The organism is Pseudomonas sp. PARCl1, assembly GCF_947311875.1.
Classification (GTDB): Bacteria; Pseudomonadota; Gammaproteobacteria; order Pseudomonadales; family Pseudomonadaceae; genus Aquipseudomonas; species Aquipseudomonas juntendi.
This window is the reverse complement of sequence record NZ_CAMZMX010000026.1, coordinates 1-56,589: the sequence shown is the minus strand read 5'-3', so window position 1 is coordinate 56,589 and position 56,589 is coordinate 1. Positions and strand designations below refer to the sequence as shown.

The following is a 56,589-nucleotide window of genomic DNA, read 5'->3' as shown; positions in this document are numbered from 1 at the left end:
GATGATCGCCCGGGCGATGGCTGCATCGTGGGGATCGTCAGGCAGGCCGCGGATGAACGACTTGTCGATCTTGAGGATATCCAGCGGCAGGCGCTTGAGGTAACTCAGCGATGAATAGCCCGTGCCGAAGTCGTCAATGGCCAACTGCACGCCCAGTTTCTTCAGCTGGTGGAGCACGACCAAGGCTTCTTCGGCCTGGCTCATGATGAAGTTCTCGGTAATTTCCAACTGCAGGTCGCCCGCCTTCAGGCCGTAGGTCTTGAGTAATTGCTCGATGCGCTTGGCCAGGCCGTGATGGCGCAATTGGGCGCCAGCCAGGTTGATCGAAAGCGGGCCGAACGCTTCATAGTCCCGCTTCCAGCGATGCATCTGCCGGCAGGCCTGCTCCAGTACCCAGTCACCCAACTGCAGGATGGTGCCGTTCTCTTCGGCCAGGTGGATGAAGTGCTCAGGCGGCACCTCACCGAAGGTCGGGTGGCTCCAGCGGATCAGCGCTTCGGCGCCGACCAGGCTCTGGGTCTTGAGGCTGAGCTTGGGCTGGAAGCACAGGCTCATTTCATTGCGCTCCACGGCGCGGCGCAGTTCATGCTCCAGGGCAATGCGTTCGCTGGCCTGGGCGGTGAGGTCGCGGGTGTAGGCTTCGACGCGGTTGCGGCCCTTGGCCTTGGAGCGGTACATGGCGGCATCGGCGTTGCGGATCAGCGTGGCGACGTCGCTGCCGTCTTGTGGGTACAGGCTGATGCCAATGCTGGCGCTGGTGAAGAACTCGTGTTCGCCAGCCTGGAACGATGCGTTGAAGCAAGCCAGCAATTTGTTGGCGATGGAGCTGGCGTCGCTGGGCTTGTGCAGGCCGGGCAGCAGGATGATGAACTCGTCGCCGCCCAGGCGGGCCACGGTGTCGACGTCACGTACCTGCTCTTTCAGGCGCTGGGCGATACCTTTGAGCAGCAGGTCGCCGACCGGGTGGCCGAGGCTGTCGTTGATGTGCTTGAAGCGGTCAAGGTCAAGGAACAGCACCGCACCCTGGCGGTTGGACACCTGCGCACAGGCCAGTGCAGCCTGTAGGCGGTTCTCGAACAGGGCGCGGTTGGGCAGGCCGGTCAGTGGGTCGTGGTGGGCCTGGTAGTCGAGCTTGGCCTGGGCATGCTTGAGGCTGGAAATATCAGCGAACACCGCGACGAAATGGGTGATTTCGCGCTCGGTGTTGCGCACAGCGCTGATGGTCAGCCAGCTGGGGTAAAGCTCCCCGCTCTTGCGTTTGTTGAAGATCTCGCCCTGCCAGTGGCCTTCAGCGGTCAACTGGTGCCACATGGCGGCGTAGAAGGCACTGTCGTGCTGGCCGGAGGCGAGCAGGCGCGGGGTTTGGCCGAGGGCTTCGATTTCGCTGTAGCCGGTAATTTCGCTGAACGCACGGTTGACCGCGCTGATGCGCTGGTCGATGTCGGTAATCAGTACGCCCTCGGCAGTGTTCTCGAATACCGTGGCGGCCAGTTGCAGTTTTTCCTGCATGAGGTGGCGTTCGGTAATGTCGCGGGCGATGGTCAGCATGCAGTCGATCCCGGCAATCGGCAGTGGCCTTGCCGAGAGTTCGCACAAGCGGATTTGCCCGTCGCTGCGGCGAATGTGGCAGGTGAAATCACGCACGAAGCCGTCGCGGTTCAACTGGTCGACCAGGCGTTTGCGCTCGTTGAGGTCGACCCAGATGCCAAGGTCCAGCGACGTCTGGTCGATGGTCGGGTTCAGATCGTAGCCGGTCAGGCGGCAGAAGCCTTCGTTCACCTCCAGCAGCAAGCCGTCACTCTGGCGCGACAGCAGCAGCCCGTCGGGTGAGGCGTGGAAGGCCTTGGCGAATTTTTCTTCAGAGGTTTGCAGTTGCTGCTGGGTTTCCTTGAGCTGGCTGATGTCGCGTACCGCCACTACCAACGCGGGGGTGCCGTCGAGCTCGAAGGTTTCCGCCGAGGTCAGGCCGGTAAACAATTGGCCATTGCTGCGGCGGAAGGTCATCTCCAGGTTGCGGATACCGCCTTGGTGCAGGCGCTCCAGCACCCGTGGCCCGCTGCCTTCTACGCCCCACAGGTTGAGCTCGGTAGCGGTACGGCCGATCACCTGGTCCGGCGCCAGGCCGATCTGTTCCTCGAACGCCTCGTTCACCTCCAGCAGGCAGCCATCGCTGTGGCGGGCGATAAGCAGGATGTCGGGGCATTGCTGGAACACCGAGGCGAATTTTTGCTCGGACAACCGCAGGGCGTCCTCGGTGCGCTTGGTTTCGCTGATGTCGATCATCAGGCCGCGCATCACGGGGTGGTGGCCATGTTCGATCATGCTGACGATGTTGCGTACCCAAAGCGCTTGGCCGTCGGCGCGGATGACTCGGTAATCGAGGCTGTGGTCGCGCCCGGCAGCGGTTTCGCTGTCGCAGTACGCCTGGGCCCAGAGGGCATCTTCCGGGTGCAGTATGCTGCGCCAGAAGCCCGGTTTCAGCCAGTCGGTCAGCGGGTAGCCGAGCAGGCCCTCGGCGTGGGGTGACACATAGCTGTAGGTATAGTCATTGGCGTCGGCTTCCCAGGCAATGGCTGACAGGCTTTCGACCAGCCCACGGTAGTGGTATTCGCTGCTGCGCAGCTCCTGCTCCAGGGCAATGCGGCGGGAAATTTCCGAGCTGAGCCGGCGGTTGATGCGGATGACAATGGCCAGTACGCCCATCAGGAACAGCACGGTTGGCAGGCCGTACACCAGCAAGTCGGACCAGAACATCCGCTGATCGACCACATTGCCCACCCAGCGCTGCTGGATCTCGCTGATTTCGCCGCTGCTCATGTCGGCCATCACTTTGTCGAGAATGCCGACCAGGACTGGATTGTTGCGCGGCACGGCCATGGCCAGTTGATAGCGATAGGGTGTTTCACCGCTGACATACAGGCCATCGAGCTTCAGCTGGCGCAGGCTCCAGATACTCGATGCCAAGTCCCCGACCACAGCATCCACCTGGTCGGTGGCCAGGGCCTGCAGCGCCGAGCTGACGTTAGGCAGTGCCACCAGGTTGAGGTCTGGGTGGTGGGTGCGCAGCAACTCATGTGGCGCATAATTTTCGACCACGGCAATTTTCAGCCCATACAGGTCTTTCAGGTCGCGCGGTTGAGCGCCGCCCTTGTGGGCGAGGATCACGATGGGAAAGTCCAGGTATGGCCGGGTGAAGGACAGGTAGGCCTGGCGTTCTGGCGTCGACATGATGCCGGGCAGTAAGTCGATTCGGTTTTCGCGTGCCTGTGCCAATACCTCGGTCCAGTTACTGGGCTCGACCGGTTTCAGTGTCACGCCCAGGCGTTGCTGGATCTTGGCGATGTAATCGGCGGCCAATCCCTGGTAGCGGCCCTCCTGGTCGCGAAACTCGAACGGCGGCCAGGAGGCATCTACGCCCAGGCTCAGCTGCGGGTGGGCAGCCAGCCAGGCTTGCTCCTCGTCTGTCAGGGTAAGGGCGCCGGCCGTTGTGCTCCAGACAATCAGGATCAGCAACAGGATGGCCGGCTTCAGGGGCATGACGGCCTCGCTTTCAGGTGGTCTGAAGTCGAGTGTAGACGGGCATTGCTGCTGGTGTGCGGAAGAACAAGAGGCCTTTTGTCAGATACAACAGTGCCTTGAGAAAAACCCCGGCCTGGGCTTAATGCGAGTCAGTTGAGAAATTTGGGGTCGCTTTGCGACCCTTCGCGGGCACGCCCGCTCCCACAGGGGATCGCGCATTTCTTGAGTGGGAGCGGGCGTGCCCGCGAAGGGCTGCAAAGCAGCCCCAGTAACGCTTAACTAACAGGCATTAGGCCTGGGCCGGGGTTCGTTCGTCACTCGTCGAGGAAGGAGCGCAGGTGCTCGCTGCGCGTCGGGTGGCGCAATTTGCGCAACGCCTTGGCTTCGATCTGACGGATCCGCTCACGGGTCACGTCAAACTGCTTGCCCACCTCTTCGAGGGTATGGTCGGTGTTCATGTCGATACCGAAACGCATGCGCAGCACTTTGGCTTCGCGTGCGGTCAGGCCCGAGAGCACGTCACGGGTGGCTTCTTTCAGGCTCTCGACCGTGGCTACATCGATCGGGGACTGCATGGTCGAGTCCTCGATGAAGTCGCCCAGGTGCGAGTCTTCGTCGTCACCGATCGGGGTTTCCATGGAAATCGGCTCTTTGGCGATTTTCAACACCTTGCGGATCTTGTCCTCAGGCATCTCCATGCGCTCACCCAGCTCTTCCGGGGTCGGTTCGCGGCCCATTTCCTGCAGCATCTGCCGGGAAATACGGTTGAGCTTGTTGATCGTCTCGATCATGTGCACCGGAATACGAATGGTGCGAGCCTGGTCAGCGATCGAACGGGTGATTGCCTGGCGAATCCACCAGGTGGCGTAGGTCGAGAACTTGTAACCACGACGGTATTCGAACTTGTCTACCGCCTTCATCAAACCGATGTTGCCTTCCTGGATCAGGTCGAGGAACTGCAGGCCACGGTTGGTGTACTTCTTGGCGATGGAGATAACCAGACGCAGGTTTGCCTCGACCATTTCTTTCTTGGCGCGGCGGGCCTTGGCTTCACCGATCGACATGCGACGGTTGATTTCCTTGATCTCGGCAACGGTCAGGCCGGTTTCGGTCTCAAGGTCGATCAGCTTTTGCTGGCAAGCAACGATGGCGGCGTCCTTTTCACCCAGGGCGGCTGCCCATTTGGTGTTGCGCTTGGCCAGGTCACCGCTCCAGGTCTGGTCGGTTTCGTTACTGGGGAACAGGCGCAGGAAGTCGGCGCGCGGCATGCGGGCGTCACGCACGCACAGTTGCATGATGGCGCGTTCTTGCTGGCGCAGACGGCTCAAGGCGTCACGCACGCGCTCGACCAGTATCTCGAACTGCTTCGGTACCAGTTTGATCGGCATGAACAGGTCAGCCAGGGCCTGCAGGGCCTCGATGCTTTCCTTGTGGTTGCGACCGTGTTTCTTCAGAACCTTGTTGGTGACCTGAAGCTGGTCGTTGACCGCACCGAAACGCTGTGCGGCGACAACGGGGTCGGGACCGCTTTCGGTCTCTTCTTCGTCGTCACTGCCTTCGCTTTCTTCGTCTTCGTCGTCCGACTCTTCCTTGGCCGCTGGGGCCTTGGCGCCGATGACTGGCACTTCGTCGGTGGGCGCTGCGATATTGTCGTCAGGGTCGATGTAACCGCTGAGAACATCGGACAGGCGGCCACCTTCCGCGGTGACACGGTCATATTCGCCGAGAATGTAATCGACAGTGCCCGGGAAGTGGGCGATGGCACCCATGACTTCACGAATGCCTTCCTCGATACGCTTGGCGATTTCGATCTCGCCTTCGCGGGTCAGCAGCTCGACCGTACCCATTTCGCGCATGTACATGCGCACCGGGTCGGTCGTGCGGCCGATATCGGTTTCAACTGCCGCCAACGCAGCAGCGGCTTCTTCGGCCGCGGCTTCGTCGGTGTCGGCTTCCGCCAACAGAAGGGCATCCGCATCCGGAGCACTCTCGAATACGTTGATCCCCATGTCGTTGATCATGCGGATGATGTCTTCCACCTGTTCCGGATCTGAAATATCCTCAGGCAGGTGGTCGTTGACCTCCGCGTAAGTCAGGTAGCCCTGCTCACGACCGCGGGTGATCAACTCTTTGATACGAGACTGCTGTTGCGCTTTTCCGGACATAACACCCTATCCACTGAAGGTCTTGGCGGGCAAAAAACAAGCCGAGGATTATACCCGAGCATGGGCCTCACGCGCCAGATGAGGTCGGCGTTTGTGCGGGAACATTCCGGCTCAGCAAGGCGAGGAGCTGGGTTTTTTCCTCGCTGGTCAATTCGCTTTGACGTGATTTCCTGAGCAGTTGTTCCAGGCTGCGCTCGCGTTGGCGGGCGGACAAGCTAGTAATGGTGTCGAAAAACTGTTGTTCAAGGTTGTCGGCCACGATCAGCCATTCCTTTTCTGCCAAGGCCCGCAGCAGGCGGCCCTGTTCGGTGCCATGCCAGCGTGCAATCAACTGCATTGAGCTTAGCCCAGGATTTTTCTGTGCGGCTTCGATCAATGCCACCAGCAGCTGGCTGTACAGGTGCTCTTCGTCGGCGAAGTGGCTGGCATCTTCCACCTTGCCCGCCAGCAGCGGGTGGTGCAGCAAGGTACGCAGGGCCGCCAGGGTAGGTGGTTCGACCGGCGCCGGCACCCGTGGCGGCGCTTCATCGCGCTGCCAGTTTTTCCCGCCCTTGCGGTTCTTGTCCCATGGTTTGTCGCCCCACGGCTTCTTGCCGCCGCCCTTGTTGGGCTTCCAGGCCTGCTCCTGCTGGAACGGCGCCGGCTCGAACTGCGGCATGTCACCATAGTCGGGGGTGTAGCTGGCCATGGCGTCGTAATCGTAGCCAGGGTCGTAGTCCGGCATGCTGGTGGGCGCGGCTGCCTGCTGGGCCAGTTGCTCGACCTGTTGAGGGTCGAGGCCGGTGATTTCTTTCAGGCGGTTGCGCATCAGCTGGCGCAGGTTGGCGCCGGGAATCTTTTCGATCAACGGTGCGGCCAGGGTCGCCATGTGGGCCTTGCCTTCCAGCGAGCGCGGGTCGGCTTCGACGCCCAGTTGCTCGAAGAAGTAGTCGGCCAGCGGCTGGGCGTGCTGGTTGATGCGGGCCATGAAGGCGTCGGTGCCTTCGGCGCGTACCAGGCTGTCTGGGTCTTCGCCTTCAGGCAGGAACAGGAAGCGCGCCCGACGGCCGTCCTGCAGGTTGGGCAGCGCCGATTCCAGCGCGCGCCATGCCGCTTTGCGCCCGGCCTGGTCGCCGTCGAAGCAGAACAGCACGCTGGGCACCACGCGGAACAGGCGCTTGAGGTGTTCTTCGCTGGTGGCCGTGCCAAGGGTGGCCACGGCATTGCGCAAGCCTTGCTGGGCGAGGGCGATGACATCCATGTAGCCCTCGACAACGATGATTTCGTCGAGGTTGCGGTTGTGCTTGCGCGCCTCGTACAACCCGTACAGTTCCTGGCCCTTGTGGAATACCGGGGTTTCCGGGGAGTTCAGGTACTTGGGTTTGTCGTCGCCGAGCACCCGGCCACCAAAGGCGATGATGCGCCCGCGGCTGTCACGGATGGGGAACATTACCCGGTCGCGGAAGCGATCGTAGCGCTTGCCGCTTTCGGCGTTCTCGATCAGCAGGCCGGCATCGATCATCACCTTCTGCTGCAGGGCGTCGGCGCCCAGGTGCTTGAGCAGGTTGTCCCAGCCGGGCGGGGCGAAGCCCAGGCAGAAGTCGCGGGCAATTTCCCCGGACAGGCCGCGGCCTTTGAGGTAGTCCACCGCCGCCTTGCGGGTCGGGTGGCTGCGCAACGCCTGGCGGTAGAATTCGGAGGCTGCATCCAGCAGTGGGTATAGCGGCGAATCGGTGGGCTGACGTGGCTTGTTGTCACGGCGCCCTTGTTCGCGGGGTACTTCCATGCCGGCGGCGCGGGCCAGCTCCTCGACGGCCTGGGGGAAATCCAGGTTGTCGTGGTCCATGACAAAGCCCAGGGCGTTGCCTCCGGCGCCGCAGCCGAAGCAGTAGTAGAACTGCTTGTCGGGGCTGACCGTAAAGGAAGGGGTTTTTTCCTTGTGGAACGGGCAGCAGGCGGAGTAGTTCTTGCCGGTTTTTTTCAGCTGGACGCGCGAACTCACCACATCGACGATGTCGAGGCGGTTGATCAGGTCGTCAATGAAGCTCTGGGGAATCAGCCCGGCCATGGCAGTCTCGTCATCTGGCAACTGGCAAGTCTAATCGCTCGCGCGCCGAATGGGGCGGGTGCCGCTTGATATGGTGCGAGGAAATGTGTGCTCGCCGCCGGCCACTAGGGGCCCGTCAGTCTGACGTGCACGTCTGGTCATGGAACAGCGAAGACCAGCTCTGACGTTTCAGGCAGGTTGCCCGTATGCAGTTCGCGTGAAGCTTGTGCGGGGCCTTGGGCTGGCTGCCCAAGTGTAAAACGACCACTGCCATCGCCCGGCGTTAGCCGGGCAGGGCAGAAGCTTTGCGTTGAACGCCTGTATTAGTACAGACGAACGGCGCGGCGCTGTTCGCGCTGAACTTTCTTGGCGTGACGCTTAACAGCAGCAGCTGCTTTGCGCTTACGCTCTGCGGTCGGTTTCTCGTAAAACTCGCGGCTACGAACTTCAGCCAGTACACCGGCTTTTTCGCAGGAGCGCTTGAAACGACGCAGAGCTACGTCGAAGGGTTCGTTCTCTTTAACTTTGACGGCTGGCATCCAGGGCTACCTTAATTCATTACCGGGGTAGACGTGCTCCTGGCAAAACAAAGGTGTGCTGGAGAACGTCGGTTTTCAAGGGTTGCGGATGTTAACCCTTAGCAAGCCGGAATGCAAAGCCTCTGATCGAAAACCGCTGGTCGGCACTCGGCACGGGGACTATCATGCGCGGCTTCGAATTCAGCCCCCACAAGGGACGAGCCCATGCTAGTACTGGGATTGGAAACATCCTGCGACGAAACTGGCGTCGCATTATACGACAGCGAACGCGGTTTGTTGGCCGACGCGCTGTTCAGCCAGATCGACCTGCACCGCGTGTTTGGCGGTGTGGTGCCCGAGCTTGCCTCGCGTGACCACGTCAAGCGCATGCTGCCCCTCATCCGCCAGGTGCTGGACGAGGCGGGCTGTGTCGCCACCGAAATCGACGCCATCGCCTATACCGCCGGCCCTGGCCTGGTCGGGGCCTTGCTGGTGGGGGCGTCGTGCGCCCAGGCCCTGGCATTTGCCTGGGACATTCCGGCAATTGGCGTACACCACATGGAAGGTCACCTGCTGGCGCCCATGCTGGAAGAAAACCCGCCCGAGTTTCCGTTCGTCGCTTTGTTGGTGTCCGGCGGCCATACCCAGCTGGTTCGGGTGGATGGCATCGGCCGATACGAGCTGCTGGGCGAGAGCCTGGACGATGCCGCTGGCGAAGCTTTCGACAAGACCGCCAAGCTGATTGGCCTGAATTACCCGGGTGGCCCGGAAATCGCGCGCCTGGCCGAGCAGGGCGTGCCGGGGCGCTTTGTGTTCCCCAGGCCGATGACCGATCGCCCTGGCCTGGAATTCAGCTTCAGTGGCCTGAAGACGTTCGCCCTGAACACCTGGCAGCAGTGCAAGAATGCTGGCGACGACGGCGAGCAAACCCGTTGCGACGTGTCGCTGGCATTCCAGCAGGCCGTGGTAGAGACTTTGACCATCAAGTGCAAGCGGGCCCTCAAGCAGACGGGCCTAAAGCGCCTGGTCATCGCCGGGGGCGTAAGTGCCAACAAGGCCTTGCGCGCCTCGCTGGAAGAGATGCTGGCTGGCATGAAGGGCAACGTATATTACGCGCGGCCGCAGTTCTGCACCGACAACGGCGCGATGATCGCCTATGCCGGCAGCCAGCGGCTGCTGGCCGGGCAGCAGCAGGGCCTGGGGATCAGCGTGCAGGCACGCTGGCCGATGGAGCAATTGCCACCGCTGTAACGGTAGGCGGCAAGGTTCAGAAGTGGCGCTCGCGCCCGGCAAACAGATCGCGCAGGTTGCTGCGGTGGCTCCAGACGATCAAGGCGGTGAGCACCGTGATCGGCAGCAGGGCTTCCGGCTCGCGCCAGGCCAGCAATGGCAAGGTCAGCGGGGTGGCGATCAGCGCGGCCAGCGAGCTGGTACGGGTGAGGTAGAAAATCAGCAGCCAGGCGCCAACCGCCAGCAGCGCGGCGGGGAAATACAGGCCCATGAGCATGCCGGCCGCCGTCGCCACGCCCTTGCCACCCTGGAAGCGGAAGTACACTGGAAACAGGTGGCCCAGCACTGCATACACGCCTACCCAGGCCTGTTCTTGCAGGTCCAGCCCGGCGAGGCGGGCGAGCAATACTGGCAGCAGGCCCTTGCACAGGTCGCCAAGCAGGGTCAGGATCGCCATTTTACGGCCTGCCAGGCGTAGCATGTTGGTAGCGCCGGCATTGCCTGAACCACTGGAACGCGGGTCCGGGCTGCCTGAGAGGCGGCTGAGAACAATGGCGAAGGACAGCGAGCCGAGCAGGTAGGCGAGCAACGCCAGTAACCAAAACATGCTAACTATTCCGGGCGAGGACGCCCTGATTCTAACGGCGCCAGTCGCCCTTGTCGTGCTGTGGAGAGAAGTGCTTGGACAGAGTGTTCATCGAAGGCCTGGAAGTCGATACCGTTATCGGTGCCTATGACTGGGAGCGGGATATTCGCCAGTGCTTGCGCCTGGACTTGAGCTTTGCCTGGGACAACCGCCCCGCGGCGGCCGGCGACGACCTGAACCTGGCCCTGGATTACGCCAGCGTTTCGGCGCGTATCCGGGCATTCGCCGAGCAGGCCCGTTTCGAGCTGGTGGAAACTTTTGCCGAGCGCCTGGTGGCTGCCTTGATGGAAGAGTTCCACATCCCGTGGGTGCGGTTGAAGCTGACCAAGCCTGGCGCGGTGCCGGCGGCCCGTGGCGGTGTTGGCGTGGAGATCGAGCGCGGATGTCTCTGAGCACGGTTTACCTGGGCCTTGGCAGCAATGTCGACCGTGAGGCGCATTTGTGTGCCGGGCTTGATGCGTTGGCCGCGATTCTCACCGACATGCGCTGCTCTCCGGCTTTCGAAAGCCAGGCGGTGGGGATCAAGAGCGGGCCATTCATCAATTTCGTGGTCAGCGGGCAAACCGCGCTGCCGTTGATCGAACTGGACCGCCGGCTGAAGTTCATCGAGGCCGACAATGGCCGTTATGCGCCTGACCGCAAAGGGTTGCCGCTGGATATCGACGTGCTGATGTATGACGACCTGCATGGCAACTTCGATGGGCTGGTACTGCCCCGGGCAGAGATCTTGAAGAACGCCTTCGTGTTATGGCCGCTGTCGCTGCTGGCGCCGGAACTGGTGCATCCGGGGGCGGGCAAGACCATGGCGCAGTTGTGGCAGGACGCGCAGATCGACCAGGTGCTGGCCCCGGTGGCCTTTGAGTGGCGTGGGTTGCAGTTGACGCCGGCGTAAGCCTGTTCCGGCCTTTTCGCGGGCTTGCCCGCTCCCACAGGTGAATCGCGCAGGCTTCAAATTTTGAGAAAGACAGTTGCTCCTGCAAGTCCGGCGGCAACTCCAAGCCAGCGCAGGCCCCCTGTGGGAGCGGGCATGCCCGCGAACACCGGCGAAGCCGGTGCCAGGCACCGCGTCGCCTGCTTCGCGGGCTTGCCCGCTCCCACAGGGGCTGTGTTGCCTTCATGTTGGCGCGCTACCTATGGGAGCGGCTTTGGTCGCGAAAGGGCCGGTAGCACTAGCAGTGCCGGTAAGCCTCAAGCGCTTTCAGCCGCTGCGCTTTGAGCGCTTCGCCCAGTGCCTGGCCAGTCAGCCCAGCCTGCACAAGCGGCTTCACATCCACCGCCCGCGCCGCTGCCGCAGCGCCACGTAGGTACTCGCCCTGTGGATAACCCGCTTTGCAATTCCCCAGTGCCACCATCTCGCAGGCAGCCAGGAAATCCTCAAACCGCTGCGGGCGCCGGTACACATCGAACTTCTGCAACAGCGCCAGCAGTGACATGGCAGGCAGCTGCAGCGCCTGATCAGCCTGCACCAGGCACTCCCCCGTCAGCAGGGCCAGCTCCTGGCATTCCCGCGGCGCCTTGAGGCGTTGGTTGACGGTCTTGATCGAGGCGGGGGGCAACTGGTGCAACAGGCAGGCCCAGCGCACGTGCAGGGGCTGGTGATGCGCAGCTGCTTGTTCCAGCGCAGCCAGGGCTTGGGGGGCGCTATCAAGCTCAGGCAACAGTTCCCGGAGGGCGGCGCACGCATGCAGGACCTGGAAGAACACCTGCGGCTGCGCCTCCATCAGCGCGCGCTCGATCTCCTTCCAGCTGCGCTCTGCAGTCAATGCCTGCAATTCACCCGAGGCACTGATCTGGCGCATCAGCTCCAAGGTTTCATCGGCCACCCGAAAGCCCAAGGGTGCATAGCGCGCAGCAAAGCGCGCCACCCGCAGCACACGCAGGGGGTCTTCAGCGAACGCTGGGGAAACGTGGCGTAACAGGCGTTGGTCCAGATCCCGCGCGCCCTGGTAAGGGTCATGAACCTGCCCGGCCTCATCCTCGGCCATGGCATTGATGGTCAGGTCGCGGCGGATCAGGTCTTCTTCCAGGGTTACGTCGGGGCTGGCATGGAAGGTGAAGCCACCGTAGCCGCGCCCGCTTTTGCGTTCGGTACGGGCCAGGGCGTATTCCTCGCCGGTTTTCGGGTGCAGGAATACCGGGAAGTCGGCGCCGACCGGGCGGTAACCCTTGGCCAGCATTTCCTCGACGCTGGCACCGACCACCAGCCAGTCGATATCGCTGACCGGTCGGCCGAGCAGGCGGTCACGTACGGCACCGCCAACCTTGTAAATGTGCATGAGCAACTCTCCATAACTGCCGACAGCATAACCCGCCGGCAGTCATGGCGTGGCTTCAGAGATGGTGAATCACCGCCAGGTCCATGCGGCCGTATTCGCCACCGTCGCCGTGCTCGCCGCGTGGCGGCATGTGGTGGGTCTTGACCACCTGCTCGCCTTGCACGGTCTCCAGGTGGATATCGAAGCCCCACAGCCGATGCAGGTGCTTGAGGACTTCGTCGGTCGAGTCGCCGAGCGGTTTGCGGTTGTGCTGCTGGTGACGCAGGGTGAGGGAGCGGTCCCCACGGCGGTCGACACTCCAGATCTGCACGTTCGGCTCACGGTTGCCCAGGTTGTACTGGGCTGCCAGCTGCTCGCGGATGAGCCGGTAACCCGACTCGTCGTGAATGGCCGGCACCAGCAGATCGTCCCGTTGGTCATCATCGAGAATGCTGAACAGCTTCAGGTCGCGCATGACCTTGGGCGACAGGTATTGCAGTATGAAACTCTCGTCCTTGAAGCTGCTCATGGCGAACTTGATGGTAGAAAGCCAATCACTGCCGGCAATGTCGGGGAACCAGTGGCGATCCTCTTCGGTTGGGTTCTCGCACATGCGGCGGATGTCGGTGTACATCGCAAAGCCCAGCGCGTAAGGGTTGATGCCGCTGTAGTACGGGCTGTCGAAACCAGGCTGGAACACCACACTGGTATGCGACTGCAGAAACTCCATCATGAAGCCTTCGGTTATCAGCCCCTCGTCGTACAAGTCGTTCATCAGGGTGTAGTGCCAGAAGGTTGCCCAGCCTTCGTTCATCACCTGGGTCTGGCGCTGCGGGTAGAAATACTGGGCTATCTTGCGCACGATGCGCACCACTTCCCGTTGCCAGGGTTCCAGCAGCGGGGCGTTCTTTTCGATGAAGTACAGGATGTTTTCCTGCGGCTCGGCGGGGAAGCGCCCTTCATCGCGGTCATTGCCCTTGTCGGCGCTTTTCGGGATGGTCCGCCACAGGTCGTTGATCTGCCGCTGCAAGTGTTCCTCGCGCTCCTGTTGCCGGCGCCGCTCCTCTTCGGCAGAAATAGGGTAGGGCCGCTTGTAGCGGTCTACGCCGTAGTTCATCAGGGCATGGCAGGAGTCGATCAGGTCTTCCACGGCGTCAATGCCGTGGCGTTCCTCGCACTGCGCGATGTACTGCTTGGCGAACACCAGGTAGTCGATGATCGAGCTGGCATCCGTCCAGGTGCGGAACAGGTAGTTGCCTTTAAAGAAGCTGTTATGCCCATAGCAGGCATGGGCGATCACCAGTGCCTGCATGCACATGGTGTTCTCTTCCATCAGGTAAGCGATGCAGGGGTCGGAGTTGATCACGATCTCGTAGGCCAGGCCCATCTGGCCACGGCTATAGGACTTTTCCGTGCTGAGGAACTGCTTGCCGTAAGACCAGTGGTGATAGCCCAGCGGCATGCCGACGGAAGCGTAGGCGTCCATCATCTGCTCGGCCGTGATCACCTCGATCTGGTTGGGGTAGGTGTCCAGGGCGTAGCGCTCGGCCAGGCGGCTGATTTCCCGGTCGTAGGTCTGGATCAGTTCGAACGTCCATTCGGACCCGGTGGAAATGGGTTGGCGTCTCTGTGCTCTGGCGGTCATGTGGCTAACCTGCGCTGGAAGAGTTCACGGAAGACCGGGTAGATGTCGCCGGCCGATACCAGCTGCTGTTGGGCAAACGTGTCGGGGAAGGCCTCGCCGATGCGTTCGTATTCGTACCACAGCGCCTGGTGCTCACGGGGGGTGATTTCGACGTAAGTGTAGTACTGCACGTGCGGCATGATCTGCTTGGCCAGGATATCGCGGCAGATTGGCGAGTCGTCGTTCCAGTTGTCGCCGTCGGACGCCTGGGCAGCATAGATGTTCCAGTCACTGGCCGGGTAGCGTTCAGCCATGATCTCCTGCATTAGCTTGAGTGCGCTGGAAACGATGGTGCCCCCGGTTTCCCGCGAGTAGAAAAATTCTTCCTCGTCCACTTCGCGGGCACTGGTGTGGTGGCGAATGAACACGACTTCGATGCGGTCGTAATTACGCTTGAGGAACAGATACAGCAGGATGAAGAAGCGCTTGGCGATGTCTTTGGTCGCCTGGGTCATCGAACCGGACACGTCCATCAGGCAGAACATCACCGCCTTTGAACTGGGGTTGGGTTGCTTGACCAGCAGGTTGTACTTGAGGTCGAAGGTGTCGAGAAACGGCAGGCGGTTGATGCGTGCCTTGAGGCGCTCGATTTCCTGTTCGATTTCCTGGATATCGGTGAAATTGTCCGGTTCCTCTGCGCGCAGGCGCGCCAGCTCTTTCTGTGCTTCGCGCAGCAGGGCACGGCTGCTGCCGGTCAGGGCGATACGTCGGGCGTGGGCCGAGCGCAGGGTGCGCACGATGTTGATGCGCGACGGGTTGCCTTCGTTGGCGATACCGGCGCGCACAGTTTTGAAGGTGTCGGCACCGGTCAGGTGGCGTTTGACCAGGTTGGGCAATTCGAGGTCTTCGAACATGAATTCGAGGAACTCTTCCTGGGTGATCTGGAAGACGAATTCGTCCATGCCTTCGCCGGAGTTGCCGGCCTTGCCACGGCCGCCGCCACCCCCGCCGCCGCCTTGCGGCCTGGGTATGTGTTCACCGGCAGTGAACTCCTTGTTGCCGGGGTGCACGATGGTCTGTTTGCCCCCGCGGCCATGGTGCAGCACCGGTTCGTCGATATCACGCCCGGGAATGCTGATCTGCTCGCCGTGTTCCATGTCCATGATGGAGCGGCGGCTCACCGCCTCTTCGACGGCCTTCTTGATGTGTTCGCGGTACCGCCGCAGGAAGCGCTGGCGGTTGACCGTGCTCTTGTTCTTGCCGTTCAGGCGGCGGTCTATAACGTAGCTCATGGTCCCTCCGGTAGCTGGAGCAGCTGCAAGCCACAAGCCCTGGACGCCAAGCGGTAAGCTTCAAGCTGCAAGTAAAAGCAGCCATCGCTGCCGCAGATGCTGGCGCCTGGCATGCGCCGGCGCCAGCCAGCTTGTGGCTTGCAGCTTGTAGCTTGGCACTAGGCGGCTTGCCGCTTTATTGCGATTTCCTGACCCGCAGGTACCACTCCGACAGCAGGCGCACCTGCTTGTCGGTATAACCACGCTCCACCATTCGGGTGACGAAGTCGTTGTGTTTCTTCTGGTCCTCTTTGCTGGCTTTGGCATTGAAGCTGATGACCGGCAGCAGGTCTTCGGTGTTGGAGAACATTTTCTTCTCGATCACCACCCGCAGTTTTTCGTAGCTCAGCCAGCTTGGGTTCTTGCCGTTGTTGTTGGCGCGTGCGCGCAGTACGAAGTTGACGATCTCGTTGCGGAAGTCTTTCGGGTTGCTGATGCCGGCCGGCTTCTCGATTTTCTCCAGCTCTTCGTTGAGCGCGATGCGGTTGAGGATCTCGCCGGTTTCCGGGTCGCGGTATTCCTGGTCCTGGATCCAGAAGTCGGCGTACAGCACATAGCGGTCGAAGATGTTCTGGCCGTATTCGCTGTAGGACTCCAGGTACGCTGTCTGGATTTCCTTGCCGATGAACTCGATGTAGCGCGGTGCCAGGTACTCCTTCAGGTAGCGCAGGTAGCGTTCGCGCACTTCTGCAGGGAACTGTTCCTGTTCGATCTGCTGCTCCAGCACATACAACAGGTGCACGGGGTTGGCGGCAATTTCGTGTGGGTCGAAGTTGAACACTTTGGACAGGATCTTGAAGGCGAAGCGGGTCGACAGGCCATTCATGCCCTCGTCGACGCCGGCCGAGTCGCGGTATTCCTGGATCGACTTGGCCTTCGGATCGGTGTCCTTGAGGTTTTCACCGTCGTACACGCGCATTTTCGAATAGATATTGGAGTTTTCAGGCTCTTTGAGCCGCGACAGCACCGTGAATTGCGCCAGCATTTTCAGCGTGTCCGGAGCGCAATGGGCCTTGGACAGCGAACTGTTGACCAGCAATTTGTCGTAGATCCTGATTTCGTCGCTGACGCGCAGGCAGTACGGCACTTTGACGATGTAGATCCGGTCGATGAACGCTTCGTTGTTCTTGTTGTTACGGAAGGTGTGCCACTCCGATTCGTTGGAGTGGGCCAGCAGGATGCCGGTGTACGGGATGGCCCCGAGGCCTTCGGTACTGTTGTAGTTACCTTCCTGGGTGGCGGTGAGCAAGGGGTGCAGGACCTTGATCGGCGCCTTGAACATTTCCACGAATTCCATCAGGCCCTGGTTGGCCCGGCACAGTGCCCCCGAGTAGCTGTAGGCGTCGGCGTCGTTCTGTGGGTATTCCTCGAGCTTGCGAATGTCGACCTTGCCGACCAGGGCAGAGATGTCCTGGTTGTTTTCATCGCCCGGTTCGGTCTTGGCGATGGCGATCTGGTTGAGGATGGAAGGGTAGAGCTTGACCACTTTGAATTTGGAAATATCGCCGCCGAACTCCTGCAGCCGCTTGGTTGCCCAGGGCGACATGATGGTGTTGAGGTAGCGCCGCGGGATGCCGAACTCTTCCTCGAGAATGGCCCCGTCTTCGGTGGCGTTGAACAGGCCCAATGGCGATTCGAACACCGGTGAGCCCTTGATGGCGTAGAACGGTACCCGCTCCATCAGCTGCTTGAGTTTTTCCGCCAGCGACGATTTGCCGCCACCTACCGGGCCCAGCAGGTAGAGGATCTGTTTCTTCTCTTCCAGGCCCTGTGCGGCGTGGCGGAAGTACGACACGATCTGGTCGATGCACTCTTCCATGCCATGGAAGTCGGCAAAGGCTGGATAGCGGCGGATCACCTTGTTGGAAAAAATGCGCGACAGCCTGGAGTTGGTAGAGGTGTCGATCAGCTCTGGCTCACCGATGGCCAGCAACAGCCGTTCGGCCGCCGATGCGTAGGCACTGCGATCCTCTTTGCACAGCTCGAGGTACTCCTGCAGCGAGAGTTCTTCCTGGCGCGTTGACTCGAAACGTTGTTGGAAGTGGCTAAAAATACTCATGACGTCACCTCGCTCGATACGTGGAGACGACGCCGGATCAGTCAGCTGATGCTGGCAAGCAACCGGGTTCGCCAGTTGCTGTATACCCCCCAGAACACCCTGTTACGCTACCGATGACCCGCACGCCGGTGTACCGGCTCTCCCCTTTTTTGGATGGCCTGAGCTTAAGCGTAGTTGGTTATCTGCAAGGTCAAGGGGCGAGGAGTGCAGAAGTTACGAACGACCGTTCGTCAGGTAAGCCGCAAGCCCGCGCAGGGCGCGGGCTGCAGTAAAAATGAAAATATTTATTCGGCAGCGCCTTGGGCTGTCTCGGCCGGGTAGGTGGTGCGCCACAGTTCAAACCCACCGTCGACGCTGTACACGTCCGAGAAGCCCTGGCCTACCAGGTAGGCGGCAGCGCTCTGGCTGGAGTTGCCGTGGTAGCAGACCACCAGGGTGGGGGCGTCGAGGTCGGCATTGCGGATGAACTCGGCAACCGAATGGTTATCCAGATGCCGGGCGCCGGTAATGTGGCCGGCAGCAAAGGCTTGCGAGTCACGGATATCGACCACGACCGCACCTTCTTGCTTGCGAAGCTCCAAGGCCTGCTCGGGAGGGATGCGCTTGAATTCGCTCATGGGTACTACTTCCTTCAGGTGTGGTCATTGAGTGTAGTGGGTTGTGCCGGCTGGCGCAGGGTGCCGTCGGCGGCGCAGTCGCAGCGGTGGTATTGGCCGCTGTCGAGGTTGTACAGGGTCATGGCGCCGCCCCACACGCAGCCGGTGTCCAGGGCGATGACGTCAGGCTGGTCGACGCGCCCTTCAAGGGCGGCCCAGTGGCCGAAGATGATCTTCACGTGCCGCGAGCGGCGGTCCTTGTGGGCAAACCAGGGTTTGTAGCCTTTGGGCGCGGTGCCCAGGCCTTCCTTGCTTTTGAGGTCGAGTTTGCCTTCTGCGGTGCAGAAGCGCATGCGCGTGAAGTAGTTGGTGATGACCCGCAGGCGCTCGATACCGGTGAGGTTCTTGCTCCACTTGTTCGGCTCGTTGCCGTACATGCCATCCAAGTACAACTTCAGGCGAGTGTCATCGCGCAGCACCTGTTCCACCTCGTCAGCCAGCTTCAGGGCTTGCCCGAGCGTCCACTGCGGCGGGATGCCGGCATGAACCATGGCAACGCCCCGCGCCTCATCGTAGTGCAGCAGCTTTTGCTGGCGCAGCCAGTCGAACAACTGATCCGCATCTGGCGCTTCGATGATCTCGCGCAAGGTGTCGCTTTTCTTCAGGCGCTCGACGTTGTGCCAGGCGGCCAGCAGGTGCAGGTCGTGGTTGCCCAGCACGCAGACCAGGGACTGGCGCATGGAGTACAGAAAGCGCAGCGTTTGCAGTGACTCGGGGCCGCGGTTGACCAGGTCGCCCACCAGCCACAGGCGGTCCACGGCGGGATCGAAGCGTACGCGTTCGAGCAGGCATTTGAGTGGCTGCAGGCAGCCCTGCAGGTCGCCGACGGCGTAAGTGGCCATCAGTGCAGGGCCCCGGGCACCGCCAGGCGAAACGGGGCGATCTCGGCATCGAAACGTTTACCGTCTTCGGCAAACATCTGGTAGCTGCCCTGCATGGTGCCTACGCGGGTGCTGATGACAGCCCCACTGCTGTAGGTGTGGCTCTGGCCCGGCTCGATATTGGGCTGCTGGCCGACCACCCCGGCGCCGCGCACTTCTTCGACCTTGCCGTCACCGTTGGTGATCAGCCAGTGGCGCGACAGCAGTTTGGCTTTCAGCGAGCCGTTGTTCTGCACAGTGATGGTGTAGGCGAAAGCGAAACGACTGTTTTCCGGGTCGGATTGCTCTTTGAGGTAGCGGGTCACGACGCTGACGTCGATTTGATAGCGGGGGTCGGACATGCAAGGGCCTTGGGCGAACTGACGCAATAATGCAGTCTAGGCCATTGGCGGGGGGGAGGGCCAGCGGTGGAAGGGCTGGGGGTTTTGTGTTGCCTGGGCTGGCCTCTTCGCGGGCACGCCCGCTCCCACAGGATTCCACCGCATTTGAGGGGTGATTTACCTGTGGGAGCGGGCATGCCCGCGAAGAGGCCGGATCAGGTTGAATCAGGCTTTGGGCTGATCGGCCAACTGATCGGCCAGGCGCACGAAGGCGGCCAGGTCCAGCTGCTCCGGGCGCAGGCTGCCATCCACGCCGGCAGCTTCGATGGCCGCGCTGTCGAGCAGGCCCTTCATGGTGTTGCGCAGTGTTTTGCGGCGCTGGTTGAACGCGTCACGCACCACCCGCTCCAGCAGTTGTGCATCTTTGGCCGGGTGAGGCAGCACTTCGTGCGGCACCAGCCGCACGATGGCCGAATCCACTTTCGGTGGCGGGTTGAACGCCCCAGGGCCAACGTTGAACAGGTGTTCCACGCGGCAGTGGTACTGCACCATGATCGACAACCGCCCCCAATCACCACCGCCAGGGCCGGCGGCCATGCGCTCGACCACTTCCTTCTGCAGCATGAAGTGCATGTCGCGGATCAGCCCGGCATGGCTGAGCAGGTGGAAGATCAGCGGCGTGGAGATGTTATAGGGCAGGTTACCCACCACCTTGAGGCTGCGCGGCGGGACGCCCAGCTGGTTGAAGTCGAACTTCAGGGCGTCGCCCTGGTGCAGGCGGAAATTGCTGCGGTCGGCGAACTTGTGCTGCAGGATCGGCACCAGGTCCTTGTCCAGCTCGACCACGTCCAGTTGCGCGCCGCTGCCCAGCAGGCCCTCGGTCAGGGCGCCCTGGCCCGGGCCGATTTCCAGCAGGTGTTCGCCAGGCTTGGCGTGGATAGCGCGCAGGATACGGTCGATGATGCCGGCGTCGTGCAGGAAGTTCTGGCCGAAGCGCTTGCGCGCCCGGTGTTGGTATTGCTCGTTCATGGTCGGTTCTCGGCCATCTGGTAGGCGGTTTCCAGCGCGACGCGCAGGCTGCCGGTGTCGACCTTGCCGCTGCCGGCCAGGTCCAGGGCGGTGCCGTGGTCAACCGAGGTACGGATGATCGGCAGGCCCAAGGTCACGTTCACGGCCGCACCAAAACCCTTGTACTTGAGTACGGGCAGGCCTTGGTCGTGGTACATCGCCAGCACCGCGTCGCAGTGCTCCAGATATTTGGGGGTAAACAGGGTATCGGCCGGCAGCGGCCCGCGCAGGTCCATGCCTTCGGCGCGCAGGCGGGCCAGGGTCGGCTCGATGATGTCGATTTCTTCGCGGCCCAAGTGGCCGCCTTCACCGGCATGCGGGTTGAGGCCGCACACCAGGATGCGTGGGGCGGTGATGCCGAACTTGTCGCGCATGTCTGCATGCAGAATGCGGGTAACCCGCTCGACGCGCTCGGCAGTGATGGCGTCGGCGATGTCCCGCAGCGGCAGGTGGGTGGTAACCAGGGCCACGCGCAGGCCGCGGGTCGCCAGCATCATCACCACTTGTGCGGTTTGGGTCAGTTCGGCGAGGAATTCGGTGTGCCCGGAAAAGGCGATGCCGCTCTCGTTGATCACACCCTTGTGCACGGGGGCGGTGATCATCCCGGCGAATTGCCCGTCCAGGCAGCCCTGGCCAGCACGGGTCAGGGTTTGCAGCACGAACGCGGCGTTGGCCGTGTCGAGCTGGCCCGGTGTTACCGGGGCCGCCAGCGGGGTATCCCAAACATACAGGCTGCCCGCTGGGGCTGGCTGCTCGGGCCATTGGCCCGGGGCAACCGGCAACAGGTCGACAGCCAGCCCCAGCTGGGTGGCCCGCTCGGCGAGCAGGTCACGGCTGGTGATGGCAATCAGGGGGTGGGGCTGGGCGTCTGCGGCGAGCAGCAGGCACAGGTCAGGACCTATGCCGGCCGGCTCGCCGGGGGTGACGGCGAAGCGCAGGGGCTTCACTGGGCGGCCTGGTCGGCGCCAGGCAGCTTGATTTCAACGTAGGCTTCGTCGCGGATCTGGCGCAGCCAGGTTTGCAGCTCTTCGTCGTATTTGCGATTACGCAGCACGTTCAGGGCCTGTTGCTCACGCGCCTGCTCGGTGCTGTCGGTGGCCCGACGGCCCAGTACTTCCAGCACGTGCCAGCCATACTGGGTTTTGAACGGCTTGGTCACGACGCCTTGCTGGGCGTTGGCCATCTGCTCGCGGAACTCCGGCACCAGGCTGTTCGGGTCGACCCAGTTGAGGTCACCGCCGTTGAGCGCTGAGCCTGGGTCTTCCGAGTAGCTTTTCGCCAGTTCGGCGAAGTCTTCGCCGTTCTTGATGCGTTCGTACAGGCGCTCGGCCAGTTGCTCGGTGGCCGCATCGCTGCGGATCTCGCTTGGCTTGATCAGGATGTGGCGCACGTGCACTTCGTCGCGCAGCACGTTCTCGCTGCCACCACGCTTCTCTTCCAGCTTGAGGATGATGAAGCCGTTGGGGATGCGGATCGGCTGGGTGATTTCACCCACGGGCATGCTGCTGAGCATCTTGGCGAAGTCTGGTGGCAGCTGGGCCGCTTTACGCCAACCCATCTCGCCGCCTTCCAGGGCGTTTTCGCTGGCGGAGCGGGCGATGGCCAGTTGGCCGAAGTCCGCGCCTTGCTTGAGCTGCTGGTACACCTCGCCCACCTGGCGTGCAGCCTTCTGGATGTCTGCCGAGTTGGCCGCCTCCGGGGTGGGGATCAGGATGTTGGCCAGGCGGTACTCTTCCGACATCTGCATTTTGCCCATGTCGGAGTTGAGGAAGTTCTTCACTTCCTGCTCCGACACCTGGATGCGCTCGGCCACGCGGCGTTGGCGCACGCGGCTGATGATCATCTCGCGCTTGACCTGGTCGCGGGCGTCGTCGAACGACAGGCCGTCATGGGCCAACGCTGCGCGGAACTGGTCCAGCGACATGCCGTTGCGCTGGGCAATGGTGCCGATAGCCTGGTTCAGTTCTTCGTCGGTGATGCGAATGCCGGAGCGTTCGCCAATCTGCAGTTGCAGGTTTTCGACGATCAGGCGTTCCAGTACCTGCTGTTCCAGGGCGCCGGCGGGCGGCACGCTGCCGCCGCGCTTGGCGATGGTTTGCTGAACCTCATGCACGCGCTGGTCCAGCTGGCTTTGCATGACCACGTCGTTGTCGACGATGGCCACCACGCGATCAAGCGGCTGTACCGCGGCATGCACCGCGCCACTCAGCAAAGCAACGCCCAGCAGCACTGGGCGCAGTCGATCAATAAGCTTGGTCTTCACGTTCACGGTAACCTTGAATGCCTTGGTCGAGGAAAGATTCGACCTTGTTGCCAACTACACCACCGAGGCCTTTCAGGACGATCTGAAGGAAGACACCGTGGTCGCCTTTTTCGTTCTGCGGAAGGGCCTGGCTGAAATCGTCGTAGTCGATCCAGTACCGGTTGACCAGACGCAGCTTCCAGCAGCAGTTGTCGTATTCGAAACCACCCATGGCTTCCAGGGTGCGGTTGCGGTTGTAGTCATGCTGCCAGCGGGCAATCACGCTCCACTGTGGCACGATCGGCCAGATGACCGAGAAATCGTGCTGCTGGATCTTGTAGTAATCCTTGATGTAGTTCGGATCGCCTGGGGTGCCATAGTCACCGCCGCCCACCTTCCAGGTACCCGTTGTCGAGTCGTAGGCGATGGTGTCGTTACGGTAGCGGTAGCCGAGGTTGACGATCTTGTTCGGGTTGTCTTCAGGCTGGTAGTGGAACATCGCGCTGCCCGAGCGGGTGCTGTGGCTGTCCGGGTCCCAGTTGAAGTCCGAATTGAAGCGCCAGTCGCGGTTGAAGTAGTAGTTGTACACCAGGGCGTATGGCGACACGTCGGACTGCGAGTCTTTGCGGGTGCGGTAGTCGATACCCGGCAACTGTACCTTGCGGTCTTTGAAGTAGTAGGCCTGGCCGATGCTGAAGTTCTGGCGCTCGAAGCCGTTGTCTTCGATCCAGCGGGTGGTGACACCCAGCGACAGCTTGTTCTCGTCGCCGATGCGGTCGGTGCCGCTGAAGCGGTTGTCGCGGAACAGCGAATCGTAGCTGAACAGGGTTTCGCCAGTATCGAACAGCGGGATGTCCTTCTGGTCCTTGTACGGGACGTACAGGTAGAACATGCGCGGTTCGAGGGTTTGACGGTAGTTGTTGCCAAACAGCGAGGTATTGCGGTCAAAGTACAGGCCGCTGTCGACGCTGAAGATCGGTACATCGCGGCTTACGGAGCTGTCGTAGCTGCCGTAGGCGGTTGGATTTCGAGCTTCCAGGGCGATTGCATCGGCCTTGCCTTTGCTGTCGAGGTCCAGGTCGTACTGGGTGTAGGCATATTTCAGCTTGGGCGTCAGGAACCCGTAGCTGGCCGTCATCGGGTAGCTGATGGACGGCGCCACATTCAGGCGCGTGCCGTTGGCTCGCTCGATGCCTTGAATGTTCTGATCCAGGCGACGACCGTCTGGCCCGGCTGTGAGGTCGAGGTTGCCATCCTTGTCGAACACGGTGTCGTTCTTCAAGTCACGCTCGAAGCGTACCGCTTCGGTCTCGTAACCCAGGTTCAGGCCGCCTGGCTGGAATGGCAGGGTACCGTTGAGGGTCAGCTGCGGCAGGCGGTCATAAGGCGTGATCTGCGAAATGGTCGCCATTTCGTAGGCATGCACGTTCAGGCGCGCGGTGTAGCTGTCGCCACGGTAGGTCAGCGCGCCCTGCTGGTTCAGCACGTCGCGGCTTTCCACGCCGATCTGGTCGGACTCCAGGTCCTGGAAGTAGAACGGGTCGCTGATGTCGGTGTAGTCCACCTCGGTCATCAGGCGTTCGTCCAGGCCACCCTTGTGCTGCCAGTTGACCATCCAGCGCTGGTCTTTGTAGTCCGTCTGGTCTTTGCGGTCGTCGTTCTTGTCGTTCAGGTACGCGCCGCCGAACTGGCCTTCGCTGGACTTGGTCAGGTAGCGGAATTCGCCTTCCATCAGCAAGCCGCGCTTGGTCATGTAGCGCGGGTACAACGTGGCGTCGTAGTTCGGCGCCAGGTTGAAGTAGTACGGCGTGACCAGCATGAAGCCGGTGTCGCTGCTGCTGCTGAACGAAGGTGGCAGGAAGCCGGACTGGCGACGATCGTCGATCGGGAAGTAGATGTACGGTGTGTAGAACACCGGGAAATCCTTGACCCGCAGGGTGACGTTGGTCGCGGTGCCGAAGCCGGTGGCCGGGTTCAGGGTGATGTTGTTGCCCTTCAGCTGCCAGGCGTTGCTGCCCGGTTCGCAGGTGGTGTACGTACCGTCCTTGAGGCGGATGATGGCGTTTTCGCCACGCTTGGCGTACAGGGCGCTGCCGCGGATATGCGACTTGTGCATCACGTATTCGGCGTTGTCGACCTGGGCTTCGCCCGTGTCGAGCTGAATCTGTGCCTGGTCACCGACTACCAGCGAGCCGTTGTCACGGATCTTGACGTTGCCTTTGAGCTCGCCACGGTTTTCGGCCTGGTACAGGTTGGCCTCGTCCGCTTCGGCCTGCATGCTGCCCTGGCGCATGACCACGTCACCGGCGAGGGTAGCGATCTGCTGCTCCTGCTGGTACTTGGACACCTTGGCATTGATGTAGGTCGGCGACTCGTCCTTGGGCGTGGTGTCGGCCATGCCTGGGCGAGTCGGCTCGATGTAGGCGCCACCGCAGTACGGGCCGGTTTCGGCCAGCTGTGCTGCAGTGAGCTTTTCACGCGGCACCCAGTCGAGGTGGCTGTAGTCTTCGCTGCGCGACTTCAGGCCGCGGCCTTTGGCCTCGGTGACCAGCATCGGCCGGTCCGCGGTTTCGCCTTCGCTCGCGGCTTCGGTGCCGCCGCTGACGGCGGCACCTTCGTGCACTGGGCGTGGCGGCAGGTTGCTGGCTGGGGTCTTGGGCTTGCAGTCCCAGCCGCCGGCGGCGGACACTTGGCAGTCAAACTGCTCGGCTGCCACCACGTACGATGTGGCCAGAGGTTGCAGGGCCAGCAGACCGCCGGTGACCAGCAACGGAAACTTTCTACGAAACGCGGGGGATTTCAATGCCATCTTATTAGTCCGGGCTTCCTGCGTGCCATCTGCCCGCGTGTGGGGCCGCACGCCTCTCGATGGTCTGAAAAAGATGCTGGATAATAAAGCATGACCCGCTTGACGGCTAGGGCCGTCGGAGACCCTTGTAATGCCTGAACACGATGTACGCCTGCAACAGCTGACGGTCTGGCTCGCCGAGCAGCTCGATGAACTTTTCCGCAGCAAGGCTTGGGGCGAGGTGCCCGAAGGCCGCCTGACCGCGGCCAGCAGCGATGCCAGCTTCCGCCGCTACTTCCGCTGGCAGGGGGCTGGGCACAGCTTCGTGGTCATGGACGCGCCCCCGCCGCAGGAGAACTGCCGACCGTTCGTCGCCATCGACCACCTGCTGGCCAGCGCCGGTGTGAATGTGCCGCAGATCCACGCCCAGGACCTGGAGCGCGGGTTCCTGCTGCTGGGTGACCTGGGTCACCAGACATACCTGGATATCATTGCTGCCGACAATGCCGACAGCCTGTTCGCCGACGCCATCGAGGCGTTGCTGAAGTTCCAGCGCCTGCCAATGGACGCCCAGTTGCCCAGCTACGACGACGCCCTGCTGCGCCGCGAGGTTGAACTGTTCCCCGAATGGTACGTAGGGCGCGAGCTTGGCCTGGCCCTCAACGATAGCCAGAAAGCTGCCTGGCAGCGCGTCAGCCAACTGTTGATCGACAGCGCCCTGGCCCAGCCGAAAGTGCTGGTGCACCGCGACTACATGCCGCGCAACCTGATGCAGAGCACCCCGAACCCTGGCGTGCTGGACTTCCAGGATGCGGTGTACGGCCCGGTCACCTACGACATTACCTGCCTGTTCAAGGATGCCTTCCTCAGCTGGCCACAGGCGCGCGTCGAAGGCTGGTTGCGTGCCTATTGGGAGCGGGCAGTGGCGGCCGGAATCCCGGTTCATGCTGAGTTCGAGGCGTTCCAGCGTGCCAGCGACCTGATGGGCGTGCAGCGCCATTTGAAGGTGATCGGCATTTTTGCCCGTATCTGCCACCGCGACGGCAAGCCGCGCTACCTAGGGGACGTGCCGCGTTTCTTCGCCTATATAGAAGAAGTGATCGGTCGCCGGCCCGAATTGGCGGAGCTGGGTGAGCTGATTGCCGAGCTGCAAGCCGGAGCGCGTGCATGAAGGCAATGATCCTGGCGGCGGGGAAGGGTGAACGCATGCGCCCGCTGACGCTGCATACCCCCAAACCGTTGGTTCCGGTCGCCGGCCAGCCGCTGATCGAGTACCACCTGCGTGCGCTGGCGGCTGCGGGTGTCCGCGAAGTGGTGATCAACCATGCCTGGCTCGGCCAGCAGATCGAAGAGCACCTGGGCGATGGCGGCCGCTTCGGCCTGCGCATTTGCTACTCGCCGGAGGGTGAGCCGCTGGAAACTGGCGGCGGCATCTTCAAGGCGCTGCCTTTGCTGGGCGACGATCCGTTCCTGCTGGTGAACGGCGATGTCTGGACCGACTACGACTTCACCCGCCTGCAGGCCCCCCTGCAAGGCCTGGCGCACCTGGTGCTGGTCGATAACCCTGGCCACCATGGCCGTGGCGACTTCCGCCTGGCGGACGGGCAGGTGGTCGATGGCGACGACGCGCCGGGTACGCTGACGTTCAGTGGTATCTCGGTCCTGCACCCGGCGCTGTTCGCGGGTTGCCAGGCTGGTGCCTTCAAACTGGCGCCGTTGTTGCGCCAGGCCATGGCGGCTGGCCGGGTCACGGGCGAGCACTACCGCGGGCACTGGGTGGACGTCGGCACGCTCGAGCGCCTGGCCGAGGCCGAGCGGCTGATCGGCGAGCGCGCCTGACATGTGGTGGCCAGGCACACTGATTGGCGCTGGCGCGGGCTTTGCCGTGGCCAATATCCCCGGGGCGCTGTTGGGGCTGCTGCTCGGCCAGGCCCTCGACCGCCGCTTGCGCCTGCAGGGCTGGGATGACATGCGCGACCGCCTCAGCGGGCGCCCGGCGCTGGCTGACGATGAGTTGCTGTTCGTGATGCTGGGGCGCCTGGCCAAGAGCGATGGCCGGGTGGCCGAGCAGCATATCCAGCAGGCGCGTCAGGAAATGTCGCGGCTGGACCTGGCGGAGCCGGCCCGCTTGCGCGCCATCAAGGCGTTCAACCGTGGCAAGGCCGGCAAGGACCGGCTAGGCGGCCACTTGCGGCGGATTCGCGAACAGCCGCATGCGGCCGAAGGCACCTTGCGCGCCTGTTGGCGCATGGTCTGGGCCGACGGCAAGATGGGCAACAAGGAGCGTGAGCTGCTGCTGGACTGGGGGCTGAAGCTGGGCCTGAGCCGGCGCCAGGTACAGGCCATGTCGGTGGAATACGAGCCGCGCAGGGCTGCCCGGCCGGAAGGGCTGGCCATGACCTATGCGGCGGCGTTGCGCTTGCTGGCGGTAGAGGCGGACACCGAAGCTGACAAGGTCAAGCAGGCGTATCGCCGGCTGGTCAGCCGGCACCACCCGGACAAGCTGGCAGGCACCGGCGCCAGCGAGGCACAGGTGCGTGAAGCGACCGAGCGCACGCGGGAGTTGCACCAGGCCTATGCCATGATCCGCAAGCGGCGGGGCCTTTGAGGGGCTCATCGCCGGCAAGCCAGCCCCAGGGATCGCAGCAGGGCTGGCAGGTGTTTGTCAGAAGAGATGCAGCGCCTGAGACATCGAGCGCCGCCCGCGCGGCGCATCGCGAGCTGCGCTCGCTCCTACGTTTGTTTCGGGCCAGTGAGGCCTGTGAGGGGCGCGCGCGACCGCCTGATTCATACGACGCGATATTGAGGCATGCGCCAAGGCGTTCGCGCGCAAATCCCCCAGGCATAATTGGCCCGAAACAAACGTAGGAGCGAGCGCAGCTCGCGATGCGCCGCGCGGGCGGCGCTCAATCTGACAGGCGCTGAAGATGCTGCGGCAAGCACCCGGCAACCCTGATGCCATTGCCAGAAACCATAGAGTCTCCCACAGGTAATACACAACGCCTGAATATTGTGGCCTACCTGTGGGGGCAATCTTACCCTTGCGGGTTCATCCAGCCTCGCACGCGGCGGAACAACTGCTCTTGCTCGGCGGCCTGGTTGCCTGGCATGGCGATCAGCGACAACTGCCGGTACTGGCTGTCTTTCTGCCGCTTGCTGGCCTGCAAGCGCAGCGCGGCGGCGCTGCGGTCAGCACTGCGGGTGGCGTAGTAGATGTCGGCGGTGGGCACCTTCAACGTCGGCGCCAGGCTTTCCAGGTCATGCTCCACGCGCGCCGGCGTCTGCGCCGCCACCATGACCAGCTTGTGCACCTGCGGTGGCTGTTTTTCGCTCAGGTAGCGGGCTGCCCAGTACGCACCACTGCCATGGCCGATCAGCACGATGCTGCGGGCATTGCGCTGCTGGGCAAACGCCACGGCAGCGTCCAGGCGGGCGAAAATCCGCTCGGCATCGGCCGGGTCGCTCTGTTCGCTGGCCAGTTCGGCATCGGTGCTTTCTGCGGTGTCGGCATCGGCGGCGGTGGCCTGGGCGACATTGGCATTGGCGTCGGCTGGCACATCCTTGACCGGTGCACGCTCACCCTGGGCTTGGTCCATTGCGGCCTTGGGCTTGGCTTCTACCCGGGCTTGCGGGCTGTCGGCGAGCAGGTCAGGCAGGCTGATGCTCAGGCTGTGCCAGCCGACATCAGGGAATTTTTGCCGCAGCGGGCCAACGGCATTTGGCCAGTCGGCGTTTTCGCCGGCACCCGGCACGATGATCACGGCACCTTGCGGATCACTGTCGTTGGCCGGCTTCCACAACGCCAGGAAACTGTCGGCACCTGCCTGTAGCCTCTGTTGCTCGGCCTTGGGTACCAGCCGCTCGAGTGCCAGGGCATCCTCTTGGCTGCGCTCGAGCAGCGGCGGGCGTGGTGTTTCGGCTGCCGGTGCCGCATTGGCCGCCGGCGGTGTTTCGGCATCGGCGGCCAAGGCGCCGAGTGGCAGGAGCGAAGCTAGGCAGCACATTGCCAGCGTCGTGCGATAAAGTGTGGACATGCGTCACCCAAGGCCAGAATGATACCGGCAGCCTAATAGTATTTGCCCGTGACGGCCATGCTGCATGGCCGCCTTGCCAAGACGAGCGTATAGATGAAGCGAGTGCGTCGCCTGTTGGTTATCGGCTGCTTGTGGCTGCCCTTGATTGCCTTTGCCCGGCCCGAGGCGCCGGCCACTGTTGCGCTCGAGCCGGCCCAGCAGCAGTGGTTGGACGCGCACCGCAGCCTGCGTGTGGGCCTGGTGCTGCAAGCACCCTATGCTCAGTTCGACCGGCGCCTGCAGCAGTTGTACGGTGCCAACGTCGAATTGGTCAGCAACCTGGCACACGTGCTGCGCCTGGACCTGACCTGGCGCCATTTCAGTGACCAGGCCAGCCTGGAGCATGCCCTGCAGAACGGCGAAATCGACTTCGCCCCCGGCCTTACCCAAACCCCGGCCAGCCTGCGCCTGTGGTTGTTCAGCGACCCGTACATGCGCGTGCCGCAATTGGTGGTAGGGCCACGCACCGGGGCCATGGCGGTGGAGCTGGAAAAGCTCGACCGCGAGCAGCGCGTGGCCGTGCGCATGCCCAGCCAACTGGCAGAGTACTTGCGCGGTAACTACAGCAACCTGAACCTGCAGGGGGTGCCCAGCGAGCGCGAGGCCTTGCAGCTGGTGGTGGGCGGCCAGGCCAGCTTCGCCGTGCTGGACGAGGCGCAACTCAGCCGCCTGTCACGCGAGAGCGAGTTCGGTGAGCTGGCCGTGGTGGGCGATATTGGCCTGCCGCAGTTGCTGCGGCTTGGCTCGCGGCGTGACTGGCCGGTGTTGGCCGATGTGCTCGAACAAGGCTTGCAGGCCCTGCCTGCCAAGGAGCTGGAGCAACTGCACCAGCGCTGGTTGCAGCCCAAGTACCCGCGCCTGAGCGAGTCGCCCGGTTTCTGGCAGAACCTGGCGTTGCTGTTCGGCCTGCTGCTGCTGTGCGCCCTGGCTACACTGGTGTGGCAACGCCGGCAACAGCGCCAGCTGGAGCGCAGCCTGCTGGCTGCGCGGGAAAGCCTGGTGGAGCGCCAGGTGCGTGAAGAGGCCCTGCGCCTGAGCCAGTTCGCGATTGACCAGAGTACGGTGGGTATTCTGTGGGTCAACTGGGACAGCCATGTCCGGTACGCCAACCACGCCGCTGAACGCATGCTCGGTTATGCCGAAGGCGAGCTTCTGGAGCGGCCGCTGAGCGACTTCGAGCCGAGCCTGAGCATGGACCGCTGGCTGGAGCTGTGGAAAGGCGCCCGCGCCGGGGCTGGCGGTGTAGGCCAGTTCGAGGCGCAGTGCAAGCGCGCGGACCACAGCTTGCTGCCGGTCGAGCTGTCGTTGAGCTTCTTGCGCTTTCGCGACTCGGAGTACCTGGTGGTGTACCTGGCCGACGTTACCGAACGGCACCGGGCCTTGGCGGCTTTACGCGAAAGCGAGGCGCGGCTGAAGGGCATTGCCGGCAACGTGCCAGGGCTGGTGTTCCGCCTGGAGCGGGACCCGGCCGAGGGCGAGCTGGAGTTCCCCTATATCAGTGAAGGCAGCGAGGCCCTGGTCGGTTATGCGCCCAGCGAGATCCAGCACCCGCAAATGGGCCTGCGCAACCTGGTACACCCCGATGACCGCGCCGATTACCACCGGGTCCAGGACCTGGCCCTGGCCAGCGACCAGGACTGGTCCTGGCAGGGGCGTATTCTCACCCGCCAGGGTGAACAGCGCTGGGCCGACATCAAGGCCAGTACCCGACACCTGGGCAACGGTCAGGTGGTATGGGACGGCGTGGTGTGGGATATCACCCAGGGCAAGCGCGCCGAACTGGCGCTGGCCAAGTCACAGGAGCAGCTGCGCGAGCTGTCGGCCCACCTGGAAAGCGTGCGCGAGGAAGAGAAGGCCCGCATCGCCCGCGAAGTGCATGATGAGCTGGGGCAGATGCTGACCGTGCTCAAGCTGGAAGTGTCGATGTGCGAGCTGGCGTTTGCCGAGCTCGACCCGGGGCTCAACGAGCGCCTGGCCAGCATGAAGCGCTTGATCGCCCAGTTGTTCCAGTTGGTGCGTGATGTGGCCACTGCCCTGCGCCCGCCGATCCTCGACGCGGGCATCGCCTCGGCCATCGAGTGGCAGGCCAGGCGCTTCGAAGCCCGTACGCAAATCCCCTGCCTGGTGCAGGTACCGGATAATCTGCCAGCATTGAGTGACGCCAAGGCCACCGGGCTGTTCCGCATTCTGCAGGAGGCGTTGACCAATGTGATGCGCCATGCCCAGGCGCACAGCGTGGAAATCGAGCTGGTTCATCAGGGCGGGCAGTTACGCCTGACAGTCAGTGATGATGGCCAGGGCTTTTGCCGTGAGCAGCCCCGGCCCACCTCGTTTGGCCTGGTCGGCGTACGCGAGCGGGTACTGATGTTGGGCGGCAGCATGGTGCTGGACAGTCAGCCGGGCGAGGGCACCAGCCTGAGCGTGGCCATACCGTTGGAGTAGGAGAGCAAACGTGATTCGAGTGCTGGTAGCCGAAGACCACACCATTGTCCGTGAAGGCATCAAGCAGTTGATTGGCCTGGCCAAGGACATGCAGGTGGTGGGGGAGGCCGGGAATGGCGAGCAGTTGCTCGAGACCCTGCGGCATACGCCGTGCGAAGTGGTGCTGCTGGATATCTCGATGCCGGGCGTGAGCGGGCTGGAGGCGATCCCGCGGATTCGCGCGCTGCTCGACGCGCCGGCGATCCTGATGCTGTCGATGCATGACGAGGCGCAAATGGCCGCGCGGGCGCTGAAGGCCGGTGCGGCGGGCTATGCCACCAAGGACAGCGACCCGGCGCTACTGCTGACGGCGATTCGCCGGGTGGCTGCTGGCGGGCGCTATATCGACCCGGCGTTGGCTGACCGCATGGTGTTCGAAGTGGGCCTGACCGAGTCGCGGCCGTTGCACACCCTGCTCTCAGAGCGGGAGTTTTCCGTGTTCGAGCGCCTGGCCCAGGGCGCCAACGTCAATGACATTGCCCAGCAACTGGCGCTGTCGAGCAAGACCATCAGTACACACAAGGCGCGGCTGATGCAGAAGCTGAAGGTGAACTCGCTGGCGGAGCTTGTGAAGTACGCCATGGAGCACAAGCTGGTCTGATTGCGACCCCGGCGGTATCTGCGGTGCAGCGGGAATTCTGGGGCCGCTGCGCGCACCATCGCGACACAAGGCAGCCCCCCAGGGGCAAGGCTGTTCTGAACGCGCCATCCTTGTAGGGCAATCCCTACATCAAATCTTCCATCCGGATGATGGCATTCTCTCAGCACCCCCGATTTTCCGGCGCTTGCGCCTCTTTTACGCTTTGCCCACGCAGTCATCCAACAAGAAGGTGCAGGCATGAGCGAGGCGAAGTCGAACGCTGCAACCAGCGAAACGCTGGTCAGCTTCCGTGGTGTGCAGAAGAGCTACGACGGCGAGTCGCTGATCGTCAAAGACCTTAACCTGGATATCCGCAAGGGCGAATTCCTCACCCTGCTTGGCCCTTCTGGCTCCGGCAAGACCACCAGCCTGATGATGCTGGCAGGGTTCGAAACCCCCACCGCCGGGGAAATCCACCTGGCCGGGCGCTCGATCAACAATGTTCCGCCGCACAAACGTGATATCGGCATGGTGTTCCAGAACTATGCGCTGTTCCCGCACATGACGGTTGCGGAAAACCTGGCCTTCCCGCTGACCGTGCGCAATTTGAGCAAGACCGATATCAGCGAACGGGTCAAGCGCGTGCTGAACATGGTGCAACTGGATGCCTTTGCCAAGCGCTACCCCGGCCAGCTTTCTGGCGGCCAGCAACAGCGCGTGGCGTTGGCCCGGGCGCTGGTGTTCGAGCCCCAGTTGGTGCTGATGGACGAGCCGCTCGGGGCACTGGACAAGCAGCTGCGTGAGCACATGCAGATGGAGATCAAGCACATTCACCAGCGCCTGGGGGTGACCGTGGTGTACGTGACCCACGATCAGGGCGAAGCGCTGACCATGTCTGACCGGGTGGCGGTATTCCACCAGGGTGAGATCCAGCAGATCGCCGACCCGCGCACGCTGTACGAGGAACCCTGCAACACCTTCGTCGCCAATTTCATCGGCGAGAACAACCGCCTCAACGGCACGCTGCTGGCCAGCGACGGCAAGCGCTGCCAGGTGCAGCTGCCGCGCGGCGAGCGGATCGAGGCACTGGCAGTGAATGTCGGCCAGGCCGGCGAACCGGTCACCCTGTCCATCCGCCCCGAGCGGGTACGCCTGAACGGCCACAGTGAAAGCTGCGCGAACCGCTTCTCGGGCCGGGTGGCGGAATTCATCTACCTGGGCGACCACGTGCGGGTGCGCCTGGAAGTTTGCGGCAAGGGCGATTTCTTCGTGAAACAGCCCATTGCCGAGCTCGACCCGGCCCTGGCCGTGGGCGATGTGGTACCGCTGGGCTGGGAGGTGGAGCACGCCCGCGCGCTCGATCCGATTGCCGAAGCCCATTGATGGATTGCTTCACCAACCCTGTACTGTGGAGAGAACAAGAATGCGCAAGCAGTTGAAACTGACCGCCCTGGCCCTGGGGCTGTTCACCGCCGGCCAGGCCATGGCCGCAGACCTCACCGTGGTCTCGTTCGGCGGTGCCAACAAGGCCGCCCAGGTCAAGGCGTTCTACGAGCCGTGGGAAAAGGCCGGGCATGGCAAGATCGTCGCAGGCGAGTACAACGGCGAAATGGCCAAGGTCAAAGCCATGGTCGATACCAAGAGCGTGTCGTGGAACCTGGTGGAGGTAGAGTCGCCAGAGCTGGCCCGCGGCTGTGACGAGGGCATGTTCGAAGAGCTCGACCCCGCCCTGTTCGGCAACGAAGCCGATTACGTGCCGGGCGCTATCCAGCCTTGTGGCGTGGGCTTCTTCGTCTGGTCCACGGTATTGGCCTACAACGCGGACAAGCTCAAGACCGCACCGACCAGCTGGGCCGACTTCTGGGACACCAAGAAATTCCCTGGCAAGCGCGGCTTGCGCAAGGGCGCCAAGTACACCCTGGAATTCGCCCTGATGGCCGACGGCGTGGCGCCCAAGGATGTTTACCAGGTGCTGGGTACCAAAGAGGGCGTGGACCGCGCCTTCAAGAAGCTCGACGAACTCAAGCCAAGCATCCAGTGGTGGGAAGCGGGTGCCCAGCCACCTCAGTACCTGGCCTCGGGTGACGTGGTCATGAGCTCGGCCTACAACGGCCGCATCGCGGCGGTGCAGAAGGAAAGCAACCTCAAGGTGGTGTGGAATGGCGGCATCTATGACTTCGATGCCTGGGCCATCCCGAAAGGTGCCAAGGATGCCGACCAGGCGAAGAAATTCATCGCCTTCAGCGTGCAGCCTGAGCAGCAGAAGATCTACTCCGAGAACATCGCCTACGGCCCGGCCAATTCCAAGGCAGTGAGCCTGCTGTCGGACGAGGTGAAGAAAGACATGCCGACCACGCCTGAGAACATTGCCAACCAGGTGCAGATCGACGTGGCCTTCTGGGCCGACAACAGCGAGCAGTTGGAGCAACGCTTCAACGCCTGGGCGGCGAAGAAGTAACCGACCAGCGCAAGGGGCCGCTATGCGGCCCCAATTTCAGTTCGTATCGCGGAGTTTGCCATGGCCATTGCAGTGCCACTCAAAGAAGGCGCAGGTCAAAGTCTGAAGCAGCGCCTCAAGCATGCCGAGCGGGTCAACCGCTGGAAGGCGCAAGCGCTGATCGCGCCGCTCGCGCTGTTCCTTCTGCTGGTGTTCCTGGTGCCGATCGCGGCGCTGCTGTACAAGAGCGTCGGCAACCCGGAGGTGGTCGGTGGCCTGCCGCGCACGGTCGACGTCATCAGCCAGTGGGACGGCAAGAGCCTGCCTGGCGAGGACGTGTACAAGGCGCTGAGCCAGGACCTGGCCGAGTCACGCAAGAACCAGACCCTGGGCGACCTGTCCAAACGCCTGAACATGGAACTGGCCGGCTACCGCAGCCTGCTGGCCAAGACGGCGCGCGCATTGCCGTTCAAGACCGAGCCCGCCTCTTACAAGGATGCCCTGCAGGCCCTGGACGAACGTTGGGGCGACCCGGCCTACTGGCAGGCGATCCGCCGCAACACCAGCACGCTGACCCCGTTCTACCTGCTGGCTTCGCTGGACCACCGTATCGATGACCTTGGCGAACTGGCCAAGGCGACCCCGGACCAGGCCATTTACCTGGATATCTTTGCCCGCACCCTGTGGATGGGCGTGGTGATCACCGCCATTTGCCTGGTGCTGGCCTACCCGCTGGCGTACCTGCTGGCCAACCTGCCGACCCGGCAGAGCAACCTGTTGATGATCCTGGTGTTGCTGCCGTTCTGGACTTCGATCCTGGTGCGGGTGGCAGCGTGGATCGTACTGCTGCAGTCGGGCGGGCTGATCAACAGTGCGCTGATGGCCATGGGCATCATCGACCAGCCGCTGGAACTGGTGTTCAACCGCACCGGCGTGTACATCTCGATGGTGCACATTCTGCTGCCGTTCATGATCCTGCCGCTGTACAGCGTGATGAAAGGCATTTCGCCAAGCTACATGCGCGCGGCGATTTCGCTGGGTTGCCACCCGTTCGCCAGTTTCTGGCGGGTGTACTTCCCCCAGACCTATGCCGGTGTCGGCGCCGGGTGCCTGCTGGTGTTCATCCTGGCCATTGGTTACTACATCACCCCGGCACTGCTGGGTAGCCCGAACGACCAGATGGTCAGCTACTTCGTGGCCTTCTATACCAACACCAGCATCAACTGGGGCATGGCCACCGCACTGGGCGGGCTGTTGCTGCTGGCGACCGTGCTGCTGTACCTGATCTATAGCTGGCTGGTCGGCGCCAGCCGCCTGCGCCTGAGCTGAGGAGCCTTGTCATGCTGAGCCCTTACATGTCGCCCGTGGAGCGGGTGTGGTTCTACAGCCTGCGCATTCTTTGCGGCCTGATCCTGCTGTTCCTGATCTTGCCGGTGCTGGTGATCGTGCCCTTGTCGTTCAACAGTGGCAGCTTCCTGGTGTACCCGCTGCAGGGCTTCTCGCTGCAGTGGTACCAGGACTTCTTCAACTCGGCCGAATGGATGCGGGCGCTGAAGAACAGCATCATCGTTGCCCCTGCGGCCACGGTGCTGGCCATGGTGTTCGGCACGTTGGCGGCCATCGGCCTGACCCGCGGCGACTTTCCCGGCAAGTCGCTGGTGATGGCACTGGTGATTTCGCCGATGGTGGTGCCGGTGGTGATCATCGGGGTGGCCAGCTACCTGTTCTTTGCCCCGCTGGGCATGGGCAACAGCTTCACCTCGCTGATTCTGGTGCATGCGGTGCTGGGCGTGCCGTTCGTCATCATCACGGTGTCGGCAACCTTGCAGGGCTTCAACTACAACCTGGTGCGCGCGGCAGCCAGCCTGGGCGCTTCGCCCCTGCTGGCCTTCCGCCGGGTGACCCTGCCGCTGATCGCCCCCGGGGTGATTTCGGGGGCGCTGTTCGCCTTTGCCACGTCGTTCGATGAGGTCGTGGTGACCCTGTTTCTCGCCGGCCCGGAACAGGCGACCCTGCCGCGGCAGATGTTCAGCGGTATTCGCGAGAACCTGAGCCCGACCATCGCTGCCGCGGCGACGTTGCTGATTGCGTTTTCGGTGATCTTGCTGCTGACCCTGGAGTGGCTGCGCGGGCGTAGCGAGAAGCTGAGAACCCAGCAGCCTGCCTGATTTTCCAGTAGCTGTACGGGCCCTATCGCCGGCAAGCCGGCTCCCACAGCGTTCTGCACAAGAGTCATGCGATGCAGAAACCTGTGGAGATCCCATGTGGGAGCCGGCTTGCCGGCGATAGGGCCCGTACAGGCACTACAAGGCGTTTGGTCACTGGTCGACACCCATTGATACCAATCAGCCTTCACCCCTTTCCCTGAGTTACAATGCGCGCCACCGTGATTCTGCCAACAGGTGCGCCATGCAGCCCTACGCTATTGCCCCCTCCATTCTTTCTGCCGATTTCGCCCGCCTGGGCGAGGATGTCGACAAGGTACTGGCGGCGGGTGCCGACATCGTCCACTTCGATGTCATGGACAACCACTACGTTCCCAACCTGACCATCGGCCCGATGGTGTGCGCTGCCCTGCGCAAGTATGGCGTCACCGCCCCGATCGATGTGCACCTGATGGTCAGCCCGGTCGATCGCATCATCGGCGACTTCATCGAAGCCGGCGCCACCTACATCACCTTCCACCCGGAAGCTTCGCAGCACATCGACCGTTCGCTGCAACTGATCAAGGATGGCGGCTGCAAGGCCGGGCTGGTGTTCAACCCGGCCACCAGCCTGGACGCCCTGAAGTACGTCATGGACAAGATCGACATGGTGCTGCTGATGAGCGTCAACCCGGGTTTCGGCGGGCAGAAGTTCATCCCTGGCACACTCGACAAGCTGCGTGAAGCGCGTGCGTTGATCGACGCCAGTGGCCGGGATATCCGCCTGGAAATCGACGGTGGCGTCAACGTCAACAACATCCGCGAGATCGCTGCCGCTGGCGCCGACACGTTCGTGGCCGGCTCGGCGATCTTCAATGCCCCGGACTACCAGGAAGTCATCGCCAAAATGCGCGCCGAACTGGCCCAGGCTCGCCCATGAGTGGCTTCGAGCAGCTGTTTCCGGGGACGCTCCCCAGGCTGGTGATGTTCGATCTGGACGGTACCCTGATCGATTCCGTGCCAGACCTGGCCGCCGCCGTGGACCGCATGCTGCTCGAACTGGGGCGCCCGCCTGCTGGCCTTGAGGCGGTACGCCAATGGGTCGGCAATGGCGCCCAGGTGCTTGTGCGCCGCGCCCTGGCCGGTGGCATCGAGCATGAAACCGTGGACGATGCGCTGGCTGAACAGGGCTTGGCACTGTTCATGGAGGCCTACGCCGAAAGCCATGAGCTCACCGTGGTTTACCCCGGGGTCAAGGACACCCTGCGCTGGCTGCACAAGCAGGGCGTGGAAATGGCCTTGATCACCAACAAACCGGAGCGCTTCGTCGCGCCCTTGCTGGACCAGATGAAGATCGGCCGGTATTTCCGCTGGATCATCGGTGGTGACACCCTGCCACAGAAAAAGCCCGACCCGGCGGCGCTGCTGTTCGTCATGCAAATGGCGGGCGTGAGCCCGCAACAGTCGCTGTTTGTCGGCGACTCGCGCAGCGACGTGCAGGCGGCCAAGGCGGCCGGTGTGCAGTGCGTGGGGCTGACCTACGGCTACAACCATGGCCGGCCCATCAAGGACGAGTCGCCAAGCCTGGTGATCGACGATTTGCGTGCATTGCTGCCCGGTTGCGCAGACCCGGCCACTGGGATAACGTTGGCGGACCTTCAAGCCTCAGCAGACAGAGAGTCCACCGTGGCGGTTACTGGCAAATTCTGGATGAAAGTCATCAAGGCCTTGGCCCGTTGGCGTTGGCGCGCCTGACTTCAGCCTGCCGGCACGTGCCGGCCCGTCCGTTTGCCTGACCCATTGCTGCTTGCCACGAGGCTACTCATGAACCACGAAGAATTCCTGCGCCTGGCTGCTGCCGGCTATAACCGCATTCCCCTGGCCTGCGAAACCCTGGCCGACTTCGATACGCCGCTGTCGATCTACCTGAAGCTGGCCGACCAGGCCAACTCGTACCTGCTCGAATCGGTGCAGGGCGGCGAGAAATGGGGCCGTTACTCGATGATCGGCCTGCCCTCGCGGACGGTGATGCGGGTGCACGGCTATCACGTCAGCATCCTGCAGGACGGTGTCGAGGTTGAACGCCACCATGTCGAAGACCCGCTGGCCTTTGTCGAGACGTTCAAGGAGCGCTACAAGGTCGCCGACATTCCCGGCCTGCCACGTTTCAATGGTGGCCTGGTCGGTTACTTTGGCTACGACTGCGTGCGCTATGTGGAAAAGCGCCTGGGGGCCAGCCCGAACCCAGACCCGCTGGGTGTGCCCGACATTCTGCTGATGGTCTCGGACGCGGTCGTGGTATTCGACAACCTGGCCGGCAAGATGCACGCCATCGTGCTGGTAGACCCTGCGCAAGATCAGGCTTTCGAGCAAGGCCAGGCGCGCCTGCAAGGCTTGCTGGAAACCCTGCGCCAGCCTATTACCCCACGCCGAGGCCTGGACCTGAGCGGCCCGCAGGCTGCCGAGCCGGCATTCCGCTCCAGCTACACCCGTGAGGACTACGAAAGCGCCGTTGGCCGCATCAAGGAATACATCCTGGCGGGCGACTGCATGCAGGTGGTGCCGTCACAACGTATGTCTATCGACTTCAAGGCGGCGCCAATCGACCTCTATCGCGCTTTGCGCTGCTTCAACCCGACGCCTTACATGTACTTCTTCAATTTTGGCGACTTCCACGTGGTTGGCAGCTCGCCAGAAGTGCTGGTGCGGGTGGAGGACAACCTGGTCACCGTGCGCCCGATTGCCGGTACCCGCCCGCGTGGCGCAACCGAAGAGGCCGACCGTGCGCTGGAAGACGACCTGCTGTCGGACGACAAAGAGATCGCGGAGCACCTGATGCTGATCGACCTGGGCCGCAACGATGTCGGCCGGGTGTCCTCCACGGGCAGCGTACGCCTGACCGAGAAGATGGTGATCGAGCGCTACTCCAACGTCATGCACATTGTCTCCAACGTCACCGGCCAATTGCGCGAAGGGCTGACGGCGATGGATGCACTGCGCGCGATCCTGCCGGCCGGTACCCTGTCGGGGGCGCCGAAGATCCGAGCAATGGAGATCATCGACGAACTGGAGCCGGTCAAGCGTGGTGTATACGGCGGTGCCGTGGGGTACTTCGCCTGGAATGGCAACATGGATACCGCCATTGCCATTCGTACGGCGGTGATCAAGGACGGCGAGCTGCATGTGCAGGCAGGTGGCGGTATCGTTGCCGACTCGGTGCCGGCGCTGGAGTGGGAAGAAACCATCAACAAGCGCCGGGCGATGTTCCGTGCGGTGGCCTTGGCTGAGCAGACTTGCGCCAAATAATTCACTAGCCTCTGGGCTGCCGCCTGCAAGGAATCGCATTCACGGCGATTGCGCTTCCCTGTAGGAGCGGCCTTGTGTCGCGAAAGGGCCGCAAAGCGGCCCCAGCCAGCTAGAAATCGACGCTAACCCCCAGACTCACCCCCTGCTGCGTCAGCTCATCACTCTTGCGCCAATTGTAGTTGCCGCGCAAATGCACCCCCGCCACCACTTCATGGCTTACCCCCAGGCTGGCCCGGGTCAGGTCGCTGTGCGGCGTATACCCGGTCAGGGTGAAGTCATTCGCCGGCAAGCTGGTCAGGTGCATGGTCACGTCCTGCTGGTCATCCTCGAACTCATGCTCTTGCGCCACCTCGGCGAACAGCCGGGTAGAGGGCAGCATCTGCACGCTGCCCAGCAGCCCCACGCCCAGGCGGCGAGACGTGCGCTCCTGGTCATCGAAACCCAGGGCTGTGGAGCGCCCGCTCTTCTCGTCGTAGCCGTCCACCTTGACCCGCGCATAGTCGGCGCTGATGAATGGCGCCAGTTGCCAGTTGCTGCTGTCGGCCGCCAGGTTGTAGCCCAGCCGTGCGGACATAGCCCAGGCTTCACCGTCGGTGTCGCCCTTTTCGCTACGCTCGTTCACGCCCAGGGCAAAGGTGCGCTTGAGGTCGCTGTAGTCCAGGTGCCCGGCTGTCAGCGCTGCATCGGCCCACCAGCGGTCCTGCCGGTACTGGGCGAAGGCGCTGGCCAGGTAGCTGTCGAGCTTGTAGTCCGAATCTTGCGTGCCTGCTTCCAGTTTCTGCCGGTAGACGCCGCCCGCGAGCCCCAGGCGCCAGGCATCGTTCAGGCGGTAGCTGCCACCCACGGTCAGGTTGTACCCCCGGCCATCGCCGCTGGCCGCGCTGCCCTGGCTGTCGAAGTCCAGGTCCTGGGCGCCGCTGCTGACAAACGCTTGCCACTGGCCGATCGCCTGCCATGGCGTTTGCCATTGGCTGCGCAATTCATCCTGGTGGGCACGCAGGCTGGCGTGGGCCATTTCCGGCAGCAGGGACAGTTCCCAGGGCGCGGACAGGATCGAGTAGGCGTAGTCGGCAATCAGTTGCTGGCCGGCGATGGTCGGGTGCACCGAATCGTTGAACAGTAGCCGGGTCGGGTCTGGCGTGGTGCCGTCGATGCCATGGACCGGGTTGCCCACGCAGCCTTGCCCGCTGTAGCAAGTGCCGACCAGGTTCTGGTCAGGTGCCAGGCCGAACTGGCTGGGGCTGGCCAAGGCCTCGCTCAGCAACACAGGGATGTTCAGGGGGATGACCTGGGCATCGATCTGCCTCAGCTGGCCCAGCAGCGATTGATTGAACGCCCCGGACAGCAACGACAGCGGGTTCTGTTGCGGCGTGCCGCTGAAGTTCGGTGTCTGGCCAAGGTCGGGTAGCAGCCAGACCATGATGTAGCGTGCGCCGCCCTGTTGCAGGGCCTGAGCGCTGGCGGCCAGCCGAGCGCCGGCCGCCACTGCGTCGGCCGGGCTGTTGACCAGGCCTTGCAGAAAGTCGTTGCCGCCGCCGGTCAGGTAGTACAGGGCATTGGGGTCGGCGCGCAGCCCGTTGGCCAGGTAGCCAGGCTTCTCTCGCAACACCGTCCCGGCGCCTGGGTTGCCGGGTGGAATGACGGTTCTGGAGGTTTCGGTGATCGAATCAAGAATCTGTTGCGTGGTGTAGCCCCCTACCGCCCAGTTGTTGCCGTCGGGGCGTACACCGACGGAGGTGGAGGGGTTCAGCGCATTGGGGTCTATGCCCAAACGGCCACCGAGGATCATCGGCGACACCGGGGCAAAATTGCCATCGGCCTCACGGTTGGTGAAGCGTGCGCCGGAGGTGCCACCTGTCAGGTCGGGGAACTGCCCGGCATCTGCCAGGCTGTCGCCGAATACGATCAGCGTGGAATAGGGCGAGGGGGCGGCAAAGGCCTGGCTGCAGGCCAAGGCTAATGAAGCGAAGGCAAAGCGCAAAAGTGGAGCTTTTCTCATCGCGGAACATCCTTTTCTTTGTTTTTATGAGAACAACCTGATCGACATTAGCAAATCGTGGGGCTTCGCTCCCAAGTCCATTCGTTTCCCCGTGTTTACAGGCATATTGCGCCCGCCGCGCCGGTAGGCTACTGTGCCGTGACGTATGAGCGAGACCTACCCTGTGTTGATCGTCAGCAAACTCTTGATGCGCGTAATCAAGGCCCACGCCCGTTGGCGTTGGCGCGCCTGACTTTATCCCCTGCCGGCCAGTCCGGCCCGCCCCTGTTTGCCTTCCTGTTCCTCGCCCTCAAGTGGCACAGCCACCGCTATGGCGGGCAGAGGGAGGTTCGAATTTGAAGTCAGTAAGTTCAAGAGGTTTAACACCATGTTACTGATGATCGACAACTACGACTCATTTACTTACAACGTTGTGCAGTACCTTGGCGAGCTGGGTGCCGAGGTCAAGGTCGTTCGCAATGACGAACTGACCATTGCCCAGATCGAAGCCCTGAACCCCGAGCGGATCGTCGTATCCCCTGGCCCGTGCACGCCGAGCGAGGCGGGCGTGTCCATCGAGGCCATCCTGCATTTCGCCGGCAAGCTGCCGATCCTCGGCGTATGCCTGGGCCACCAGTCCATCGGCCAGGCCTTTGGCGGTGACGTGGTCCGGGCTCGCCAGGTGATGCATGGCAAGACCAGCCCGGTACTCCACCGCGACCTCGGCGTGTTTGCCGGCCTCAACAACCCGCTGACGGTGACCCGCTACCACTCGCTGGTGGTCAAGCGCGACACCTTGCCTGACTGCCTGGAAGTGACCGCCTGGACGGCCCATGCAGATGGTTCGGTCGACGAGATCATGGGCCTGCGACACAAAACGCTGAACATCGAAGGGGTGCAGTTCCACCCTGAGTCGATCCTCACCGAGCAGGGCCACGAGCTGTTCGCCAACTTCCTCAAGCAGACCGGCGGCCGCCGCTAAGGATTGAATATGGACATCAAAAGCGCGCTGAGCCGTATCGTTGGCCAGCTGGACCTTTCGACCGAAGAAATGCGCGATGTGATGCGCCAGATCATGACAGGCCAGTGCAGCGAGGCGCAGATCGGCGCCTTCCTGATGGGCATGCGCATGAAAAGCGAGAGCATCGACGAGATCGTGGGCGCGGTATCGGTGATGCGCGAGCTGGCCGACAAGGTCGAGCTGCGGAGCCTGGAGGGTGTGGTGGATATCGTCGGTACCGGCGGTGACGGTGCCAACATCTTCAATGTTTCCACCGCTTCGTCGTTCGTGCTGGCGGCGGCGGGCTGCCCAGTGGCCAAGCATGGCAACCGCGCGGTGTCGGGCAAGAGCGGCAGTGCCGACTTGCTGGAAGCTGCCGGCATCTACCTGAACCTGACGCCAACGCAAGTGGGCCGCTGCATCGACAGCCTGGGGATCGGCTTCATGTTCGCGCAAAGCCATCACTCGGCAATGAAGCACGCCGCTGGCCCGCGCCGCGAGCTGGGTATGCGTACCCTGTTCAACATGCTCGGCCCGCTTACGAATCCGGCCGGGGTGAAACACCAGGTGGTCGGCGTGTTCGCTCAGGCCCTGTGCCGGCCGTTGGCCGAGGTGCTGCAGCGCCTGGGCAGCAAGCATGTGCTGGTGGTGCACTCGAAGGATGGCCTGGATGAGTTCAGCCTGGCTGCCCCCACTTTTGTGGCCGAGCTGAAGAACGACGAGATCACCGAATACTGGGTCGAGCCGGAAGACCTCGGCATGAAAAGCCAGAGCCTGCATGGCCTGGCCGTTGAGAGCCCGCAGGCGTCACTGGAACTGATCCGTGATGCACTGGGCCGGCGCAAGACTGAAAACGGCCAGAAAGCTGCCGAGATGATCGTGCTCAATGCCGGTGCGGCGCTGTACGCCGCTGACCATGCCATGAGCCTGAAAGCCGGTGTGGAACTGGCCCATGACGTACTGCACACCGGCCTGGCCTGGGAAAAGCTGCAGGAACTGGGTGCATTTACTGCAGTATTCAAGGTGGAGAACGAAGCATGAGCGTGCCGACGGTGCTGGAAAAGATCATTGCCCGCAAGTTCCAGGAAGTGGCCGAGCGCAGCGCGCGGGTCAGCCTTCGCGAATTGGAGGGCCTGGCCAAGGCCGCTGACGCTCCCCGGGGCTTTGCCAATGCCTTGATCGAGCAGGCCAAGCGCAAGCAGCCTGCGGTGATTGCCGAAATCAAGAAGGCCTCGCCCAGCAAGGGCGTGATCCGTGAAGACTTCATGCCGGCGGAAATCGCTGTCAGCTACGAGAAGGGCGGTGCTACCTGCCTGTCGGTGCTGACCGATGTGGACTACTTCCTGGGTGCCGATGAGTACTTGCAGCAGGCTCGTGCGGCGGTTTCCCTGCCCGTGATCCGCAAGGATTTCATGATCGACCCCTACCAGATCGTCGAGGCGCGGGCCTTGGGTGCGGACTGCGTGCTGCTGATCGTGTCGGCGCTGGATGACGTGAAGATGGCCGAACTGGCCGCCACCGCCAAGGACGTCGGCCTCGATGTACTGGTAGAAGTGCACGATGGCGATGAGCTGGAGCGTGCGCTGAAAACCCTGGATACACCGCTGGTGGGCGTGAACAACCGCAACCTGCACACCTTTGAAGTCAGCCTGGAAACCACCCTCGACCTGCTGCCGCGCATACCGCGTGATCGCCTGGCAATTACCGAGAGCGGTATCTTGAACCGGGCCGATGTCGAGCTGATGGCGATCAACGACGTTTATTCGTTCCTGGTGGGTGAGGCATTCATGCGCGCCGAACAACCTGGGCTGGAGCTGCAGCGGCTGTTCTTCCCGGACCAGGTGAAGAAAACTGTTCAGCAACTGGACTGATTGCAATGAAGCCGGCGTGATTGCCGGCTTTTTTACGGGCCCGGCAAGAGGCCCTTGAAAACAACATCCAAGGTGGAGCGATGAGCGATCAACCCCTGGCCCTGACTGTCGAGCAGGGCTTGCACGCCGAACAGGACCTGCTGGCCGCCGTTTGCCGTGGCGAACGTGAGAGTGGTGTGCTGTTCTGGCGCCCCACTGACCATGCCTTGGTGATGCCCCGGCGCATGAGCCGGCTAGCCAATTTCGAAACAGCCTGCGCAGAACTGGCGATCGCCGGTTGGCCGGTATTGCTGCGTGAAACCGGCGGTGAGCCGGTCCCGCAGTCGCATGCCACCGTGAACGTGGCGCTGGTCTATGCCGCGCCGCGCAGCGAAGGCGACCATGGCCGCATCGAAACCGCTTATGAGCGCCTGTGCCTGCCACTGTGCGATGTGTTGCGCGAGTGGGGCGGGGTAGCGTCGGTGGGGGAAATCGACGGCGCCTTTTGCGACGGCCGCTACAACGTCAACCTCAATGGCCGCAAGCTGGTCGGTACCGCCCAGCGCTGGCGCCAGGGCCTGGGCGGCAAACGCCCGGTGGTACTGGTGCACGGCGCGTTGTTGCTGGACAACGAACGTGAGGCGATGGTGGCGGCGGTCAACCGTTTCAACGAGTGCTGCGCGCTTGAGCAGCGTTGCCGCGCCGACGCACACATTGCCTTGCACGAAGTGGCGCCCGCAGTGCCCTGGTTCCAGCGCCTCTCGCAAGCTTACGCCAAGGTCTTGGCCGACCTGCCCAGGGACTAGCGGGTACCGTAGACCACCATGGTCTTGCCTTTGACATGGACCAGGCTGCGCTCTTCGAGGTCTTTGAGCACGCGGCCGACCATTTCCCGCGAGCAACCGACGATGCGGCCGATTTCCTGGCGGGTGATCTTGATCTGCATGCCATCCGGATGGGTCATGGCGTCGGGCTGCTTGCACAGCTCCAGCAGGCAGCGGGCGACGCGGCCGGTTACGTCGAAGAACGCCAGGTCGCCGACCTTGCGTGTGGTATTACGAAGGCGTTGGGCCATCTGGCTGCCCAGGGCGTAGAGAATTTCCGGGTCCTGGCGCGCCACTTCGCGAAATTTCTCGTAACTAATCTCGGCCACTTCGCATTCCGTCTTCGCCCGTACCCAGGCGCTGCGCTGCTGCTCACCCTCAACGGGCTCGAACAGCCCCAGCTCGCCAAAGAAATCGCCTGGGTTGAGGTAGGCGATGATCATTTCATGACCGTCATCGTCTTCGATGATGATGGTGACCGACCCCTTGATGATGAACGACAGTGTTTCGGCCCGGTCGCCAGCGCAGATGATGTTGCTTTTTGCGGTGAAGCGGCGGCGCTGGCAGTGCACCAGCAACTTGTCGATGTTCTTGATCTTTGCGGGTAGGGCAGAGGCAACCATCACGAAGTCCTGTTCGATACGAGGCTTGGGTATTTTTGTAGATCGACAGCGGCAGGCGCCAGTCATTTGGCGCCAGCTTATCAGACACTACAAGATGTTTCGGTACTAAACCGAGTCCTCTCGTACTTTTCCCACAGCCGCACAAGGTCTAAGCTGACACCCTTTTCCGAATATCAGGAGTCCAGGTAGATGAAGGCACGTATCCAGTGGGCCGGTGAGGCAATGTTTCTCGGCGAATCGGGCAGCGGCCATGTCGTCGTGATGGATGGCCCGCCCGAGGCCGGCGGCCGTAACCTGGGTGTGCGCCCTATGGAGATGCTGCTGTTGGGGTTGGGTGGCTGCAGCAGCTTTGACGTGGTCAGCATTCTGAAGAAGTCGCGCCAGGCGGTGGAGAGCTGCGAGGCGTTTCTGGAAGCCGAGCGCGCCAGTGAAGACCCGAAAGTGTTCACCAAGATCCACATGAACTTCGTCGTTAAGGGGCGCGGGCTGAAAGAAGCGCAGGTCAAGCGCGCGGTCGAGCTGTCGGCAGAGAAGTACTGCTCTGCGTCGATCATGCTCGAGCGTGCCGGGGTCGAGATTACCCACGGGTACGAGATTGTAGAGTTGGGTTGAAGCCGGGTTTTTTGGGGCCGCCAAGCGGTCCCGACACCATCAGTTGCGCAGTGCCGGCAATGCAGAGCGAAGCCATGCTGGCAAGCCGCTGCGCATTGCGCGGCTCAACCGCTCCCGGCGCTTCTGGTAGACCAGCCCCAGCCAGATGACCCCCAGCCCGTTCAGCGTCACCACGACCGGGAACAGCAGCGATTGCGCGAATACCTCATACGCCAGGTAGCCCAGGTAGGCCGCAACCCCCAGCGCGCCGAACACCATGAACACCGGCCGGCGCAGCAGCACTGCCATGCCCATCAGCGCAATGTTTATCAGGCAGTACAGCGCCTTGCCCAGCTCGCTGCCGCTGTCCAGTAGCGTCAGCCCGCCCCAGAATGCCGCCAGCCCTGCCAGGTACCCCCAGCGGGCATAGTCCTCGCGTGTACGGCCGTCCACCAGCAGGAACACCACCAGCATTCCCAGGCCGAACCACAGCGAAACCTCACGGCGCTGCGCCCAGCTGAACGGCGAGCCGAAGAACCACTCAGTCAGGTCCATCGACATGAACCATAGGGCCACGGCGATCGGCATGACGATGAACGGGTAAGGGATCAACCGCAGCATCAGCAAACCGGCCACTACCGTGGCCGCCTCCATCGCCAGCCAGCCGCCTTGCACGTAGGTGTAGTAGTGGTGGTAGTTGGCCTGGGTGTCATCGATTGGCCACCAACCCGCCAAGCGTTCGATGGCGAACACTGCCAGCGGCACGATACTGACCGCGACGGCGGCCAGTACCCCGGCGGCTACGGGCTGCGCACGCCGCTGCAAGTTGAGGACAAACAAGGTGATCAGCCCGATGTACAGGCTGGCGATGACCAGCAGTGCGGCGTCGCCGATGCTCATCCAGGCCTCGGTGAGCAACCAGCCCATGGCCGCCATGATCAGCATGGCGCCGAAGTAGAAGGCGACATGGGCCAGCTGAAAGGTACCGCGTGCTGGCGGTTGCTGGCGCAGGAACGCCAGCAGGGCCTGGTCCTGGCCAGGCTGGAGAACGCCGGCTTGCACGGCACGCGCCAGGTCCTTGGCGTCGATTCGGTCCGTCATGGGGCAGCCTTCAGATGCGGTAGGTGCTCTTGGTCATGACCTTGGCCAGCAAGCTCATACCGAAGCGCACAGGGGCAGGGAAACGGTAGCCACCGGCTTCCAGGGCGGACTCGGCGTGCTGCTCTTCGTCGACGCGCATCTGCTCAAGAATGGCGCGGGACTTTTCGTCTTCTTGCGGCAACTGCTCAAGGTGTTCGTCCAGGTGCTTGCATACCTGGTGCTCGGTGGCGGCGACGAAACCCAGGCTGACCTTGTCGCTGACCAGCCCGGCCAGTGCGCCGATGCCGAAGGACATGCCATAGAACAGGGGGTTGAGCACGCTTGGGTGGCTGTTCAGCTGGCGAATGCGTTGCTCGCACCACGCCAGGTGGTCGATTTCTTCCTCGGCGGCATGTTCCATGGCCTTGCGCACTTCGGGCAGCTTGGCCGTCAGGGCCTGACCTTGGTACAGGGCCTGGGCGCAGACTTCACCGGTATGGTTGATGCGCATCAGCCCGGCAATGTGGCGGGTTTGCTGTTCGTCCAGGTTGGCGTCTGGCTGGATGATGGCCGGTGACGGCCGGGCGGGTTGGCCGCTGAAGGGCAGCAAGGTGCGCATGGCGGTATCGGCCTGCAGCAACAAGCGGTCGAGCGGCGAGTAGTGACGTTCGGTAGCCATCGGGCACCTCCGCAAGAATGTGCCCGACAGTTTACCGCAATAGCGGCGGGGTCGCTTGCCGTGGATCAGCCCGGCGGCCAGTTCATCTGGCGCTGGCCAAGCACGTGCATGTGGATGTGGTAGACGGTCTGGCCGCCTTTGGGGTTGCAGTTCATTACCACGCGGAAGCCTTCCTCGCAGCCTTGTTCGACTGCCAGGCGCTGGGCAGTGAACAGGATGTGGCCTGCCAGGGCCTTGTCCTCTTCTGTGAGGTGATTGAGGGTAGGAATGTGCTTTTTCGGGATGACCAGGAAATGCACCGGCGCCGCGGGAGCAATGTCCTTGAACGCCAGGACCTGGTCGTCTTCGTAGATGATATCCGCCGGAATTTCCCGGTTGATGATTTTGAGGAATAGATCGTCCACAGCACTGCTCCATGGTGAAGGTCGGGCCGAGTGTACTCAGCCAGGCGCCAATCGCCCAGTGGCTATTCCATGCCGGCCGGGCAATAGCGGCGGTGAATGGCGCCGGCCAGTTTGCGTACCAGCCAGCGTGGCAGCAGACGGGGGGCGAAGGCCAGCCAGCGGTTGCGCCGCCCTGGCATGATCAGGGCGCGGTTCTTGTCCAGCGCCCGCACCGTGTACAGGGCCACTTCCTCGGGGCTCAGGCAGCGTGGCTTGCCATCCAGGCGGGGGATGCGCCGCCGTGCAGAGCGTACCGGGCCGGGGCACAGTACCGAGACCTTGATGCCGGCGCGCTTGAGCTCCTCGCGCAGTGCCTGGGAAAAGCTCAGCACGTAGGCTTTGCTGGCGGCATAGGCCGCCATCCATGGCCCAGGTGCGACCCCGGCCAGGCCTGCAACGTTGAGGATCTGCCCGCCACCCTGCACGGCCATCAGGTTGCCGATTGCATGGCATAGCCGGCTCATGGCCAGCACGTTGACCTCGAGCAGGTCTTGCTCGTCGGCCCACTCATGGGCCAGGAATGGGCCGTAGGTGCGCAAACCGGCACAGTTGACCAGCAGGTCGATGCGCCGCTCGCCTTCTTCCAGCTCCAGCACGAAACCTGACAGGCGCAGCGGCTGGCTGAGGTCGCAGGCGCGGAACAGTACCTCTACACCAAAGCGTTGGGTCAGCTCGAGGGCGACCGGTTCCAGCGTTTCGCGCTGGCGTGCCACCAGGATCAGGTTGCGTCCACGCCGTGCCAGCGCTTCCGCCAGGGCCAGGCCCAGGCCGCTGGAAGCACCAGTGATCATGGCGTAACGGGACATGCAAGGCTCCTGGGGGCGGAAGAGGGCGCCTAGTGTACAGCTTGCCCGTGACAGGTGCTGCGTTTTGCTACAAGGCCCGGGGGCCAATGGCCTTGCAGCGCGGCTGGGCTTGCTGATAGTTGAGGTGGCTGTGTCAGAACGGCTTGACCACCACCAGAATCACGATGCCCAGCAGGATGAGCACGGGCACTTCGTTGAACCAGCGATAATAGACGTGGCTGCGTGTGTTGGTGCCGCTGGCGAAGCGTTTGCGCTGGGCGCCACACACGTGATGGTAGCCGGTGAGCAGGATTACCAGGGTCAGCTTGGCATGCAGCCAGCCCTGGCTCAGCCAGCCGGGGTTGAGGTAGAGCATCCAGGCGCCAAATACATAGGTGGCGATCATTGCCGGGTTCATGATGCCGCGGTAGAGCTTGCGCTCCATGGTCACGAAGCGTTCCTGGCTGATGCTGTCCTGGCTCTGGGCGTGGTACACGAACAGCCGCGGCAGATAGAACAGGCCGGCGAACCAGCAGACTACGCTGACGATATGCAGCGCTTTGATCCATAGGTAAAGCATGGAGGGTGTTCCTTCAGATAATCACGGTCGTCAGATAGTAGTGGTCGGGCGCCGGAAGGGACACCCGGAGAGTTGTTACAGGCGCCTCGCGCCCCTATTATCGTGCGCTTTCCAGACGGCTCGTTGATAAGGGGCAAGCGTTATGATCAAGGTCGGTATTGTTGGCGGCACCGGTTACACCGGCGTCGAACTGTTGCGTCTGCTGGCACAGCATCCACAGGCCGAAGTGGCTGTCATCACTTCGCGCTCGGAGGCGGGCGTGGCGGTGGCAGACATGTACCCGAACCTGCGCGGCCACTATGACGGGCTGGCGTTCAGCATACCCGACAGCAAGGCCCTGGCTGCTTGCGACGTCGTGTTCTTCGCCACACCGCATGGCGTTGCCCACGCACTGGCCGGCGAATTGCTGGCGGCGGGTACCAAGGTGATCGACCTGTCGGCTGACTTCCGTCTGCAGGATGCCACCGAGTGGGGCAAGTGGTACGGTCAGCCGCATGGCGCGCCTGAACTGCTCAAGGATGCCGTGTATGGCCTGCCCGAAGTGAACCGCGAGAAGATTCGCCAGGCGCGCCTGATTGCCGTGCCGGGTTGCTACCCGACCGCCACCCAGCTCGGTTTCCTGCCGTTACTGGAAGCGGGTCTGGCCGACCCCGCGCGGCTGATCGCCGACTGCAAGTCGGGTGTCAGCGGCGCCGGGCGTGGTGCGGCAGTGGGTTCGCTGTTCTGCGAAGCCGGTGAAAGCATGAAGGCCTATGCCGTCAAGGGGCATCGCCACTTGCCGGAAATCAGCCAGGGCCTGCGCCAGGCGGCCGGCAAGGACATCGGCCTGACGTTCGTGCCGCACCTGACACCGATGATCCGTGGTATCCACGCTACCCTGTACGCGAACGTGGCCGATACTTCGGTCGACCTGCAGGCGTTGTTCGAGAAACGCTACGCCGATGAGCCGTTCGTCGACGTGATGCCGGCTGGTAGCCACCCGGAAACCCGCAGCGTGCGCGGTGCCAACGTTTGCCGCATTGCCGTTCATCGCCCGCAGGGCGGGGACCTGGTAGTGGTGCTCTCGGTGATCGACAACCTGGTGAAGGGCGCTTCGGGGCAGGCAGTGCAGAACCTCAACATCCTGTTTGGCCTGGATGAGCGCATGGGCCTGTCCCACGCAGGCTTGCTGCCGTGACAGACGCCGCGAGCTGCACACCTGCGGGCCGAGCTTGCGGCGTGTAGGTTGTCGCTTGCGGCTTACGTATTGTTGACCAATTTTCTCGGGAAAGCGGATAATGCGCGTCATCGAGAGTTATATGGCGGCTACCGCGCCGGGAGAATCAACATGAGCGTCGAAACCTTCACCCCTACCGGCCTGGAATTCACCCATGGCGCAGCCCAGAAGGTGAAGAACCTGGTCAATGAGGAAGGCAATGAACGTCTGAAGCTGCGGGTGTTCGTGACCGGGGGCGGTTGCTCGGGCTTTCAGTACGGCTTCACCTTCGATGAAGACGTGGCTGAAGACGACACCATCGTCGAGCGCGAAGGCGTTTCCCTGGTGGTCGACCCGATGAGCTTCCAGTACCTGGCCGGTGCCGAAGTGGACTACCAGGAAGGCCTGGAAGGTTCGCGCTTTGTGATCAAGAACCCGAATGCCGCCACCACCTGCGGTTGCGGGTCGTCGTTCTCGATCTGAATTCGGGCCGATACGAAAACGCCGCGCAATTGCGCGGCGTTTTGCTTTCTGGCCTGGGTGTTATGCCGGATAGATTGCACCGAGTATGCGCAGGCCCCTGGCGGCAGTGACGCTGGGGCGGTTGGCGGCGATGCCCTCCAGGCAGCAATGGGCCAGCCAGGCGAAGGCCATGGCTTCGACCCAGTCAGGGTCTACGCCATGGGCACTGGTGCTTGTAACACGTGCAGTGGGCAGCAGTTGGCCGAGGCGGGCCATCAGCGCACCGTTGCGGGCTCCTCCACCGCAGACCAACAGTGCTTCGGTGCCTTGTTGCGCGTTTTCCAGCGAGTCGATGATGCTGCGTGCGGTCAACTCCAGCAGTGTCGCCTGCACATCCTCGTCCCGGTAGGCGGGCAGGCCGGCGAGGTGGCGGTCGAGCCAAGGCAGGTTGAACACCTCACGGCCGGTACTCTTGGGGCCGCTGCCCGCGAAGAACGGGTCGCTCATCAATGCGTGCAGCAAATCGGCCTGCACCACGCCGGTGGTAGCCCAGGCACCGTCGGCATCGTAGGCCTGGCCGCGTTTGCGCTCGACCCAGGCATCCAGCAAAACATTGCCTGGGCCGCAATCAAAGCCATGCACCGGTGCATCCCGCTCGATCAGGCTGAGGTTGCTGAAACCGCCCACATTGAGAATCGCTACCCGTTGGCCCAGGTGGCTGAACAGGGTTTCGTGGAAGGCCGGGACAAGTGGCGCGCCTTGCCCGCCGGCGGCCACATCGCGGCGGCGGAAGTCGGCTACCACGCTGACACCAGTAAGCTCGGCGAGCAGCGCGGGGTTACCGATCTGTACGGTGAAGCCGCGGGCGGGTTCGTGACGGACCGTCTGACCATGGCTACCAATGGCGCGTATGGCGTCAGCCTGCAGGCCCTGCTGAGCGAGCAGCTGGCGTATACCCTCGGCCGCAAGGGTGGCCCAGTGATTTTCCGCCAATGCTGCCCGGGCGATTTCGTCAGGGCCGCTGCTGCACAGGGCAAGCAAGTCCTGGCGCAGGCTGGCGGGCATTGGCAGGTAGAGCGTGGCGAGCAGTTCAAGCTGCTCGCCTTGTTCGACCAAGGCGATGTCCAGGCCATCCAGGCTGGTACCGGACATCACCCCCAAGTAAAGCGCCATGGCTTAGCGCTTGTTCGCGGCGAGCAGGGTGGCCTTTTCCTGATCCATGCGGGCGATCAGTGGCTGGCTCTGCTGCAAGAAGCGTTGACGCTCGTTCTTGGCGATCGGGTCGGCCATTGGCACCTTCTGGCTCAGGGGGTCGACATGCACGCCATTGACCTGGAACTCATAGTGAAGATGAGGCCCGGTGGAAAGGCCGGTGGTGCCGATGTAACCGATGATCTGGCCCTGCTTGACGGTGCTACCGGTCTTGATGCCTTTGGCAAAGCCCTGCATGTGGCCATACAGCGTCTTGTAGCGGTTACCGTGCTGGATGATCACGGTGTTGCCGTAGCCGCCGCGGCGCCCGGCCAGTTCGATGCGGCCGTCGCCTGCTGCCTTGATAGGCGTGCCGCGTGGGGCTGCGTAGTCAACGCCCTTGTGCGCGCGAATCTTGTTCAGGATCGGGTGCTTGCGGCCGGCGGAGAAGCGCGAACTGATACGGGCGAAGTCCACCGGGGTGCGGATGAAGGCTTTGCGCAGGCTGTTGCCGTCGGCGGTGTAGTAGGTAGTGTTGCCCTGCTTGTTGGTGTAGCGCACGGCAGTGTAGGTTTTGCCACGGTTGGTGAAGCGCGCCGAAAGGATATTGCCCGTGCCGACGACCTTGCCATCCATCACCTTCTGCTCGTAGACCACGTCGAACTCGTCGCCTGGGCGAATATCCTGGGCGAAGTCGATGTCGTAGCCCAGCACGCGCGCCATGTCCATGGTCATGCTGTGGGAAAGGCCGGCACGCTGGGCAGATGCTGACAGCGAGCTTTTGATGACCCCGTGGGCATAGGCAGTACGCACCACCGGCTTGCTGATTTCACGGTTGAAGGTAAAGCCTTTGGCGCTTTTGCTCAGGCTGATGGTTTCAAGGTTGCTGACCTTGCTGTGCAGGCTGGCCAGTTGGCCATCCTTGTCGAGTTCGAACTGCAGGACCTGGCCGTGCTTGAGTTGGGTGAACTGCTTGGCCTGCTTGTTGCTGGCCAGCAAGTCGTGCACGGCATTGGCTGGCAGGCCGACCTTGGCAAACAGCGTGGACAGGGTATCGCCGCGCGCTACGGTAACCTCGCGGTGGCCTGGTTGCTTGGCGGCTTCGGCGACCTGTTTGGCGTCTTGCGTTGGCTGCTCGGCTTTCTGGGTTTCGGGTGTGGCTGCTTCTATCTGGGCGAAAGGTGAGCCTTGCTCACCCTGTGCCTGCACCATGGGCGCAGCGCGGGCTTCGTCCTTCAATTGTTCGGCAGGGCTTTCCAGCTCGAGGTTTAGGGTGGTTTTCTTGGCTTCCACTTCGCTGGACGGAAATACCAGCAAAGCCAGGCTGAGCAGGGCGGCAATGCCGCTGGCGGCCAACAGGTGGCTCTTCGGATAAAGCGGTGGCGCTTTAGGCGGTTCGTTGGTCATGGGTAAGGTGACTTTGAAAAAGGTGAAATGGAATAGATGAATGACATGATGAAGATGAAATAACTGTATAAAATATAACCAAATCCACTTTCACGCAAGGGCGCGTAGACGTCGCAAGCCTGTGCCCGGGTCACATTCCTTTGCAAAACTTGTATTTGACGGCCGATCTTGTATGGTTGGCTCCCCCTGAATCTGAGCCTTGCGGGTTTGTCTATGAAGTCGGTTGAAGAGCAGCTGGCGCTTATCAAGCGCGGTGCGGAAGAAGTACTGGTCGAGTCGGAACTGGTTGAGAAGCTCAAGCGCGGCCAGCCTCTGCGCATCAAGGCCGGCTTCGACCCGACCGCCCCGGACCTGCACCTGGGGCACACGGTGCTGATCAACAAGCTGCGTCAGTTCCAGGAGCTGGGCCACCAGGTCATCTTCCTGATCGGCGACTTCACCGGCATGATCGGCGACCCAAGCGGCAAGAGCGCAACGCGTCCGCCGCTGACTCGTGAGCAGGTGCTGGACAACGCCGAGACCTACAAACAGCAGGTGTTCAAGATTCTTGATCCGGCCAAGACCGAAGTCGCCTTCAACTCCACCTGGATGGACAAGCTGACCCCGGCCGACTTTATTCGCCTGGCCTCGCAGTACACTGTGGCGCGCATGCTCGAGCGTGATGACTTCGACAAGCGCTACACCACCAACCAGCCGATTGCCATTCACGAGTTCCTCTACCCGCTGGTGCAGGGCTACGATTCGGTCGCGCTGAAAGCAGACGTCGAGCTGGGTGGTACCGACCAGAAGTTCAACCTGCTGATGGGGCGCGAACTGCAGCGTGCGTATGGCCAGGAAGCGCAGAACATCGTGACCATGCCGTTGCTCGAAGGGCTGGACGGTGTGAAGAAAATGTCCAAGTCGCTGGGCAACTATGTCGGTATCCAGGAAGCGCCGGGCGTGATGTACAGCAAGCTGGTGTCGATCCCGGATACGCTCATGTGGCGTTACTTCGAGCTGCTGAGCTTCCGCTCCATGGAAGAGATTGAGCAGTTCCGCGCCGATGTGGCCAATGGCGCCAACCCGCGAGACATCAAGATCAAGCTGGCGGAAGAGATAGTCGCGCGTTTCCATGGTGAGGAGGCTGCCGCCAATGCGCACCGTGCTGCGGGCAACCGTATGAAAGAAGGCGAGCTGCCTGAAGACCTGCCGGAGGTAGAGGTGGTTTCGGCGGAAGGCTTGCCTATCGCTGCGGTTCTGAACCGTGCTGGCCTGGTGAAGAACTCGGCGCAGGCGCGTGACTTACTGAGTGCTGGTGCAGTGAAAGTGGATGGTGTGGTGGTCGACAAGGATTTCCTGTTTGGTCTGGGTGCTACGCATGTGTGCCAGGCGGGTAAGAAGTCCTTCGGGCGGGTTACGCTGAAGGCTGAGTGATTGCCTGGCGGTGTACCTATATAGAAGCGGGGTGGCCGAAAGGCCCCCCCGCTTTGCTTTTCAAGCGCCCTGAAAGTTTATTTGAATTAAAGGTTGACGCCCTCTCGAATCCCCTTATAATGCGCCCCACTTCCAGCGA

At 62.7% G+C, this 56,589-nt stretch carries 49 protein-coding genes (1 of these 49 only partly in view); 23 read left to right on the top strand and 26 right to left on the bottom strand.

Annotation, left to right across the window (positions count from 1 at the left end):
* From QME24_RS15205 to rpsU, 4 genes are all read right to left on the bottom strand, one after another.
* A protein-coding gene (locus tag QME24_RS15205) for a bifunctional diguanylate cyclase/phosphodiesterase (protein WP_235768373.1) crosses the window boundary here: on the bottom strand, positions 1–3,537 show its 5' portion. It extends 207 nt beyond the left edge of the window; 3,537 of the gene's 3,744 nt are visible here — the first part of the coding sequence; the start codon lies at positions 3,535–3,537; its stop codon lies off the left edge, out of view.
* A 296-nt stretch (positions 3,538–3,833) separates the two neighbouring features.
* Entirely contained in the window at positions 3,834–5,684 is a 1,851-nt protein-coding gene (gene rpoD / locus QME24_RS15200) for an RNA polymerase sigma factor RpoD (RefSeq protein WP_054904254.1), read from the bottom strand.
* 67 nt (positions 5,685–5,751) lie between these two features.
* On the bottom strand, positions 5,752–7,731 hold the full coding sequence (gene dnaG, locus QME24_RS15195; RefSeq protein ID WP_054904253.1) for a DNA primase: 1,980 nt from the start codon (positions 7,729–7,731) through the stop codon (positions 5,752–5,754).
* Between the two features lie 302 nt (positions 7,732–8,033).
* On the bottom strand, positions 8,034–8,249 hold the full coding sequence (gene rpsU / locus QME24_RS15190; RefSeq protein WP_003255575.1) for a 30S ribosomal protein S21: 216 nt from the start codon (positions 8,247–8,249) through the stop codon (positions 8,034–8,036).
* A gap of 204 nt (positions 8,250–8,453) precedes the next feature.
* On the opposite strand from rpsU, the gene tsaD reads away from it, so the two are divergent.
* On the top strand, positions 8,454–9,479 hold the full coding sequence (gene tsaD, locus QME24_RS15185) for a tRNA (adenosine(37)-N6)-threonylcarbamoyltransferase complex transferase subunit TsaD (protein ID WP_280091567.1): 1,026 nt from the start codon (positions 8,454–8,456) through the stop codon (positions 9,477–9,479).
* Positions 9,480–9,495: 16 nt separating this feature from the next.
* Here the strand turns inward: tsaD and plsY are convergent, their stop codons facing one another.
* On the bottom strand, positions 9,496–10,065 hold the full coding sequence (gene plsY / locus QME24_RS15180) for a glycerol-3-phosphate 1-O-acyltransferase PlsY (RefSeq protein WP_009682800.1): 570 nt from the start codon (positions 10,063–10,065) through the stop codon (positions 9,496–9,498).
* Positions 10,066–10,139: 74 nt separating this feature from the next.
* Between plsY and folB the strand changes: the two genes are divergently transcribed.
* Entirely contained in the window at positions 10,140–10,496 is a 357-nt protein-coding gene (gene folB / locus QME24_RS15175; RefSeq protein ID WP_280091568.1) for a dihydroneopterin aldolase, read from the top strand.
* On the top strand, positions 10,487–10,996 hold the full coding sequence (folK, locus tag QME24_RS15170; RefSeq protein WP_054904250.1) for a 2-amino-4-hydroxy-6-hydroxymethyldihydropteridine diphosphokinase: 510 nt from the start codon (positions 10,487–10,489) through the stop codon (positions 10,994–10,996). The genes folB and folK overlap by 10 nt, the downstream gene beginning before the upstream one ends.
* Before the next feature lie 277 nt (positions 10,997–11,273).
* On the opposite strand, the gene QME24_RS15165 is transcribed toward folK, so the two are convergent.
* The 11 genes from QME24_RS15165 to QME24_RS15115 form a co-directional block, all read right to left on the bottom strand.
* Positions 11,274–12,380 carry a hypothetical protein gene (locus QME24_RS15165; protein WP_009685230.1) on the bottom strand — a complete coding sequence of 369 codons (1,107 nt, stop codon included), beginning with the start codon at positions 12,378–12,380 and terminating at the stop codon, positions 11,274–11,276.
* A 55-nt stretch (positions 12,381–12,435) separates the two neighbouring features.
* Positions 12,436–14,004 carry a SpoVR family protein gene (locus QME24_RS15160; RefSeq protein ID WP_009685231.1) on the bottom strand — a complete coding sequence of 523 codons (1,569 nt, stop codon included), beginning with the start codon at positions 14,002–14,004 and terminating at the stop codon, positions 12,436–12,438.
* Positions 14,001–15,275: a YeaH/YhbH family protein gene (locus tag QME24_RS15155; protein WP_009685232.1), complete on the bottom strand. Its 1,275-nt coding sequence runs from the start codon at positions 15,273–15,275 to the stop codon at positions 14,001–14,003. Before QME24_RS15155 ends, QME24_RS15160 begins: the two co-directional genes overlap by 4 nt.
* Before the next feature lie 175 nt (positions 15,276–15,450).
* Positions 15,451–17,373, bottom strand: a complete 1,923-nt coding sequence (locus QME24_RS15150) for a PrkA family serine protein kinase (RefSeq protein WP_009685233.1) — start codon at positions 17,371–17,373, stop codon at positions 15,451–15,453.
* 284 nt (positions 17,374–17,657) lie between these two features.
* Positions 17,658–17,990 (bottom strand): thiosulfate sulfurtransferase GlpE, encoded by a 333-nt coding sequence (gene glpE / locus QME24_RS15145; protein ID WP_009685234.1) that lies wholly within the window; start codon positions 17,988–17,990, stop codon positions 17,658–17,660.
* A 14-nt stretch (positions 17,991–18,004) separates the two neighbouring features.
* A complete protein-coding gene (locus tag QME24_RS15140; RefSeq protein ID WP_009685235.1) occupies positions 18,005–18,871 on the bottom strand; it encodes a symmetrical bis(5'-nucleosyl)-tetraphosphatase in 867 nt (288 codons plus the stop codon).
* Positions 18,871–19,251: a Co2+/Mg2+ efflux protein ApaG gene (gene apaG / locus QME24_RS15135; protein ID WP_029885942.1), complete on the bottom strand. Its 381-nt coding sequence runs from the start codon at positions 19,249–19,251 to the stop codon at positions 18,871–18,873. The genes QME24_RS15140 and apaG overlap by 1 nt, the downstream gene beginning before the upstream one ends.
* A gap of 204 nt (positions 19,252–19,455) precedes the next feature.
* A complete protein-coding gene (gene rsmA, locus QME24_RS15130; RefSeq protein WP_054906107.1) occupies positions 19,456–20,259 on the bottom strand; it encodes a 16S rRNA (adenine(1518)-N(6)/adenine(1519)-N(6))-dimethyltransferase RsmA in 804 nt (267 codons plus the stop codon).
* On the bottom strand, positions 20,256–21,245 hold the full coding sequence (pdxA, locus tag QME24_RS15125) for a 4-hydroxythreonine-4-phosphate dehydrogenase PdxA (protein ID WP_232892623.1): 990 nt from the start codon (positions 21,243–21,245) through the stop codon (positions 20,256–20,258). Before pdxA ends, rsmA begins: the two co-directional genes overlap by 4 nt.
* Entirely contained in the window at positions 21,242–22,567 is a 1,326-nt protein-coding gene (gene surA / locus QME24_RS15120; protein ID WP_029885945.1) for a peptidylprolyl isomerase SurA, read from the bottom strand. Before surA ends, pdxA begins: the two co-directional genes overlap by 4 nt.
* Positions 22,542–25,349, bottom strand: coding sequence for an LPS-assembly protein LptD (locus tag QME24_RS15115; protein WP_047150036.1), 2,808 nt, complete (start codon positions 25,347–25,349; stop codon positions 22,542–22,544). Before QME24_RS15115 ends, surA begins: the two co-directional genes overlap by 26 nt.
* Positions 25,350–25,479: 130 nt before the next feature.
* Here QME24_RS15115 and QME24_RS15110 point away from each other — a divergent pair, with 130 nt between their 5' ends.
* From QME24_RS15110 to QME24_RS15100, 3 genes are read left to right on the top strand one after another with little or no spacing between them, the layout of a single operon-like run.
* Positions 25,480–26,499, top strand: a complete 1,020-nt coding sequence (locus QME24_RS15110) for a phosphotransferase (RefSeq protein WP_054906106.1) — start codon at positions 25,480–25,482, stop codon at positions 26,497–26,499.
* Positions 26,496–27,167 carry an N-acetylmuramate alpha-1-phosphate uridylyltransferase MurU gene (gene murU, locus QME24_RS15105; protein WP_054906105.1) on the top strand — a complete coding sequence of 224 codons (672 nt, stop codon included), beginning with the start codon at positions 26,496–26,498 and terminating at the stop codon, positions 27,165–27,167. Before QME24_RS15110 ends, murU begins: the two co-directional genes overlap by 4 nt.
* A gap of 1 nt (position 27,168) precedes the next feature.
* A complete protein-coding gene (locus QME24_RS15100; protein ID WP_192441531.1) occupies positions 27,169–27,936 on the top strand; it encodes a TerB family tellurite resistance protein in 768 nt (255 codons plus the stop codon).
* Positions 27,937–28,363: 427 nt separating this feature from the next.
* Here the strand turns inward: QME24_RS15100 and QME24_RS15095 are convergent, their stop codons facing one another.
* Complete coding sequence (locus tag QME24_RS15095; RefSeq protein ID WP_280091895.1) at positions 28,364–29,362, bottom strand: alpha/beta hydrolase family protein; 999 nt, start codon at positions 29,360–29,362, stop codon at positions 28,364–28,366.
* 93 nt (positions 29,363–29,455) lie between these two features.
* Between QME24_RS15095 and QME24_RS15090 the strand changes: the two genes are divergently transcribed.
* From QME24_RS15090 to trpE, 9 genes are all read left to right on the top strand, one after another.
* Positions 29,456–31,843 carry a sensor histidine kinase gene (locus QME24_RS15090; protein ID WP_009685246.1) on the top strand — a complete coding sequence of 796 codons (2,388 nt, stop codon included), beginning with the start codon at positions 29,456–29,458 and terminating at the stop codon, positions 31,841–31,843.
* A 10-nt stretch (positions 31,844–31,853) separates the two neighbouring features.
* Positions 31,854–32,483: a response regulator transcription factor gene (locus QME24_RS15085; protein ID WP_009685247.1), complete on the top strand. Its 630-nt coding sequence runs from the start codon at positions 31,854–31,856 to the stop codon at positions 32,481–32,483.
* Between the two features lie 237 nt (positions 32,484–32,720).
* Positions 32,721–33,845: an ABC transporter ATP-binding protein gene (locus tag QME24_RS15080; RefSeq protein WP_054906233.1), complete on the top strand. Its 1,125-nt coding sequence runs from the start codon at positions 32,721–32,723 to the stop codon at positions 33,843–33,845.
* A 40-nt stretch (positions 33,846–33,885) separates the two neighbouring features.
* Positions 33,886–34,920, top strand: a complete 1,035-nt coding sequence (locus QME24_RS15075; RefSeq protein WP_029885951.1) for an ABC transporter substrate-binding protein — start codon at positions 33,886–33,888, stop codon at positions 34,918–34,920.
* Between the two features lie 60 nt (positions 34,921–34,980).
* A complete protein-coding gene (locus QME24_RS15070; protein ID WP_029885952.1) occupies positions 34,981–36,228 on the top strand; it encodes an ABC transporter permease in 1,248 nt (415 codons plus the stop codon).
* A gap of 11 nt (positions 36,229–36,239) precedes the next feature.
* The gene (locus QME24_RS15065; protein ID WP_192441536.1) at positions 36,240–37,067 is read left to right on the top strand and encodes an ABC transporter permease; all 828 of its coding nucleotides are present in this window, start codon (positions 36,240–36,242) and stop codon (positions 37,065–37,067) included.
* Between the two features lie 241 nt (positions 37,068–37,308).
* A complete protein-coding gene (gene rpe / locus QME24_RS15060) occupies positions 37,309–37,983 on the top strand; it encodes a ribulose-phosphate 3-epimerase (protein WP_009685252.1) in 675 nt (224 codons plus the stop codon).
* Complete coding sequence (locus QME24_RS15055; RefSeq protein WP_029885955.1) at positions 37,980–38,798, top strand: phosphoglycolate phosphatase; 819 nt, start codon at positions 37,980–37,982, stop codon at positions 38,796–38,798. Before rpe ends, QME24_RS15055 begins: the two co-directional genes overlap by 4 nt.
* A gap of 69 nt (positions 38,799–38,867) precedes the next feature.
* A complete protein-coding gene (gene trpE / locus QME24_RS15050) occupies positions 38,868–40,349 on the top strand; it encodes an anthranilate synthase component I (protein ID WP_280091795.1) in 1,482 nt (493 codons plus the stop codon).
* Between the two features lie 109 nt (positions 40,350–40,458).
* Here trpE and estP read toward each other — a convergent pair whose 3' ends face one another.
* Positions 40,459–42,348: an esterase EstP gene (gene estP, locus QME24_RS15045; protein ID WP_281690878.1), complete on the bottom strand. Its 1,890-nt coding sequence runs from the start codon at positions 42,346–42,348 to the stop codon at positions 40,459–40,461.
* Positions 42,349–42,715: 367 nt separating this feature from the next.
* Here estP and QME24_RS15040 point away from each other — a divergent pair, with 367 nt between their 5' ends.
* From QME24_RS15040 to QME24_RS15025, 4 genes are all read left to right on the top strand, one after another.
* Positions 42,716–43,309 carry an aminodeoxychorismate/anthranilate synthase component II gene (locus tag QME24_RS15040; RefSeq protein WP_009681254.1) on the top strand — a complete coding sequence of 198 codons (594 nt, stop codon included), beginning with the start codon at positions 42,716–42,718 and terminating at the stop codon, positions 43,307–43,309.
* 9 nt (positions 43,310–43,318) lie between these two features.
* Positions 43,319–44,368, top strand: a complete 1,050-nt coding sequence (trpD, locus tag QME24_RS15035; RefSeq protein WP_054906032.1) for an anthranilate phosphoribosyltransferase — start codon at positions 43,319–43,321, stop codon at positions 44,366–44,368.
* Positions 44,365–45,198, top strand: a complete 834-nt coding sequence (gene trpC / locus QME24_RS15030) for an indole-3-glycerol phosphate synthase TrpC (protein ID WP_054906031.1) — start codon at positions 44,365–44,367, stop codon at positions 45,196–45,198. Before trpD ends, trpC begins: the two co-directional genes overlap by 4 nt.
* An 80-nt stretch (positions 45,199–45,278) precedes the next feature.
* Complete coding sequence (locus QME24_RS15025; protein ID WP_009681257.1) at positions 45,279–45,983, top strand: lipoate--protein ligase family protein; 705 nt, start codon at positions 45,279–45,281, stop codon at positions 45,981–45,983.
* Here QME24_RS15025 and crp read toward each other — a convergent pair.
* Positions 45,980–46,624, bottom strand: coding sequence for a cAMP-activated global transcriptional regulator CRP (gene crp / locus QME24_RS15020; protein ID WP_009681258.1), 645 nt, complete (start codon positions 46,622–46,624; stop codon positions 45,980–45,982). The genes QME24_RS15025 and crp overlap by 4 nt on opposite strands.
* A 189-nt stretch (positions 46,625–46,813) precedes the next feature.
* Here crp and QME24_RS15015 point away from each other — a divergent pair, with 189 nt between their 5' ends.
* The gene (locus tag QME24_RS15015) at positions 46,814–47,236 is read left to right on the top strand and encodes an OsmC family protein (RefSeq protein ID WP_004376171.1); all 423 of its coding nucleotides are present in this window, start codon (positions 46,814–46,816) and stop codon (positions 47,234–47,236) included.
* Between the two features lie 39 nt (positions 47,237–47,275).
* Here the strand turns inward: QME24_RS15015 and QME24_RS15010 are convergent, their stop codons facing one another.
* The 5 genes from QME24_RS15010 to hemJ all read right to left on the bottom strand — a co-directional run bounded on the left by QME24_RS15010 (position 47,276) and on the right by hemJ (position 50,782).
* Positions 47,276–48,316: a DUF2157 domain-containing protein gene (locus tag QME24_RS15010; RefSeq protein WP_280091797.1), complete on the bottom strand. Its 1,041-nt coding sequence runs from the start codon at positions 48,314–48,316 to the stop codon at positions 47,276–47,278.
* Between the two features lie 10 nt (positions 48,317–48,326).
* The gene (gene coq7 / locus QME24_RS15005) at positions 48,327–48,974 is read right to left on the bottom strand and encodes a 2-polyprenyl-3-methyl-6-methoxy-1,4-benzoquinone monooxygenase (RefSeq protein WP_029887376.1); all 648 of its coding nucleotides are present in this window, start codon (positions 48,972–48,974) and stop codon (positions 48,327–48,329) included.
* A gap of 65 nt (positions 48,975–49,039) precedes the next feature.
* A complete protein-coding gene (locus QME24_RS15000; RefSeq protein WP_054906028.1) occupies positions 49,040–49,378 on the bottom strand; it encodes a histidine triad nucleotide-binding protein in 339 nt (112 codons plus the stop codon).
* 62 nt (positions 49,379–49,440) lie between these two features.
* Positions 49,441–50,223, bottom strand: coding sequence for an SDR family oxidoreductase (locus tag QME24_RS14995; RefSeq protein WP_054906027.1), 783 nt, complete (start codon positions 50,221–50,223; stop codon positions 49,441–49,443).
* Between the two features lie 133 nt (positions 50,224–50,356).
* Positions 50,357–50,782 (bottom strand): protoporphyrinogen oxidase HemJ, encoded by a 426-nt coding sequence (gene hemJ, locus QME24_RS14990; protein WP_029887373.1) that lies wholly within the window; start codon positions 50,780–50,782, stop codon positions 50,357–50,359.
* A 142-nt stretch (positions 50,783–50,924) separates the two neighbouring features.
* Between hemJ and argC the strand changes: the two genes are divergently transcribed.
* Positions 50,925–51,959 carry an N-acetyl-gamma-glutamyl-phosphate reductase gene (gene argC / locus QME24_RS14985; protein WP_232892622.1) on the top strand — a complete coding sequence of 345 codons (1,035 nt, stop codon included), beginning with the start codon at positions 50,925–50,927 and terminating at the stop codon, positions 51,957–51,959.
* A gap of 150 nt (positions 51,960–52,109) precedes the next feature.
* Positions 52,110–52,460 (top strand): iron-sulfur cluster insertion protein ErpA, encoded by a 351-nt coding sequence (gene erpA / locus QME24_RS14980; protein WP_003255511.1) that lies wholly within the window; start codon positions 52,110–52,112, stop codon positions 52,458–52,460.
* A 60-nt stretch (positions 52,461–52,520) separates the two neighbouring features.
* Here erpA and QME24_RS14975 read toward each other — a convergent pair whose 3' ends face one another.
* Together QME24_RS14975 and QME24_RS14970 are read right to left on the bottom strand one after the other, a co-directional pair.
* Entirely contained in the window at positions 52,521–53,612 is a 1,092-nt protein-coding gene (locus QME24_RS14975; protein ID WP_232892621.1) for an anhydro-N-acetylmuramic acid kinase, read from the bottom strand.
* 3 nt (positions 53,613–53,615) lie between these two features.
* A complete protein-coding gene (locus QME24_RS14970) occupies positions 53,616–55,037 on the bottom strand; it encodes a peptidoglycan DD-metalloendopeptidase family protein (RefSeq protein WP_009681266.1) in 1,422 nt (473 codons plus the stop codon).
* Positions 55,038–55,250: 213 nt separating this feature from the next.
* Here QME24_RS14970 and tyrS point away from each other — a divergent pair, with 213 nt between their 5' ends.
* Positions 55,251–56,450: a tyrosine--tRNA ligase gene (gene tyrS, locus QME24_RS14965; protein ID WP_009681267.1), complete on the top strand. Its 1,200-nt coding sequence runs from the start codon at positions 55,251–55,253 to the stop codon at positions 56,448–56,450.
* The last annotated feature ends 139 nt before the right edge of the window (positions 56,451–56,589 follow it).

Excerpts from the sequence above, each read along its gene's own strand:
- rpoD (WP_054904254.1), bottom strand. The coding sequence starts at position 5,684 with ATGTCCGGAAAAGCGCAACAGCAGTCTCGTATCAAAGAGTTGATCACC.
- dnaG (WP_054904253.1), bottom strand. The coding sequence starts at position 7,731 with ATGGCCGGGCTGATTCCCCAGAGCTTCATTGACGACCTGATCAACCGC.
- rpsU (WP_003255575.1), bottom strand. The coding sequence starts at position 8,249 with ATGCCAGCCGTCAAAGTTAAAGAGAACGAACCCTTCGACGTAGCTCTG.
- tsaD (WP_280091567.1), top strand. The coding sequence starts at position 8,454 with ATGCTAGTACTGGGATTGGAAACATCCTGCGACGAAACTGGCGTCGCA.
- plsY (WP_009682800.1), bottom strand. The coding sequence starts at position 10,065 with ATGTTTTGGTTACTGGCGTTGCTCGCCTACCTGCTCGGCTCGCTGTCC.
- folK (WP_054904250.1), top strand. The coding sequence starts at position 10,487 with ATGTCTCTGAGCACGGTTTACCTGGGCCTTGGCAGCAATGTCGACCGT.
- QME24_RS15165 (WP_009685230.1), bottom strand. The coding sequence starts at position 12,380 with ATGCACATTTACAAGGTTGGCGGTGCCGTACGTGACCGCCTGCTCGGC.
- QME24_RS15160 (WP_009685231.1), bottom strand. The coding sequence starts at position 14,004 with ATGACCGCCAGAGCACAGAGACGCCAACCCATTTCCACCGGGTCCGAA.
- QME24_RS15155 (WP_009685232.1), bottom strand. The coding sequence starts at position 15,275 with ATGAGCTACGTTATAGACCGCCGCCTGAACGGCAAGAACAAGAGCACG.
- QME24_RS15150 (WP_009685233.1), bottom strand. The coding sequence starts at position 17,373 with ATGAGTATTTTTAGCCACTTCCAACAACGTTTCGAGTCAACGCGCCAG.
- glpE (WP_009685234.1), bottom strand. The coding sequence starts at position 17,990 with ATGAGCGAATTCAAGCGCATCCCTCCCGAGCAGGCCTTGGAGCTTCGC.
- QME24_RS15140 (WP_009685235.1), bottom strand. The coding sequence starts at position 18,871 with ATGGCCACTTACGCCGTCGGCGACCTGCAGGGCTGCCTGCAGCCACTC.
- apaG (WP_029885942.1), bottom strand. The coding sequence starts at position 19,251 with ATGTCCGACCCCCGCTATCAAATCGACGTCAGCGTCGTGACCCGCTAC.
- rsmA (WP_054906107.1), bottom strand. The coding sequence starts at position 20,259 with ATGAACGAGCAATACCAACACCGGGCGCGCAAGCGCTTCGGCCAGAAC.
- QME24_RS15115 (WP_047150036.1), bottom strand. The coding sequence starts at position 25,349 with ATGGCATTGAAATCCCCCGCGTTTCGTAGAAAGTTTCCGTTGCTGGTC.
- QME24_RS15110 (WP_054906106.1), top strand. The coding sequence starts at position 25,480 with ATGCCTGAACACGATGTACGCCTGCAACAGCTGACGGTCTGGCTCGCC.
- murU (WP_054906105.1), top strand. The coding sequence starts at position 26,496 with ATGAAGGCAATGATCCTGGCGGCGGGGAAGGGTGAACGCATGCGCCCG.
- QME24_RS15100 (WP_192441531.1), top strand. The coding sequence starts at position 27,169 with ATGTGGTGGCCAGGCACACTGATTGGCGCTGGCGCGGGCTTTGCCGTG.
- QME24_RS15095 (WP_280091895.1), bottom strand. The coding sequence starts at position 29,362 with ATGTCCACACTTTATCGCACGACGCTGGCAATGTGCTGCCTAGCTTCG.
- QME24_RS15090 (WP_009685246.1), top strand. The coding sequence starts at position 29,456 with ATGAAGCGAGTGCGTCGCCTGTTGGTTATCGGCTGCTTGTGGCTGCCC.
- QME24_RS15080 (WP_054906233.1), top strand. The coding sequence starts at position 32,721 with ATGAGCGAGGCGAAGTCGAACGCTGCAACCAGCGAAACGCTGGTCAGC.
- QME24_RS15075 (WP_029885951.1), top strand. The coding sequence starts at position 33,886 with ATGCGCAAGCAGTTGAAACTGACCGCCCTGGCCCTGGGGCTGTTCACC.
- QME24_RS15070 (WP_029885952.1), top strand. The coding sequence starts at position 34,981 with ATGGCCATTGCAGTGCCACTCAAAGAAGGCGCAGGTCAAAGTCTGAAG.
- QME24_RS15065 (WP_192441536.1), top strand. The coding sequence starts at position 36,240 with ATGCTGAGCCCTTACATGTCGCCCGTGGAGCGGGTGTGGTTCTACAGC.
- rpe (WP_009685252.1), top strand. The coding sequence starts at position 37,309 with ATGCAGCCCTACGCTATTGCCCCCTCCATTCTTTCTGCCGATTTCGCC.
- QME24_RS15055 (WP_029885955.1), top strand. The coding sequence starts at position 37,980 with ATGAGTGGCTTCGAGCAGCTGTTTCCGGGGACGCTCCCCAGGCTGGTG.
- trpE (WP_280091795.1), top strand. The coding sequence starts at position 38,868 with ATGAACCACGAAGAATTCCTGCGCCTGGCTGCTGCCGGCTATAACCGC.
- estP (WP_281690878.1), bottom strand. The coding sequence starts at position 42,348 with ATGAGAAAAGCTCCACTTTTGCGCTTTGCCTTCGCTTCATTAGCCTTG.
- QME24_RS15040 (WP_009681254.1), top strand. The coding sequence starts at position 42,716 with ATGTTACTGATGATCGACAACTACGACTCATTTACTTACAACGTTGTG.
- trpD (WP_054906032.1), top strand. The coding sequence starts at position 43,319 with ATGGACATCAAAAGCGCGCTGAGCCGTATCGTTGGCCAGCTGGACCTT.
- trpC (WP_054906031.1), top strand. The coding sequence starts at position 44,365 with ATGAGCGTGCCGACGGTGCTGGAAAAGATCATTGCCCGCAAGTTCCAG.
- QME24_RS15025 (WP_009681257.1), top strand. The coding sequence starts at position 45,279 with ATGAGCGATCAACCCCTGGCCCTGACTGTCGAGCAGGGCTTGCACGCC.
- crp (WP_009681258.1), bottom strand. The coding sequence starts at position 46,624 with ATGGTTGCCTCTGCCCTACCCGCAAAGATCAAGAACATCGACAAGTTG.
- QME24_RS15015 (WP_004376171.1), top strand. The coding sequence starts at position 46,814 with ATGAAGGCACGTATCCAGTGGGCCGGTGAGGCAATGTTTCTCGGCGAA.
- QME24_RS15010 (WP_280091797.1), bottom strand. The coding sequence starts at position 48,316 with ATGACGGACCGAATCGACGCCAAGGACCTGGCGCGTGCCGTGCAAGCC.
- coq7 (WP_029887376.1), bottom strand. The coding sequence starts at position 48,974 with ATGGCTACCGAACGTCACTACTCGCCGCTCGACCGCTTGTTGCTGCAG.
- QME24_RS14995 (WP_054906027.1), bottom strand. The coding sequence starts at position 50,223 with ATGTCCCGTTACGCCATGATCACTGGTGCTTCCAGCGGCCTGGGCCTG.
- hemJ (WP_029887373.1), bottom strand. The coding sequence starts at position 50,782 with ATGCTTTACCTATGGATCAAAGCGCTGCATATCGTCAGCGTAGTCTGC.
- argC (WP_232892622.1), top strand. The coding sequence starts at position 50,925 with ATGATCAAGGTCGGTATTGTTGGCGGCACCGGTTACACCGGCGTCGAA.
- erpA (WP_003255511.1), top strand. The coding sequence starts at position 52,110 with ATGAGCGTCGAAACCTTCACCCCTACCGGCCTGGAATTCACCCATGGC.
- QME24_RS14975 (WP_232892621.1), bottom strand. The coding sequence starts at position 53,612 with ATGGCGCTTTACTTGGGGGTGATGTCCGGTACCAGCCTGGATGGCCTG.
- QME24_RS14970 (WP_009681266.1), bottom strand. The coding sequence starts at position 55,037 with ATGACCAACGAACCGCCTAAAGCGCCACCGCTTTATCCGAAGAGCCAC.
- tyrS (WP_009681267.1), top strand. The coding sequence starts at position 55,251 with ATGAAGTCGGTTGAAGAGCAGCTGGCGCTTATCAAGCGCGGTGCGGAA.